General features: G+C 64.9%; 52 protein-coding genes and 1 tRNA gene. 30 read left to right on the top strand and 23 right to left on the bottom strand.

Annotated features, from left to right (window positions below):
• The first annotated feature begins 112 nt into the window (after positions 1-112).
• From pstS to phoR, 7 genes are all read left to right on the top strand, one after another.
• Positions 113-1,144, top strand: coding sequence for a phosphate ABC transporter substrate-binding protein PstS (gene pstS, locus C7411_RS19295; protein WP_116603290.1), 1,032 nt, complete (start codon positions 113-115; stop codon positions 1,142-1,144).
• 222 nt (positions 1,145-1,366) lie between these two features.
• On the top strand, positions 1,367-2,353 hold the full coding sequence (gene pstC, locus C7411_RS19290; RefSeq protein ID WP_110388603.1) for a phosphate ABC transporter permease PstC: 987 nt from the start codon (positions 1,367-1,369) through the stop codon (positions 2,351-2,353).
• Complete coding sequence (gene pstA, locus C7411_RS19285; protein WP_110388598.1) at positions 2,350-3,246, top strand: phosphate ABC transporter permease PstA; 897 nt, start codon at positions 2,350-2,352, stop codon at positions 3,244-3,246. The genes pstC and pstA overlap by 4 nt, the downstream gene beginning before the upstream one ends.
• Positions 3,247-3,266: 20 nt before the next feature.
• Positions 3,267-4,121, top strand: a complete 855-nt coding sequence (pstB, locus tag C7411_RS19280) for a phosphate ABC transporter ATP-binding protein PstB (RefSeq protein ID WP_373682759.1) — start codon at positions 3,267-3,269, stop codon at positions 4,119-4,121.
• A gap of 19 nt (positions 4,122-4,140) precedes the next feature.
• Entirely contained in the window at positions 4,141-4,845 is a 705-nt protein-coding gene (phoU, locus tag C7411_RS19275; protein WP_042261374.1) for a phosphate signaling complex protein PhoU, read from the top strand.
• A gap of 30 nt (positions 4,846-4,875) precedes the next feature.
• Positions 4,876-5,577 (top strand): phosphate regulon transcriptional regulator PhoB, encoded by a 702-nt coding sequence (gene phoB, locus C7411_RS19270; protein ID WP_042261377.1) that lies wholly within the window; start codon positions 4,876-4,878, stop codon positions 5,575-5,577.
• A gap of 122 nt (positions 5,578-5,699) precedes the next feature.
• Positions 5,700-7,013: a phosphate regulon sensor histidine kinase PhoR gene (phoR, locus tag C7411_RS19265; RefSeq protein ID WP_042261379.1), complete on the top strand. Its 1,314-nt coding sequence runs from the start codon at positions 5,700-5,702 to the stop codon at positions 7,011-7,013.
• A gap of 84 nt (positions 7,014-7,097) precedes the next feature.
• Here phoR and ppk1 read toward each other — a convergent pair whose 3' ends face one another.
• Positions 7,098-9,161 carry a polyphosphate kinase 1 gene (gene ppk1 / locus C7411_RS19260; protein ID WP_110388596.1) on the bottom strand — a complete coding sequence of 688 codons (2,064 nt, stop codon included), beginning with the start codon at positions 9,159-9,161 and terminating at the stop codon, positions 7,098-7,100.
• Positions 9,162-9,375: 214 nt separating this feature from the next.
• Here ppk1 and ppx point away from each other — a divergent pair, with 214 nt between their 5' ends.
• Positions 9,376-10,977 carry an exopolyphosphatase gene (ppx, locus tag C7411_RS19255; protein ID WP_260175848.1) on the top strand — a complete coding sequence of 534 codons (1,602 nt, stop codon included), beginning with the start codon at positions 9,376-9,378 and terminating at the stop codon, positions 10,975-10,977.
• 110 nt (positions 10,978-11,087) lie between these two features.
• Here ppx and C7411_RS19250 read toward each other — a convergent pair whose 3' ends face one another.
• Positions 11,088-11,906, bottom strand: a complete 819-nt coding sequence (locus C7411_RS19250) for a GNAT family N-acetyltransferase (RefSeq protein ID WP_042261382.1) — start codon at positions 11,904-11,906, stop codon at positions 11,088-11,090.
• Positions 11,907-12,158: 252 nt separating this feature from the next.
• Positions 12,159-12,623: a phosphohistidine phosphatase SixA gene (sixA, locus tag C7411_RS19245; protein ID WP_110857449.1), complete on the bottom strand. Its 465-nt coding sequence runs from the start codon at positions 12,621-12,623 to the stop codon at positions 12,159-12,161.
• A gap of 164 nt (positions 12,624-12,787) precedes the next feature.
• Here sixA and C7411_RS19240 point away from each other — a divergent pair.
• The 5 genes from C7411_RS19240 (at position 12,788) to C7411_RS19220 (ending at position 20,869) form a co-directional block, all read left to right on the top strand.
• Positions 12,788-12,864: transfer RNA gene (locus C7411_RS19240), tRNA-Pro, on the top strand.
• A gap of 160 nt (positions 12,865-13,024) precedes the next feature.
• On the top strand, positions 13,025-14,671 hold the full coding sequence (locus C7411_RS19235) for an NAD(P)/FAD-dependent oxidoreductase (RefSeq protein WP_110388594.1): 1,647 nt from the start codon (positions 13,025-13,027) through the stop codon (positions 14,669-14,671).
• Positions 14,672-14,984: 313 nt separating this feature from the next.
• The gene (imuA, locus tag C7411_RS19230) at positions 14,985-15,839 is read left to right on the top strand and encodes a translesion DNA synthesis-associated protein ImuA (RefSeq protein ID WP_110388593.1); all 855 of its coding nucleotides are present in this window, start codon (positions 14,985-14,987) and stop codon (positions 15,837-15,839) included.
• Positions 15,748-17,352: a Y-family DNA polymerase gene (locus tag C7411_RS19225; RefSeq protein ID WP_110388592.1), complete on the top strand. Its 1,605-nt coding sequence runs from the start codon at positions 15,748-15,750 to the stop codon at positions 17,350-17,352. Before imuA ends, C7411_RS19225 begins: the two co-directional genes overlap by 92 nt.
• Before the next feature lie 34 nt (positions 17,353-17,386).
• Positions 17,387-20,869 carry an error-prone DNA polymerase gene (locus C7411_RS19220; protein WP_110388591.1) on the top strand — a complete coding sequence of 1,161 codons (3,483 nt, stop codon included), beginning with the start codon at positions 17,387-17,389 and terminating at the stop codon, positions 20,867-20,869.
• 29 nt (positions 20,870-20,898) lie between these two features.
• On the opposite strand, the gene C7411_RS19215 is transcribed toward C7411_RS19220, so the two are convergent.
• A complete protein-coding gene (locus tag C7411_RS19215) occupies positions 20,899-21,822 on the bottom strand; it encodes a dTDP-4-dehydrorhamnose reductase family protein (protein ID WP_110388590.1) in 924 nt (307 codons plus the stop codon).
• An 11-nt stretch (positions 21,823-21,833) separates the two neighbouring features.
• Positions 21,834-22,040: a heavy-metal-associated domain-containing protein gene (locus C7411_RS19210; RefSeq protein ID WP_110388589.1), complete on the bottom strand. Its 207-nt coding sequence runs from the start codon at positions 22,038-22,040 to the stop codon at positions 21,834-21,836.
• A gap of 165 nt (positions 22,041-22,205) precedes the next feature.
• Here C7411_RS19210 and cueR point away from each other — a divergent pair, with 165 nt between their 5' ends.
• From cueR to C7411_RS19195, 3 genes are all read left to right on the top strand, one after another.
• On the top strand, positions 22,206-22,631 hold the full coding sequence (gene cueR, locus C7411_RS19205) for a Cu(I)-responsive transcriptional regulator (protein WP_110388588.1): 426 nt from the start codon (positions 22,206-22,208) through the stop codon (positions 22,629-22,631).
• 282 nt (positions 22,632-22,913) lie between these two features.
• Positions 22,914-23,063 carry a DUF3563 family protein gene (locus tag C7411_RS19200; protein WP_110388587.1) on the top strand — a complete coding sequence of 50 codons (150 nt, stop codon included), beginning with the start codon at positions 22,914-22,916 and terminating at the stop codon, positions 23,061-23,063.
• A gap of 195 nt (positions 23,064-23,258) precedes the next feature.
• On the top strand, positions 23,259-23,642 hold the full coding sequence (locus tag C7411_RS19195) for a hypothetical protein (protein WP_110388586.1): 384 nt from the start codon (positions 23,259-23,261) through the stop codon (positions 23,640-23,642).
• 29 nt (positions 23,643-23,671) lie between these two features.
• On the opposite strand, the gene C7411_RS19190 is transcribed toward C7411_RS19195, so the two are convergent.
• Positions 23,672-24,517, bottom strand: coding sequence for a 23S rRNA (adenine(2030)-N(6))-methyltransferase RlmJ (locus C7411_RS19190; protein WP_110388585.1), 846 nt, complete (start codon positions 24,515-24,517; stop codon positions 23,672-23,674).
• Positions 24,518-24,719: 202 nt separating this feature from the next.
• Positions 24,720-25,691 carry a potassium channel beta subunit family protein gene (locus C7411_RS19185; protein ID WP_110388584.1) on the bottom strand — a complete coding sequence of 324 codons (972 nt, stop codon included), beginning with the start codon at positions 25,689-25,691 and terminating at the stop codon, positions 24,720-24,722.
• A 262-nt stretch (positions 25,692-25,953) separates the two neighbouring features.
• Between C7411_RS19185 and C7411_RS19180 the strand changes: the two genes are divergently transcribed.
• Both C7411_RS19180 and C7411_RS19175 read left to right on the top strand, forming a co-directional pair.
• Positions 25,954-26,757 (top strand): 3-hydroxybutyrate dehydrogenase, encoded by an 804-nt coding sequence (locus C7411_RS19180; protein WP_110388583.1) that lies wholly within the window; start codon positions 25,954-25,956, stop codon positions 26,755-26,757.
• Between the two features lie 29 nt (positions 26,758-26,786).
• Positions 26,787-28,064, top strand: coding sequence for a DUF3734 domain-containing protein (locus tag C7411_RS19175; RefSeq protein WP_110388582.1), 1,278 nt, complete (start codon positions 26,787-26,789; stop codon positions 28,062-28,064).
• 124 nt (positions 28,065-28,188) lie between these two features.
• Here the strand turns inward: C7411_RS19175 and C7411_RS19170 are convergent, their stop codons facing one another.
• Positions 28,189-29,388, bottom strand: coding sequence for an amino acid aminotransferase (locus tag C7411_RS19170; protein ID WP_110388581.1), 1,200 nt, complete (start codon positions 29,386-29,388; stop codon positions 28,189-28,191).
• A gap of 352 nt (positions 29,389-29,740) precedes the next feature.
• On the opposite strand from C7411_RS19170, the gene uvrB reads away from it, so the two are divergent.
• The 6 genes from uvrB (at position 29,741) to C7411_RS19140 (ending at position 36,022) form a co-directional block, all read left to right on the top strand.
• Positions 29,741-31,822 carry an excinuclease ABC subunit UvrB gene (uvrB, locus tag C7411_RS19165; RefSeq protein WP_110388580.1) on the top strand — a complete coding sequence of 694 codons (2,082 nt, stop codon included), beginning with the start codon at positions 29,741-29,743 and terminating at the stop codon, positions 31,820-31,822.
• 318 nt (positions 31,823-32,140) lie between these two features.
• The gene (locus tag C7411_RS19160) at positions 32,141-32,689 is read left to right on the top strand and encodes an iron transporter (RefSeq protein ID WP_110388579.1); all 549 of its coding nucleotides are present in this window, start codon (positions 32,141-32,143) and stop codon (positions 32,687-32,689) included.
• 102 nt (positions 32,690-32,791) lie between these two features.
• A complete protein-coding gene (locus tag C7411_RS19155; protein WP_243413247.1) occupies positions 32,792-33,136 on the top strand; it encodes a cupredoxin domain-containing protein in 345 nt (114 codons plus the stop codon).
• A gap of 66 nt (positions 33,137-33,202) precedes the next feature.
• Positions 33,203-34,048 (top strand): FTR1 family iron permease, encoded by an 846-nt coding sequence (locus C7411_RS19150; protein WP_110388578.1) that lies wholly within the window; start codon positions 33,203-33,205, stop codon positions 34,046-34,048.
• A complete protein-coding gene (locus C7411_RS19145; RefSeq protein ID WP_110388577.1) occupies positions 34,045-35,472 on the top strand; it encodes a 4Fe-4S binding protein in 1,428 nt (475 codons plus the stop codon). The genes C7411_RS19150 and C7411_RS19145 overlap by 4 nt, the downstream gene beginning before the upstream one ends.
• Before the next feature lie 142 nt (positions 35,473-35,614).
• Entirely contained in the window at positions 35,615-36,022 is a 408-nt protein-coding gene (locus tag C7411_RS19140; protein WP_110388576.1) for a GlcG/HbpS family heme-binding protein, read from the top strand.
• Between the two features lie 271 nt (positions 36,023-36,293).
• Here the strand turns inward: C7411_RS19140 and hemP are convergent, their stop codons facing one another.
• The 4 genes from hemP to C7411_RS19120 all read right to left on the bottom strand — a co-directional run bounded on the left by hemP (position 36,294) and on the right by C7411_RS19120 (position 38,670).
• Positions 36,294-36,560, bottom strand: a complete 267-nt coding sequence (gene hemP, locus C7411_RS19135) for a hemin uptake protein HemP (protein ID WP_110388575.1) — start codon at positions 36,558-36,560, stop codon at positions 36,294-36,296.
• 170 nt (positions 36,561-36,730) lie between these two features.
• Positions 36,731-37,216, bottom strand: coding sequence for an SRPBCC family protein (locus tag C7411_RS19130; protein WP_110388574.1), 486 nt, complete (start codon positions 37,214-37,216; stop codon positions 36,731-36,733).
• 38 nt (positions 37,217-37,254) lie between these two features.
• Positions 37,255-37,653: an OsmC family protein gene (locus C7411_RS19125; RefSeq protein ID WP_110388573.1), complete on the bottom strand. Its 399-nt coding sequence runs from the start codon at positions 37,651-37,653 to the stop codon at positions 37,255-37,257.
• 135 nt (positions 37,654-37,788) lie between these two features.
• Positions 37,789-38,670, bottom strand: a complete 882-nt coding sequence (locus C7411_RS19120) for a pirin family protein (RefSeq protein ID WP_110388572.1) — start codon at positions 38,668-38,670, stop codon at positions 37,789-37,791.
• A 121-nt stretch (positions 38,671-38,791) separates the two neighbouring features.
• Here C7411_RS19120 and C7411_RS19115 point away from each other — a divergent pair, with 121 nt between their 5' ends.
• Positions 38,792-39,832, top strand: a complete 1,041-nt coding sequence (locus C7411_RS19115; RefSeq protein ID WP_110388571.1) for a LysR family transcriptional regulator — start codon at positions 38,792-38,794, stop codon at positions 39,830-39,832.
• Between the two features lie 417 nt (positions 39,833-40,249).
• Here C7411_RS19115 and C7411_RS19110 read toward each other — a convergent pair whose 3' ends face one another.
• From C7411_RS19110 to C7411_RS19070, 9 genes are all read right to left on the bottom strand, one after another.
• Positions 40,250-40,669 carry an ExbD/TolR family protein gene (locus C7411_RS19110; RefSeq protein WP_110388570.1) on the bottom strand — a complete coding sequence of 140 codons (420 nt, stop codon included), beginning with the start codon at positions 40,667-40,669 and terminating at the stop codon, positions 40,250-40,252.
• 18 nt (positions 40,670-40,687) lie between these two features.
• On the bottom strand, positions 40,688-41,434 hold the full coding sequence (locus C7411_RS19105; protein WP_110388569.1) for a MotA/TolQ/ExbB proton channel family protein: 747 nt from the start codon (positions 41,432-41,434) through the stop codon (positions 40,688-40,690).
• A 47-nt stretch (positions 41,435-41,481) separates the two neighbouring features.
• Positions 41,482-42,219, bottom strand: coding sequence for an energy transducer TonB (locus tag C7411_RS19100; protein ID WP_110388568.1), 738 nt, complete (start codon positions 42,217-42,219; stop codon positions 41,482-41,484).
• 280 nt (positions 42,220-42,499) lie between these two features.
• Positions 42,500-42,754: a (2Fe-2S)-binding protein gene (locus C7411_RS19095; protein WP_110388567.1), complete on the bottom strand. Its 255-nt coding sequence runs from the start codon at positions 42,752-42,754 to the stop codon at positions 42,500-42,502.
• Between the two features lie 235 nt (positions 42,755-42,989).
• Positions 42,990-43,850, bottom strand: a complete 861-nt coding sequence (gene murI, locus C7411_RS19090; RefSeq protein ID WP_243413240.1) for a glutamate racemase — start codon at positions 43,848-43,850, stop codon at positions 42,990-42,992.
• Positions 43,851-43,920: 70 nt separating this feature from the next.
• A complete protein-coding gene (gene bfr, locus C7411_RS19085) occupies positions 43,921-44,400 on the bottom strand; it encodes a bacterioferritin (protein ID WP_028208418.1) in 480 nt (159 codons plus the stop codon).
• Between the two features lie 202 nt (positions 44,401-44,602).
• Positions 44,603-46,126 carry a fumarate hydratase gene (locus C7411_RS19080; protein ID WP_110388566.1) on the bottom strand — a complete coding sequence of 508 codons (1,524 nt, stop codon included), beginning with the start codon at positions 46,124-46,126 and terminating at the stop codon, positions 44,603-44,605.
• Positions 46,127-46,179: 53 nt separating this feature from the next.
• On the bottom strand, positions 46,180-46,824 hold the full coding sequence (locus C7411_RS19075; protein ID WP_110388565.1) for a TIGR00645 family protein: 645 nt from the start codon (positions 46,822-46,824) through the stop codon (positions 46,180-46,182).
• 204 nt (positions 46,825-47,028) lie between these two features.
• Positions 47,029-47,925, bottom strand: coding sequence for a DMT family transporter (locus tag C7411_RS19070; protein WP_110388564.1), 897 nt, complete (start codon positions 47,923-47,925; stop codon positions 47,029-47,031).
• A gap of 337 nt (positions 47,926-48,262) precedes the next feature.
• On the opposite strand from C7411_RS19070, the gene acs reads away from it, so the two are divergent.
• The 4 genes from acs (at position 48,263) to C7411_RS19050 (ending at position 53,484) form a co-directional block, all read left to right on the top strand.
• Entirely contained in the window at positions 48,263-50,245 is a 1,983-nt protein-coding gene (gene acs / locus C7411_RS19065; protein WP_110388563.1) for an acetate--CoA ligase, read from the top strand.
• 142 nt (positions 50,246-50,387) lie between these two features.
• Entirely contained in the window at positions 50,388-50,711 is a 324-nt protein-coding gene (locus tag C7411_RS19060) for a DUF4212 domain-containing protein (protein WP_373682753.1), read from the top strand.
• The gene (locus C7411_RS19055) at positions 50,708-52,726 is read left to right on the top strand and encodes a sodium:solute symporter family protein (protein WP_110388561.1); all 2,019 of its coding nucleotides are present in this window, start codon (positions 50,708-50,710) and stop codon (positions 52,724-52,726) included. Before C7411_RS19060 ends, C7411_RS19055 begins: the two co-directional genes overlap by 4 nt.
• Positions 52,727-53,121: 395 nt before the next feature.
• Positions 53,122-53,484 (top strand): hypothetical protein, encoded by a 363-nt coding sequence (locus C7411_RS19050; protein ID WP_110388560.1) that lies wholly within the window; start codon positions 53,122-53,124, stop codon positions 53,482-53,484.
• Positions 53,485-54,063: 579 nt separating this feature from the next.
• On the opposite strand, the gene C7411_RS19045 is transcribed toward C7411_RS19050, so the two are convergent.
• A complete protein-coding gene (locus C7411_RS19045; protein WP_207786554.1) occupies positions 54,064-54,387 on the bottom strand; it encodes a conjugal transfer protein TraD in 324 nt (107 codons plus the stop codon).
• Positions 54,388-54,689: 302 nt separating this feature from the next.
• Between C7411_RS19045 and C7411_RS19040 the strand changes: the two genes are divergently transcribed.
• On the top strand, positions 54,690-56,102 hold the full coding sequence (locus C7411_RS19040) for a MobA/MobL family protein (RefSeq protein WP_133253680.1): 1,413 nt from the start codon (positions 54,690-54,692) through the stop codon (positions 56,100-56,102).
• A gap of 5 nt (positions 56,103-56,107) precedes the next feature.
• Here C7411_RS19040 and C7411_RS19035 read toward each other — a convergent pair whose 3' ends face one another.
• Positions 56,108-56,650: an AAA family ATPase gene (locus C7411_RS19035; RefSeq protein ID WP_110388558.1), complete on the bottom strand. Its 543-nt coding sequence runs from the start codon at positions 56,648-56,650 to the stop codon at positions 56,108-56,110.
• Positions 56,651-56,767: the final 117 nt, after the last annotated feature.

The raw sequence follows: 56,767 nt of genomic DNA, 5'->3' as shown, positions 1-56,767 counted from the left end.
CTTTCAGCCAGTAATCGAACTGTCACGTTCGCTTCATGAATCGTCACAGTACTGTCACAGAGACCCCCTAAGCTTCGCGGTGTCGTTCATCCGCTCACACACTGGAGGTCTCATGAAATTGATGCAAACCGCGCTCGCTGGCGTTGCTGGCGCGCTCTTCGCGATCGCAGCGCAGGCTGCTGACATCACCGGCGCGGGCAGCACCTTCGCAGCACCGATCTATACGAAATGGGCGGATGCCTATCAAAAGTCGGGCGGCGGCAAGGTGAATTACCAGGGCATTGGCTCGTCGGGCGGCATCAAGCAGATCCAGGCCAAGACTGTCGACTTCGCGGGCTCCGACGCTCCGCTGAAGGACGAAGATCTGGCCAAGGACGGCCTGTTCCAGTTCCCGACGGTGGTCGGCGGCGTGGTGCCGGCGATCAACGTGCCGGGTATCAAGGCCGGCGAAATCACGCTGTCGGGCCCGGTGCTCGGCGACATCTACCTCGGCAAGATCAAGAAGTGGAACGATCCGGCCATCGCCGCACTGAACCCGAAGGTCAAGCTGCCTGACCTCGACATCGCCGTGGTGCGCCGCGCCGACGGTTCGGGCACCAGCTTCATCTGGACGAACTACCTCTCGAAGGTCAACCCCGAGTGGAAGAGCAAGGTCGGCGAAGGCACGACCGTGAACTGGCCGACGGGTACGGGCGGCAAGGGCAACGACGGCGTCGCAGCCTTCGTGCAGCGTCTGCCGGGCGCAATCGGCTACGTCGAGTGGGCGTACGCCAAGCAAAATCACATGGTCTACACTGCCATGAAGAACGAAGCGGGCGCGGTTGTTCAGCCGGACACCGAAACGTTCAAGGCAGCCGCTGCCGGCGCGGACTGGAAGAAGTCGTTCTACCAGATCCTCACGAACGAGCCGGGCAAGGACGCATGGCCGGTCGTCGGCGCGACCTTCGTGCTGCTGCACACCGCGCAGGACAAGCCGGACCAGGGCAAGGAAACGCTCAAGTTCTTCGACTGGGCGTTCAAGAACGGCACGCCGGCTGCTGACAGCCTCGATTACATCTCGCTGCCGCAATCGGTTGTGAGCGAAATCAAGTCGCAGTGGAAGGAGAAGGTCAAGGACGCGAGCGGCAAGCCGATCGCCGAGTAAGCAACGCACGCCAGGAAAGCCCGGCAAGCGTAAAAAAGGCCGCCGCGTGACGCGTGCGGCCTGTTCGCTTGTGGCTTGCCTGAGTCTACGCTGTCCATGATGTGCCGCCCGCCCTCCGGCTCAATCGTCAGTATTGACGGCCGGAAGTCGGGCGATCTGCAGCCCCACGGCCGCATCAACGTCGTGAGCCCCGTGCTCGCGGCAACTGGAACCCAGGTCACCATGTCCGACGTCCCGCTCGTGTCGAACCCGCCCGGCAACGCCGCGCAGCAAAAAGCGCCCAGCCCGGCAGGGGACATCATTTTCGGCGGCCTCGCGCGCCTCGCCGCCATCGTCACGCTGTTGCTGCTCGGCGGCATCATCGTGTCGCTGATCATCGCCTCGTTGCCGACGATCCAGAAATTCGGTCTCGCATTCCTCTGGACTGCCGACTGGGATCCTCCCAGCCAACAGTTCGGCGCGCTTGTGCCCATCTACGGCACGATCGCCACCTCGATCATCGCGCTCGTCATCGCCGTGCCCGTGAGCTTCGGCATCGCGCTCTTCCTCACCGAGCTTTCGCCCGCGTGGCTGCGCCGTCCGCTCGGCATCGCCATCGAACTGCTCGCCGCGATCCCGTCGATCGTCTACGGTATGTGGGGTCTGCTCGTGTTCGCGCCGATCTTCGCGCAGTGGTTCGAAAAGCCGCTCGGCTCGCTGCTGGGGGGCATGCCAATCGTCGGCGCGCTGTTCCAGGGCGCGCCTATCGGCATCGGCATTTTGTGCGCCGGCGTGATTCTCGCGATCATGATCATTCCGTATATTGCCTCGGTCATGCGCGACGTCTTCGAAGTCACGCCTGTGCTGCTCAAGGAGTCGGCCTACGGCATCGGCTGCACGACCTGGGAAGTGATGTGGAAGATCGTGCTGCCGTTCACCAAGACCGGCGTGATCGGCGGCGTGATGCTGGGGCTCGGCCGCGCGCTCGGCGAGACGATGGCTGTCACGTTCGTGATCGGCAATACGAACCTGCTCGACAACGTGTCGCTCTTTTCGCCGGGCAACAGCATCACCTCGGCGCTCGCCAACGAGTTTGCGGAAGCGAGCCCGGGCCTGCACACGGCCGCGCTGATGGAACTCGGCCTGATCCTCTTCGTGATTACGTTCATCGTGCTGTCGATCTCGAAGCTCATGTTGCTGCGCCTTGAAAAATCGGAGGGTGCGCGATGAGCGAACCGATGATGAAAATTCCGGGTGCGATTTACGGCCCCGAACTGGACCGCATGCGCGACAAGCTGCAGCGCCGCCGCCGCGTGACCAACGCGATCGCGCTCACGCTCTCGCTCGCCGCCATGGCGTTCGGCATTCTGTGGCTCGTGTGGATTCTCTACACGACGATTTCGCTCGGCATCGGCGGTCTTTCGGTGGATCTGTTCACGCAATCCACGCCGCCGCCGAACACCGATGGCGGCGGTCTTGCCAACGCCATCGTCGGCAGCTTGCTGCTCGTTGTGATCGCAACGTTCGTCGGCACGCCGATCGGCATCCTCGCGGGCATCTATCTCGCGGAATACGGCCAGAAGGGGTGGCTCGCGAGCGTCACGCGCTTCATCAACGACATTCTGCTGTCGGCGCCTTCGATCGTCGTGGGCCTGTTCGTCTACGCGCTCGTGGTCGCGAAGATGGGGCACTTCAGCGGCTGGGCCGGCGCGATTGCGCTCGCCTTGCTGCAGATCCCGATCGTGATCCGCACGACCGAGAACATGCTCAAGCTCGTGCCGAACGCGCTGCGCGAAGCGGCTTTCGCACTCGGCACGCCGAAGTGGAAGATGGTGCTTTCCATCACGCTCAAGGCGTCGATCGCGGGCATCGTGACGGGCGTGCTGCTCGCCATCGCCCGTATTGCCGGCGAAACCGCGCCGCTGCTGTTCACCGCGCTGTCGAACCAGTTCTTCAGCGCCGACATGAATCAACCGATCGCGAACCTGCCGGTCACGATCTTCAAGTTTGCGATGAGCCCGTTTGCGCAGTGGCAATCGCTTGCGTGGGCCGGCGTTTTCCTGATCACGCTGGGCGTGCTGGGTCTGAATATCCTCGCGCGCACGGTCTTTTCGAAGAAATAAGGGCGGAGTTCCCGATGAACATGGCTGAGAGTCACCTCAACACCGCTGCGCACGGCAATGCGCCCTCCGCTGGGTTTGAACCTGCGGATCCCGCCCAGAATGCGCGCCTGCAGGCGCTGGGCAAACCGAAGATCGAAGTGAAGGATCTGAACTTCTTCTACGGCAAGTATCACGCGCTGAAGAACATCAACCTGCAGATTCCCGAAGGCAAGGTGACGGCGTTCATCGGCCCGTCGGGCTGCGGCAAGTCCACGCTCCTGCGCACCTTCAACCAGATGTTCGCGCTCTATCCGGAGCAGCGCGCCGAAGGCGAGATCGTGATGGACGGTGAAAACCTGCTCATGACCAAGCGCGACATCTCGCTCCTGCGCGCGCGCATCGGCATGGTGTTCCAGAAGCCGACCCCGTTCCCGATGTCGATTTACGACAACATCGCGTTCGGCGTGAAGATGTTCGAGAAGCTCTCGCGCCCGGAAATGGATGATCGCGTGGAATGGGCGCTTACCAAGGCCGCGCTCTGGAACGAAGTGAAGGACAAGCTCGGCCAGAGCGGCTACGGCCTCTCGGGCGGCCAGCAGCAGCGCCTGTGTATCGCGCGCGGCATTGCGATCCGCCCCGAAGTGCTGCTGCTCGACGAGCCGTGCTCGGCGCTCGACCCGATTTCCACGGGCCGCATCGAAGAGCTGATCGCGGAACTCAAGAGCGACTACACGGTGGTGATCGTCACCCATAACATGCAGCAGGCCGCGCGTTGCTCGGACTACACTGCTTACATGTACCTTGGTGAGCTGATCGAATTCGGCGACACCGAAAAGATCTTCATCAAGCCGGTCCGCAAGGAAACGGAAGACTACATCACCGGCCGCTTCGGCTAATCGGAGCAGGGAGCAAATCATGTCCGACAAACACTTGTCCAGCCAGTTCGACGCCGATTTGAACCTCATTTCGTCGAAGGTGCTCGAAATGGGCGGTCTCGTCGAATCGCAGATCATCACGGCAATGCAGGCGCTCAACGACTTCGACGGCGAAGCCGCGGAGCGCGTGATCGTCGCCGAAGACCGCCTCAACACGATGGAAGTCGAGATCGACGAGGAGTGCAGCAACATCATCGCGCGCCGCCAGCCGGCCGCGCGTGACCTGCGCCTCGTGCTCGCGATTTCGAAGACCATCACGAACCTCGAGCGCGCCGGCGACGAGGCCGAGAAGATCGCCAAGCGCACCAAGCGCCTGATGGAAGACGGCGCTTCGCGCGCGGTCAACATCGCCGAAATCAAGGTCTCGGGCGAGATGGCCGTGTCGATCCTGCGCCGCGCGCTCGACGCGTTCGCGCGTCTCGACACCGTGGCCGCCGCGCAGATCGTGCGCGACGACAAGGCGATCGACGAGGAATTCCGCGCATTCGTGCGCAAGCTCGTGACCTACATGATGGAAGATCCGCGCACGATCTCCGTGGGCCTCGACTATCTGTTCATCGCCAAGGCGATCGAGCGGATCGGCGACCACGCGAAGAACATCGCGGAATTCATCATCTACATCGTGAAGGGCACCGACGTGCGCCACAAGTCGCGCGACGCCCTCGAACGCGAAGCGCTCAGCTAATTCAACAGGTAACAAGGTCAAGAGGTGCCGATGCCTAGCAGCATTCTCGTCATCGAAGATGAGCCCGCCATTTCCGAGCTGATTTCGGTGAACCTGCAGCACGCAGGCCACTGCCCGATCCGCGCCTACAACGCGGAGCAGGCGCAGAACCTGATCAGCGATGTGCTGCCCGATCTCATCCTGCTCGACTGGATGTTGCCGGGCAAGTCGGGTGTGAATTTCGCGCGCGATCTGCGCAACAACGAACGCACGAAGCACATTCCGATCATCATGCTGACCGCGCGCGGCGACGAGCAGGACAAGGTGCTCGGCCTCGAAATCGGCGCTGACGACTATGTGACGAAGCCGTTCTCGCCCAAGGAGCTGATGGCGCGCATCAAGGCGGTGCTGCGCCGCCGCGCGCCGCAGCTCACGGAAGACGTGGTGGCGATCAACGGTCTGAAGCTCGATCCGGCCACGCACCGCGTGGCGGCCGCCGCCGAGGGCTCGGAAATCAAGCTCGATCTCGGCCCGACCGAGTTCCGTCTGCTGCACTTCTTCATGACGCATCCGGAGCGCGTGCACAGCCGCACGCAGCTGCTCGATCAGGTGTGGGGCGATCACGTGTTCGTGGAAGAGCGCACGGTGGACGTGCATATCAAGCGTCTGCGCGCCGCGCTCAAGCCGGCAGGGTGCGATGCTATGATCGAAACGGTGCGCGGCAGCGGCTACCGTCTCGCCAAGAGCGCCTGAGCTGCAACCCTGGCCGCGCCGCAGGGTGAGTCACCGGGCGGCGCGACTGCTTTGCCGCCGCCGGTATTCAACTAGATGTCGCGTGCCCGCATCCGACCGTATTTATCTTCGATCGCAGGAACATGAACATCATCTGGGCGCGCTCCCTCGTATCGATCGTGTTGCTCGCGCTCATCTGTGCGGGCGTTGGCGCGATTTTCGGCGTCAAGGTCGCGCTGGGCGTCGCCGTGCTGGCGCTGCTCGCGCAAATGCTCTTTAGCACGTTTCACAAGCAGCGTCTGTGGCGCCTGCTCGACGCGCCGGTCTACGGCGAAGTGCCGAGCGCTCCGGGTATCTGGGGCGAAATCTACTATCGCCTGCACAAGCTCGCGAAGCGCTGGCATGCTCAGGTGCGCCAGGTGGAGCAGCAGCACTCGCGCTTCATCCAGGCGATCCAGGCCTCGCCCAACGGCGTCGCCATGCTCGACGACCACGACCAGATCGAGTGGTGCAACGCGATCTCGGAAGTGCACTTCGGCCTCGATGCCAGGCGCGACCTGCGCCAGCACATCACGCATCTCGTGCGTCAGCCCGACTTCGTGCGCTACCTCAATTCGCACGATTACAAGGACATGCTGATCATGCGCGGCATGGGCGCGAAGCGTCAGAACGTGATCTCGGTGCAGGTGTTTCCGTACGGCGAGAATCGCAAGCTCATCCTTTCGCAGGACATCACGGAACTCGAGCGCACCGACGCCATGCGGCGCGATTTCGTGGCCAACGTCTCGCACGAGCTGAAAACGCCGATCACGGTGCTCTCGGGCTTCCTCGAGACGATGCGCGAACTGCCGCTTGGCGAGGCCGAGCGCAACCGCTACCTGGAGCTCATGGAGCAGCAGGCCTCGCGCATGCGCCACATCGTCACCGACCTGCTCGTGCTCGCCAAGCTCGAAGGCGAGGGGCGCCAGCCCGGCGACCATATGGTCGATATGCGCGCCGTGCTCGGGCACGTGCGCGAGGACGCCGAGAGCCTCTCGGGCGGGCATCACCGCATCACGGCCGATTTCGACGATGGACTGAGCGTCACCGGTTCCGAAACCGAGATCATGAGCGCGCTAGGCAATCTCGCGACCAACGCCGTGCGTTACACGCCGGACGGCGGCACCGTGCATCTGTCCTGGCGCGCGGAACAGGGCAGCGCGGTGTTTTCCGTTACCGACAGCGGCCTTGGCATTCCTGCCGCCGATATTCCGCGCCTGACCGAGCGCTTCTATCGCGTGGATCGCAGCCGCTCGCGCGACACGGGCGGCACGGGACTGGGTCTCGCGATCGTCAAGCACGTGCTGCAGCGTCACGACGCGGCGCTCGAAGTGAAGAGCGAGGAAGGGCGGGGCAGCACGTTCACGGTGCGCTTTCCGGCCGCGCGCACGACGAGACGGCAGCCGGCGCCGGTGTAACGAAGCGCCGCCGCAATTGAAAAAGAAAAGCCGCTTCATTCGAAGCGGCTTTTTTGCGTCCAGCGTGACCGCACCGTCAAGGCATTACGGACAGAACTTCGCCAGCAAGCTCAACTGCGCATTACGCATCGCTTTGCCCGCGCGGCGGCGGCGATAGTGGCCGTCGCTTTGCATGAGCCAGGCCGATTGATTGTCGCCGAGGAAGGCGGAAAGCCCTTCGGCGATCACGCGGCGCTTGAGCCTGCGGTCGTGAATCGGGAACGCCACTTCGACGCGGCGGAACAGGTTGCGATCCATCCAGTCTGCGCTCGACAGGTAGACGTCTTCCTTGCCGCCCGCATAGAAGTAATAGATGCGGTGGTGCTCGAGGAAGCGCCCGACGATCGAGCGCACCGTGATGTTCTCGGACAGCCCCGGCACGCCCGGCTGCAACGAGCACACGCCGCGGATGATCAGATCGATCTTCACGCCGGCCTGCGATGCTTCGTACAACTCGTCGATCACGGTCGGTTCGAGCAGCGCGTTCATCTTCGCGACGATGCGCGCCTTCTTGCCGGCGCGCGCGGCGTCGGCTTCGTTGCGGATCGCCTCGATCATCTTCGGATGCAGCGTGAACGGCGACTGCCACAGATCGTGCAGCTGCAGCTCGCCGCCGATGCCCGTGAGCTGCTGGAAGACGTGGTGCACGTCCTCGCACATCTTCGGCTCCGAGGTCATGAGGCCGAAGTCGGTATAGAGGCGCGCGGTGCGCGGATGGTAGTTGCCTGTGCCCAGGTGCACGTAGCGGCGCAGCACCATGCGCCCGTTCGCGGGCACGCGGCGCACGATCAGCATCATCTTGGCGTGGCACTTGTGGCCCACCACGCCGTACACCACGTGCGCGCCCACGGCTTCGAGCTGCGCGGCCCAGTTGATGTTGGTCTCTTCGTCGAAGCGCGCGAGCAGCTCCACCACCACCGTCACTTCCTTGCCGTTGCGCGCGGCCTGCATGAGCGCGTCCATGAGCGGCGAGTCGGTGCCGGTGCGGTAGATCGTCTGCTTGATCGCGACCACGTTCGGATCGTTCGCGGCCTGCAGCAGCAGTTCGAGCACGGGCTGGAAGCTCTCGTACGGATGATGCAGGAGGACGTCGCCCTGATCGATCACATCGAACATGTTGCTGTTCGCGGCGATGCGCCGCGGAATGGCGGGCACGTGCGGCACGAACTTGAGATCGGGGCGATCGACCATCTCGGGCAACTGCATGAGCCGCACGAGATTCACGGGGCCATCGACGAAATAGCAGTCCTTTTCGTTGAGGCCGCTTTCGTCGAGCAGGCGCTTCACGAGATGCGGGGGCGTTTCCGCCGACACTTCGAGCCGCACCGCATTGCCCAGATGCCGCGCGGGCAGTTCGCCCTGCAGCGCCACGCGCAGGTTGGTGATTTCGTCTTCGTCGACGAAGAGTTCACTGTTGCGCGTAATGCGGAACTGGTTGCAGCTGCGCACGACGAGGTTTGGGAACAGCTCGCCCACGAAGCGCTGCAAGAGCGAGCCGAGCAGCACGAAGCCGTGCTGGAAGCCGGAGAGCTCCTGCGGCATGCGCACGAGGCGCGGCAGCGCGCGCGGCGCCTGCACGATGCCCATGACAGCCTGGCGTCCGAAGGCGTCCTTGCCTTCGAGTTCGACCACGAAGTTCAGGCTCTTGTTGAGCACGCGCGGGAACGGGTGCGCGGGATCGAGCCCGATGGGCGTGAGAACGGGCAGGAGTTCGTCGAAGAAGTATTTGCGCGCCCATGCGGTTTGCGCTTCGTTCCAGGCATCGGTGCCGTGGAAATAGATGCCTTCCTGTTCGAGCGCGGGCAGCACGGTGTCGTGCAGCATGCGGTACTGGCGATGCACGAGACGCTGCGCGCGCTCGACCACGAGGTCGTACACGTGCTGCAGCGACATGCCGTCGGGCGAGAGCACGCCCGGATTGTCGCGCATCTGTTCCTGAAGCCCGGCCATGCGGACTTCGAAGAATTCGTCGAGGTTGCTGCTGGTGATGCAGATGAAGCGCAAGCGTTCCAGCAAGGGAACAACGGGATCGGCCGCCTGTGCGAGCACGCGCTCATTGAATCCCAGAATGCCCAGTTCGCGATTGAGTAGGGGATAGCGGATGGACATCGGCAATGAAAACGGAATGTCGGGAATGGATTCGAACGGACGCTCGGAAATTCTCACAGTAATATGACTTTATTGTGACATTCGAAGTGTCATAAATTTTACGCCGCATTTTCACGAAATCGACAAGTCGCGTTGCGAACATGCATGCTGGGTAGAAGTACCCATAGTCATGACCAATGCGAGGAGCGACATGGTGAAGTCGGCTACGCTTAAAATGACGCATTTGGACAGCGCGGCGGCGGCGCAACAAGCCCGCATGGCTGCGCGTTCGTCTCTGTATGCACGCATGGAGCCTGCCCCCTCGATGGTCACCAACCCCCAACTGCTTGCCTCCGTCGATCTCGGCTCGAACAGCTTTCGTCTGATCGTAGGCCGTGTCGAGGAAACCGATGCCGGCAGCCAGATCTACCCGGTCGACGCGCTGCGTGAACCGGTACGCCTCGCGGCCGGCCTCTCGAAGGACAAACTGCTCGACCGCGCCTCGCAGGTGCGTGGGTGGGACGCGCTCAGGCGCTTCGGCGAGCGGCTGCGCGACTTCCATCCCGACCAGGTGCGCGCGGTGGCGACCAATACGCTGCGTGTCGCCAAGAACGCGCGCGAGTTCCTCACCGAAGCGGAAGCCGCGCTCGGCTTCCCGATCGAAGTGATTGCAGGGCGCGAAGAAGCGCGCCTCATCTATGCGGGCGCCGCACACTCGGTGCCGGCGAGCGCGGGCAAGCGCTTCGTGGTGGACATCGGCGGCGGCTCGACTGAGTTCATCATCGGCGCGCACTACACGCCGATCCGCATGGAAAGCCTCTATATCGGCTGCGTGAGCCATAGCCGTCAGTTCTTCCCCTCGGGCAACGTCGACGAGTACACCATGCGCCAGGCCGAACTCGCGGCCACGCGCGAAATCCAGATCATTTCCGCCGACTACCGCGAGACCGGCTGGGACCAGGCGATCGGCTCGTCGGGCACGGCGCGCGCGCTCGCGGAACTCGTCGAGGCGAACGGCTTCAACGATCCTGGCATCACGCACGGCATTTCGCGCGGTGGCCTCGAGCGCCTGAAGCGCGCGCTCATCAAGGCCGAGAACGTCAACCGGCTCAAGCTCGTCGCGCTCAAGCCCGACCGCATCCCGGTGCTGGCGGGCGGTCTCTCGATCATGATCGCGGTGTTCGATGAACTCGGCATCGACTATGTCGATACTACGGACGGCGCGCTGCGTCTGGGCGTCCTCTACGACCTGCTGGGCCGCTCGCAGCACGAGGACATGCGCACGGTCACGGTGGAGGGCTTCATGCGCCGCTACGGCGTGGATCGCGCGCAGGCGGGGCGTATTGGCGAGCTGGCCGTGAAGTTCTACGATCAGTTCGAGGAGCCCGACGAGGAGCGCCGCGAAGAGAACCGCATGTTCCTCACGTGGGCGGCGTCGCTGCACGAAATCGGGCTTTCCATCTCGCACAGCGCGTACCACAAGCATTCGGCCTACATCGCCAGCAACGCGGACATGCCCGGCTTCTCGCGCACCGACCAGGCCCGCCTCGCCGCGCTCGTGCTCGGCCACGTGGGCAAGCTCGGCAAGCTCTCGCAAACGCGCGATGTGGAATGGCCGCTGCTGTTCTGTCTGCGCCTTGCCGCGCTGCTGACGCGCCGCCGCGCCGATGTCGGCCTGCCGCACATCAGGGTCGAGGAGGAGGGCAGCGGCTACGAAGTGCTGCTGCCCAATGCCTGGGTCCAGAACAATCCGCTCACCGATTACAACCTCGTTCAGGAGGCGGCGGAATGGGGCAAGATCGGCATTCCCTATCGCGTGGTCTATACGGACGAGTGAGCGCGGCGCGCTGCGCGTTTCGCCAATGAAAAAGCCCGGCTCGTTTTGAGCCGGGCTTTTTTCCGCTGACCTCGCCCGCGGAATTCGCCTGCCGAAGGGCGGATGAGACCTCAACGTGCGATGGCTTCGCCGAGGAAGTGGCGTGCGTAACGTTCGTTGATTTCCGAGAGGCGGAAGAGGGTGAGGAAGTCGGCAGTGTTGAAGTCGGGGTCCCAGGCGGGCGCGCCGCAGATCTTCGCGCCAAGGCGCAGATAGCCCTTGACGAGCGGCGGCGGCACGGCGGGCGTGCCGGTGCGCAGTTCCTCGACGGGCAGCGGCGTGTGCGGGAACGCGCGGTATTCGGGTGCGGTCAGCGCATTCGCGTCGAGCGCGCAGTACAGGTTCGCCGCGTAGTGGCCGCCGTCGGCCATGGCGACGCTCGCACAGCCGAGCATCGTCTCGTAGCCGTTGTGCTGCATATAACCGCCCAGACCGCCCCACAGCGACATGATGACCGAGCCGCTGCGGTAGTCGGGATGCACGCACGAGCGGCCCACCTCGACCATTTTCGGACGCAGATGCGCGAGACGCGAGACATCGAATTCGCTTTCGGCATAGAGGCGGCCGATGCGCGCCGCCTGGTGCGGCGGCAGCACGCGGTAGGTACCGACGACCTTGAGCGTGTCGAGGTCGCGCACGAGCAGGTGGTCGCAGTAGGCGTCGAAGGCGTCGACGTCGAGGCCGGCGGGGCCGCTCAGGCGTGCGCCCATTTCTTCGGCGAAAACGCGGTAGCGCAGGCGCTGGGCCTCGCGCAGTTCCTCCTCGGTGCGAGCCCAGGCCACCTGCAGGCGATGCTGCGCGGTGACCGTTTCTTCGGCACGCGGCAAGCGTCGGTTCGACTCGAACAACGTCGAGGCGAACGGCAGGGTGGGCGTCGGCAGATCTCGCATGGGGCGTCCTGGTCGGAAGTAAGAGAACTTTTCCGGCAATGTAGTAATACGCGGTTACGTTTCCATGAAAACACAATGACGATTCGATGACGTGGTGTAAGGCAGACGGACGAGTTGGCCGAAAGGCCGGGGCGGCGGGCGCGCTTGAAACCCGCTTGAAACGCGCTTTGAACCGCGTTTGACGCGCGTTTGAACCGTTGCAGGGGCCGCGTACAGGCGGCCCGGTGAGGCAGGCTCAGGCGGGTTGGACGATTAGACGAGATCGGGCGTGATGGCCGCGTGCAAGACGGCCTGGTCGCTGCCGTTGCGCTCGCGGCTCGCGAGCCAGAGCACGCCGGCCTTCTTCACGGCCCAACTGCGCGAATCGGCGTCGCCCGAGAGCAGCCGCGCCGCGACTTCGCCGAGCGTGGGCTGATGGCCGACCACGACGACCGTGGACGCGAGGCCCTCGGGCCAGCCGACGGCGGTGAGCACCTGCTCGACGCTCGCAGCGGGCGCGAGTTCTCGTACGACGCGATATTGATCGGTGAGCGCCTCGGCGGTCTGGATGGTGCGTGCGGCGGGGCTGGCGAGGATCACGGCGTCGTCGGGCAGGCGCGCGCGCAGCCAGCGCGCGACGTTCTGCGCCTGCTTGCGCCCGCGCGTGGTGAGCGGGCGGGCGAGGTCGGTGGCGGCGACGTCTTCGGCTTCGGCGTGGCGCCAGAGGATGAGGTGCATGGCGTCTCCTTTTTTGGCTGTATCGAGTGCGCGGGCGGCGTGTCCTGTCATGGTGCACGCCTGGCTGGCGTGCGGCAAGCACGTGATGCGGATCGCTATTCGTCGCTCTGGTCCGCTCCAGATTTGACGGCGCGGCATCAGTGCCGATACAATCTCGGATTCGTCGGAGCGTAGCGCAGCCTGGTAGCGCATCTGATTTGGGATCAGAGGGTCGTAGGTTCGAATCCTATCGCTCCGACCAGCAATACCGAGGGGTTACACGCCATTGGCCTGTAGCCCCTTTTCTTTTTCTCCCGCATCGCTCGCGTTTCGTCGTACGGCTTGCGTTCCATTTGAAAAGCCGCCGACCTTATAAAATACGGATCGGCCACACATCCCGTGGCGATCGCACCCTGGCAGCCATGTTACGTTTATCCGAAGTCAAACTCCCCCTCGACCACGCCGAAAGCGATCTCGAAGACGCGATTCGGGGACGCCTCGCGGATCTCGGCGTAGGGGCGCTCGCGCTTGTGCGTTACACCGTATTCCGCCGTGCGCACGACGCACGCAAGCGCTCGGATATCAAGCTGACCTATATCGTCGACGTCGAGGTCAGGGACGAAGCGGCCGCGCTCAAGCGGATCGCCGGCAAGCCGCATTGCGGGGTGACGCCGGACATGACCTACCGCTTTGTTGCGAAGGCGCCCGAACACTCGACGCGTCTGCGTCCGGTGGTGATCGGCATGGGGCCGTGCGGCCTGTTCGCGGGACTGATTCTCGCGCAGATGGGTTTTCGTCCCATCATCCTCGAACGCGGCAAGGCCGTGCGCGAGCGCACCAAGGACACCTTCGGGCTGTGGCGCAAGTCCGTGCTCAATCCCGAATCCAACGTGCAGTTCGGCGAAGGCGGGGCCGGGACGTTTTCCGACGGCAAGCTGTACAGCCAGATCAAGGATCCGCACCACTACGGCCGCAAGGTGCTCGAGGAGTTCGTCAAGGCGGGCGCGCCGGAAGACATCCTGTATCTGAGCCGCCCGCACATCGGCACGTTCCGGCTCGTGAGCATGGTGGAAAAGATGCGCGCCACCATCCACGAGCTGGGCGGCGAAGTGCGCTTCGAAACCCGCGTCGAAGACATTGAAATCGAACAGGGCAAGGTGCGCGCGCTCAAGCTTTCGAACGGCGAGACGCTGCCGTGCGACCACGTCGTGCTGGCCGTCGGCCATAGCGCTCGCGACACGTTCCAGATGCTGCACGAGCGCGGCGTGTTCATGGAAGCCAAGCCGTTTTCGCTGGGCTTTCGCATCGAGCATCCGCAAGGGGTGATCGATCGCAGCCGTTTCGGCAAGTTTGCGGGCCACAAGCAACTCGGCGCGGCCGACTACAAGGTGGTACATCACGCCAGCAATGGACGCGCGGTCTATAGCTTCTGCATGTGCCCGGGCGGCACGGTGGTCGCGGCGACCTCCGAGCCCGGCCGCGTGGTCACCAACGGTATGAGCCAGTATTCGCGGGCCGAGCGCAACGCGAATGCGGGCATCGTCGTCGGCATCACGCCGGAGGACTATCCGGGCGGCCCGCTCGCTGGCATTGCCTTCCAGCGCAAGTGGGAAGAGCGGGCGTTCGAACTCGGCGGCGGCAATTATCAGGCGCCCGGTCAGCTGGTCGGCGACTTTATCGCCGGCCGTCCGTCGACGTCGCTCGGCTCCGTGGTGCCGTCTTACAAGCCGGGTGTGCATCCGACCGATCTCAGCACTGCGCTGCCCGACTACGTGATCGAAGCGATCCGTGAAGCACTGCCTCAGATCGACAGGAAGATTGCAGGCTTCGCGATGCACGATGCCGTGCTCACCGGTGTGGAGACGCGCACGTCGTCGCCGCTGCGCATTCGTCGCAAAGACAATTACCAGAGCCTGAACGTCGAAGGTCTGTATCCGGCCGGCGAGGGCGCCGGGTATGCCGGCGGCATCTACTCGGCGGCCATCGACGGCATCGAAGTGGCGCAAGCCGTGGCGCTCGACCTGACGTCGGCGCACGCGTCCTCGCGTGCATCCTCGCATGCATCCTGATAGCAACCCGCACCGCGCCGTTTATCGCAACGACACCCGCATCGGGCTGGCAGTGAGCCGGTGAGCATCAAGCGGCGTTTGCCCCGGACGTCATCATGACGTCCGGCGGCCGATCCATCGCGCAAGAGCATGGATCAGCATTTTGCAATTCATTCTGCAATGGATCGCAAAATGACCCTCCCCAATTTCCACCTCCTCCAATCTCTCAAAATACTGTATAAATATACAGGTGGAGGCGCGCCGCCTCCTTCCTGCCGATGCCCCATTTCTTGCCGGGCAGGGCGGAGCGTTTCCATCAACCAGGCCACGAACCATGGCAGCAGCCCAGATCACTGCGCAGACTACCGCGCAACTCGCCGCGCACTTGCCTCCCCGGCTGCAAAGCCGCGTGTGGCAAGGCGATCAGCTCGCGCGCGCCAGCGAGCGCACGGTGCCGAGCGGCCACGCTGCGCTCGACGCCCAGCTCCCCGGCGCCGGCTGGCCCTCGGGCAGCCTGACCGAGCTGCTCGTCGAGCAGGGCGGCGTGGGCGAGATGCGGCTCGTCGCTCCAGCGCTGCGCGCGCTCACCGCGCAGTCGGGCCGGCACGTGCTGCTCGTCGCGCCGCCGTGGCGCCCGTACGCCTGCGCGCTCAAGGCGTGGGGGCTTGCGCTCGAGCGTGTGATCTGGGTGCGCGCGGCCGAAGACGAAGCCGCCTGGGTGGCCGAGCAGGCGCTCAAGCAGGAAGGCATGGGCGCCGTGCTGCTCTGGCAGACGAAGGCGCGCGCCGACGCCGTGCGCCGTCTGCAGGTCGCCGCGCAGGATTCGCAGGCGCTCGCGTTTCTCGTGCGGCCGCTCGCCGCGCGCAACCAGTCGTCGCCGGCGCCGCTGCGCATGACCTGCGCGCCGGTGCCGCCGCCCGACGACGCGAACCTGAACCGCCGGCAATGGATGCAGCTCGCCGCGCTCTGCGTCGATATCTTCAAGCGCCGCGGGCCGCCGCCCGCCCAGCCACTCGTCATTACATTGCCGCTGCAGGACGCGGTGCTGCCCCAGCCGGACGCAGCTTCCGTCGTCATGCCGTGGCCCGGGGTCAATCATGCTGTGGATCGCCGTCACCTTGCCGTTGTTGCCGCTGGAGGCCGTCAGACCTCTGATGCCGCCGGCTCCGTCAACGCCGCTCCTGCCTGAAAGCGCCGATGCCGATGCCGATGCCGCCAGCGCGCCGCGCTGCTACGCGCTCGCCGACCACGCGCGCATCCTGATCGCCGATCTCGACGCGCTGCGCCTGGGCGTCGAGCCCGGCAACACGCGCTCGCATGCGCTGGCGCTCGCGCCGGGGCTCGTGCTGCTCGAAGCCGATCCGGCGCGCGAGACCCGCGCGTTCGAGGCGCTTGCGCTCGCGTTGCTCGCCTATACGCCCAAGGTGTCGTTCGCGCAGTCGCATACGCTGTTGCTCGAAGTCGGCTCGGGCTTGCGTCTTTTCGGCGGCGTGCGGGCGCTGCTCGGGAAAGTCGCGGCGACGGTGGCCGGCTGCGGGCACCTCGCGCGCATCGCGTGCGCGCCCACGGCGTGGGGCGCGTGGACGCTCGCGCAGGCGCGCGTCACGCGTTCGTCGCGCCGCTGGCGCGTGCTCAAGGAAACGACGCTCGCGCGCATGCTCGATTCACTGCCGGTCACGCTCGCGCCGTTCGCCGCGCAGCACGACCACGCGCTCACGCAGATCGGCTGCGCGACGCTTGGCGATCTGCGGCGGCTGCCGCGCGACGGCATCGTGCGGCGTTTCGGCGACGGCGTGCTCGGCTGGCTCGCGCAGGCGCGCGGCGAGGCGCCCGATCCGCGTGTCTGGTTTGCCGCGCCGCCGTCGTTTCACGCGTCGCTCGAATTGCAGGCGCGCGTGGAGAGCGCCGAGGCGCTGCTCTTTGCCGCGCGCCGGCTCGTGATGCAGCTGGCCGGCTGGCTGGCTGCGCAGCATGCGGCGTTGAGCGGCTTCGAATTGCGTCTGGAGCACGAGCTGGCTTCGCGTCACGCGCCGCGCACGTCTGGTCTGGCGATCGCCTGGGCGTCGCCTTCGCGTGACGCCGAGCATCTGCTGTGGCTGCTGCGCGAGCGCCTGAACCAGACCGAACTCGCCGCGCCCGTGATCGGCCTTGCGCTCGTCGCCTCGCAGGTGAGCGAATACGCGGCGCCCACCGACACGCTCTTTCCGATGGCCGAGGCCGCCGAGGCGTCGCTCGGGCAGCTCTTCGAGCGCATCGGCGCGCGGCTTGGCGAGCAGAACGTGCTGCAGCTTTTCGTCGAAGACGATCACCGGCCCGAACTGGCGATGTCGGCGCGGCCTTACCGCGAGAGCGGCGCAAAGCGTGCGCGCAAGCCGCGCAAGGCAGGCAAGCCGCAGCAGGAAGCGGGCGAGAGTGCACCCGTGCAAAGCGCCTTCGACCTGCCCGAGGTGCCGCTGCCGACGCAGCCGCGTCCGGCGTGGCTGCTCGAAAAGCCGCTCAAGCTCGCGACGCGCGGCGACCGGCCCGTTTATCGGCGGCCGCTGAAGACGCTCACGCGCACCGAGCGCATCGAGTCCGGCTGGTGGGACGGCGAGGGCGTCGGGCGCGACTACTACGTCGCCGCCGACGATCAGGGCCGCATGTTCTGGCTGTATCGCGAGCGCATTGGCGGCCAGTGGTATCTGCAAGGGCTTTTCGGCTAGCGCTTATCCGTCGTTCTTTCGGGTTTCAGGAATCATGTCGATCAGCGGGACGGGCGCGCCGTCGCCCCCACAGTTGCCCCCACAGTTGGCCGCGCAGCTGCCTGACTACGCCGAGCTGCACTGCCTCACCAATTTCACCTTCCTGCGCGGCGCGTCGCGCCCGGGTGAGATGGTCGAGCAGGCGATCCGCCACGGCTACCGTGCGCTCGCGATCACCGACGAATGCTCGTTCGCGGGCGTCGTGCGCGCCTGGAGCGCGCTCAACGAATACGACGAGGCGCGTAAAAAGGCGTATGACGAAGCCGTGCGCGCGGCCCGCGAACGCGGCGGCAACGCCGCCGCCGCGGCCCTGGGTCCGTCCGAGCCGTCGCTGCACCTGCTGATCGGCAGCGAGCTGAATCTCGTCGACGAACATGGTGCACCGTTCTGCACGATCGTTGCGCTCGCAATGACCCGCGAAGGCTACGGCAATCTTTGCGAGCTGATCACGCTGGCGCGCTCGCGGGCGGCAAAGGGCAGCTATCGCGTGCATCCCGCCGATTTCACCGAGCCCGGGACGGATTTCGAGCATCTGAAGCACTTGCGCGAGTGCGTGTTGCTGCTCGTGCCGCAGCGCACGGCCACGCTTGCGCAAACGCTGCGCGCCGCGCACTGGCTCGCGGGCTTCGCGGCCGAGCGCGCCTGGCTCGCGCTCGAACTCTGGCAAACCGGCGGCGACGACACGCAGATCGAAGCGCTGCGCCACGTTTCGCAGGAGAGCGGCCTGCCGCTCGTCGCGGCGGGCGGCGTGCTGATGCACGCCCGTTCGCGCAAGCCGTTGCAGGACACGTTGAGCGCGATTCGCATCGGCAAGCCGCTCGCGTCTTGCGGGCGCGCGCTGGAGGCGAATGCGGAGCGGCATCTGCGCTCGCGTGTGCGGCTCGGCGCGATTTATCCGCGCGAGGCGCTCGACGCGACGCTCTACGTCGCGCGCCGCTGCACGTTTTCGCTCGGCGAGCTGGCCTACGAATATCCCGAGGAACTGGTGCCGCCCGGCGAAACCCCGCAGACGTGGTTGCGCAAGCTCGTGATGAAGGGCGTGCTGGAGCGCTGGCCCGACGGCCTGAACGACAAGCGCCGCGGGCAGATCGAACAGGAACTCGAACTCATCGAAGAGCTGAAGTACGAGAAGTACTTCCTCACGGTGCACGACATCGTCCGCTTCGCGCGCGAGCGCAAGATCCTGTGCCAGGGGCGCGGCTCGGCGGCGAACTCGGTGGTCTGCTATTGCCTGAAGATCACGGAGATCGACCCCGTGCGCATGAACATGCTCGTAGCGCGTTTTCTCTCGCGCGCGCGCAACGAGCCGCCCGACATCGACGTCGACTTCGAGCATCAGCGCCGCGAAGAAGTCATTCAGTACATCTACCGCAAGTACGGCACGCGCCGCGCCGCGCTGGCCGCGACGCTCATCACCTATCGCTCGCGCAGCGCGTTGCGCGACGTCGGCAAGGCGCTCGGCCTCGACAATGCGCTCGTCGAAAAGCTCTCGGGCGCGCATCAGTGGTGGGACGGCCCCGATTCGATCGCGCGCCATCTGGAGGAGGCGGGCTTTTCGCCGGACTCGCACGTCACGCAGCAGCTCATCCGCCTCACGCGCGAGCTGCGCGGTTTTCCGCGCCATCTCTCGCAGCACGTGGGCGGTTTCGTGATTGCGCGCGACAAGCTCTCGCGGCTCGTGCCGATCGAAAACGCGGCGATGAAGGACCGCTACGTGATCGAGTGGGACAAGGACGATATCGACGCGCTGCGGCTGTTGAAAGTGGACGTGCTCGCGCTCGGCATGCTCTCGGCGATCCGCCGCTCGCTCGAATTCGTCGCGCAAAGGCGCGGGCTGCCCGAGATGCGCGTGCAGGACATTCCGCTCGAGGATCCGGCGGTCTATCGCATGTGCGCGAGAGCCGATACGGTCGGCGTGTTCCAGATCGAGTCGCGCGCGCAGCAGAGCATGTTGCCGCGTTTGCGGCCGCGCACCTACTACGATCTCGTGATCCAGGTGGCGATCGTGCGGCCGGGGCCGATCCAGGGCGACATGGTGCATCCGTACCTCAAGCGCCGGCACGGCGACGAGGCGGTGGAGTATGCGAAGGAAGAATTGCGCCCAGTGCTCGAACGCACACTCGGCGTGCCGATCTTTCAGGAGCAGGTGATGCATCTCGCGATGGTCGCCGCGGACTACACCGGCGAGGAAGCCGACAAGCTGCGCCGCGCGATGGCCGCATGGCGGCGCGATGGAGATCTGCGGCCGTATCAGGCCGATCTCACGAAGCGCATGCTCAAGAAGGAGTACTCGCTGGAATTCGCCGAGCGCATCTGCAAGCAGATCGAGGGTTTCGGCGACTACGGCTTTCCGGAAAGCCATGCGGCGAGTTTCGCGCTGCTCGTCTACACGAGTTCGTGGCTCAAGCGTTACGAGCCTGCCGCATTTCTGGCAGGACTGTTGAATAGTCAGCCGCTCGGTTTCTATTCGCCTTCCCAGCTCGTGCAGGATGCGAAGCGTCACGGCGTGCAGGTGCGCGCGCCCGATATCGCGTTGAGCGATTGGGCGTCGGTGCTGGAGCGGCGCGGCGCACCCGGCGAGCGGCTCGATGACGAGGCGGTTCGCGAGCGCAGCGCCGAGGGGCTGCGTTATCGCGCGCGGCTGGGCGCGGCCGCGTTGACGCGCAGGGGCACGCTCAAGCGCGACGGCCGGCGGCACAGGTTCATGGACGGCACGAAGCGCGTCGTGCGCTCGCGCATTGCGCTTGCGCCGCAGCGCTATGGACGCGGCGGGCCGGCTGTGCGTCTCGGCTTCAGTCTCATCAAGGGCTTTTCCGAAGATGCCGCGCGGCGTGTAATCGAGGCGCGCGAGCGCGCGCCGTTCACCGACGTCGACGATCTCGCGCGCCGCGCGGCGCTCACGCGGCGCGAGCTGGAGGCGCTGGCGGCGTCGAACGCGCTCGCGAGCATCGCGGGCCATCGGCGCGAGGCGTGGTGGGCCGTGACCGCGCAGCACGCGGTGCCCGCGCTTTTGCGCGATGCGCCCGTTGCCGAGGCGCCGCTTGTGTTGCCGCGCGCTTCCGAAGGCGCGGAAATCGTCGCCGATTACGCGAGCCTGCGGCTCACCCTCAATCGCCATCCACTCGAACTGCTGCGCCACGGCCTCGCGAAGCAGCGCTTTCGCACGGCAGAGCAACTGGCGCACTGCCGGCACGGCATGCTCGCGCGCGTGTGCGGGATCGTGACGGTGCGGCAGCGGCCGGGCACGGCGAACGGCACGATCTTCGTATCGCTCGAGGACGAGACCGGCAGCGTCAACGTGATCGTGCACGCGTCGCTCGTCGAGTTGCAGCGCAAGGAACTGCTAGGGTCTTCGCTGCTGGCGGTGGCGGGCGTGGTGCAGCGCGAGGGCGAGGTCGTGCACCTCGTGGCGCACCGGCTGGAGGACCACAGCCGGCTGCTCGGGCGGCTCGCAACGGAGAGCCGCAATTTTCACTGAATTTTCGCCGGAGAGCGGCCGGCTCGCCGCTATACGCTACGCTGCGTGCCGTCTCTCATGAAAGCGTCGAGCACGGCGCGAATCGCCGCGTCGAACGGCGTGCGGCGGCCCATCCCCAGCGTTTCGAGGCGGCTCGAATCGAGATGACAGTCGCGCGGGCGCGGCGTGGCGTCGGTCGGCGAAGGCTGTGCGAGCAGACGCGCCTCTACGCCGAGTGCCTGTGCGATCCGTTGGGCGATGTCGTACTTCGTCATCGGCTCGTCGCCCGACCACTGCGCGACCCCGCAAACGGGCTCGCCGTCTGCGCAGCGCAGCAACAGTTCGCGGATCACGAATGCCACGTCGGGCGTGAAAGTGGGGTAGCGCGTGGCCCACGCGTCCATCGGCGCGGCCTGCGCCCCGGGCTCTCCCGAAGCGATGATGGCCGGCACGAGGCCCGTCACCGCGGATTCGTGCCAGCCGACGATCGGCCCATACAGCAGGGGCAGGCGCAGCACGAGGGCCTTGTCGCTGGTTTCGAGCAGCGCCCGCTCGCCTTCGAGCTTGCTGTGGCCGTAGGCGTTGAGCGGATTCGGCGTGTCGCCGATGCGATAGGGCGGCTGCGTGCCGTCGAAGACGTAATCGGTGGAAATCGAGAGCACCCATGCGCCGCGCTGCCGCGCCGCCGCGGCGACGCGGCGCACCGCATCGACGTTGAGCGCGCGCGCCGCCGCCGGATCGTGCTCGCACACGTCGGGGCGGCGCTCGGCGGCGGCCAGCACGATCGCGTCGGGCGCCTCGCGCTCGACGAATGCGTTCACGGCTTGCGCGTCGCGCACATCGAGCACGGCCTGCTGCGGGCCGCCGTGGCGGAACGCGGTCGGCACGACCTGCCATGGGGTTTCTGCTGCGAGTTCGCGCACCACGGCGCGCCCGAGCAGGCCCGACGCGCCGATCACGGCAACCTTGAACATGGCGCGGCCTGTCAGACGCCGGCCGTGCCGACCACGGTGTACCCGGCTTCGTCGATCGCCGACTTCAGGACTTCGGCGCTCTGGCTCGATTCGACCTTCACGCGGCCGGCGGCCAGATCGATCTCGACCTGGGCTTGCGCGTCGTGTTCGTGGATCGCGCGCGTGACGGCGCCTACGCAGTGCTGGCAGCTCATGCCTTCGACGTTGAACTGAATCATCGTGTGTGTTCCTTTTTTCAGAGATTGAGGCTTGTTACTACTCGATATGAGGCCGCCGACGGATTATGCCAGCGGGGACCCGTTGTCGCGCTGGACCTTCCCATAATGGGAAGGTGTACCATCGGACCATTGATCAAACGATCGACCAGACAGCGGGAGAACGGCGTGAACATTGGTGAAGCGGCCCGTGAATCGGGCGTGACGGCAAAAATGATTCGGTACTACGAAAGTGTCGGGCTGCTGGCGCCCAAAGGCCGCACGGAGTCCGGCTACCGCGTTTATGGCGCCCAGGAAGTACATTCGCTGCGCTTCATCCGCCAGGCGCGCCGGCTTGGCTTTCTGGTGGACGACATCCGGCGCCTGCTGGCGCTCTGGCACGACCGCTCCCGCGCGAGCGCCGAGGTCAAGTCGATCGCGCTCGAGCATGTTGCCGAACTCGACCAGCGCATCGCCGAACTGTCCCAGATGCGCGACACGCTCGCCCACCTGGCCTCGCATTGCCAGGGCAACGACCGGCCCGACTGTCCGATTATCGAGCGGCTTGCCGAGGTCGGCATGGCAGACTGCCTCGAATCCGGCCACGCGCACTGAACGAAGGCAAATTGACGCAACCGCATTGGGTGTCTGCACCACGTTGATGCATATTGACGTGCTCGTTGCCGTGCGCCTCCCAAGTTGCTGGAAAATGTGTCGATAAAACATGATGTTGCCGATTCGTGTTCCGAGGTCATTCCAGAATGGAATGCACAGCATTCGGGCAATTCACTGGCAAAGTTCGGTGCAACCGCTACAATACGGGTTATCCCTGACGAGGGTTATCCCTGATGCGAATCCACCGGGGATCGCCGAACCGAATCCTTGGAGCACACCATCATGTTTGCATTCGTTCTTGAAAAGCTGAGCAACTGGTTTGAAACTGCTGAACGTCGCCGCCGCGAAGCGTATCTCGCGTCGTCGGCCGATATCGTGCAACTCGAGCAGCGCCTTCGTTCGATCGAAACGAACGGCTACAACTCGCTTTAAGCCAGTTTCCGCCGGATTCAGTCCGGTTGGAGCAGCACGACTCAAGCCCCGCACTCAAGCCCCGCATTGGCGGGGCTTTGTCATTTCTGCACCGCCGATGGAACTGAGTCTGAGCCTTCCCACCGGGGTAAGGTAAAGTCTTTTTTGCGACAAGCCGTCATAGCAATGGTGTCGTTTTCTCTCCGGGGGCCGTTCATGGTGCAAGACCGCATTTCCCACCGTACATCGGTGTTGCCTCGCCGCGCGCTGCGTCGTTTTTCTGTTGCGCGTGCGGGCCTGATCGCCGCCGTCATGGCGTGCGCCAGCGCCGGCGCGCATGCCGGGCAGCCGCTCATTCTGGATACGCAAAGAGGGATCAGCGACGGTCAATCGGGGATGGTGCTGCAAAACGCGCCGCTTTCGCACGAACCCATGGTTCAGGCCGAGCAACCGGCGGGTCTCGCGCAGGATTCGTCACAGCCTTACATCGTCGCGCCCTACGTGGAAGTACGGCCGGGCGGCGGGCGGCCGACACCGCCGCCACGCCCCCCTCATCGCCCAAGCCCGCCGCTTCCCCAGCCGCTGCCGTCCGGGCAGTGACGCCGCTCGCGCACAGTTGAGTCCGCGGCTCAGTCGCCGCGCGACTCGATCCTGAATTGCGCGCCGGTGTCCTGGCCGAGCGTTTTCACGAGCCACGGCAGCGCCTCTTTCATCGCCGCTTCGAGCGTGTAGGGCGGGTTCAGGATGAACATGCCGCTGCCGTAGAGGCCGAAGCCGTCTTCGGGCGGGTTGCTCACCGAAAGCGTGAGGTGCAGCCAGTTCTTGTTCTGCAGGCGCTTGAGTTGCTCCGGAAAGCGCTGCGATTCGGGCCGTGTGACCTGCGGATACCAGACCGCATAGGTGCCGTTCGCGAACCGCTTGAGACTTTCCTCGACGCACGTAATCGTGCGCGCGTAGTCGCGCTTGTCCTCGAAAGACGGGTCGATCAGCACGAGCGCACGGCGCGGCGGAGGCGGCAGGAGCGCCTTGATGCCGTCGAAGCCGTCGCCCGCGTAGATCAGCACGCGGCGGCCTGCGTCGTGGAAGCGGTGGCGCAGCACGTCGATTTCGGTGCTGTGCAATTCGAAGAGCCGCATGCGGTCCTGCTCGCGCATGAGGCGCCACGCAAGATAGGGTGAGCCGGGATAGAAGCGCAGTTCGCCGTCGGGATTCAGCGCCGCCACTTCGTCGACGTAGTCCGCCAGCACCGCGGGCAAGTCGTTGCGGCCCCACAGCTTGCCGATGCCCGTGTCGAACTCGGCGTTCTTCGTCGCGTAGCCTTCGCGCAATGCATAGGCGCCGGCGCCCGCGTGGGTGTCGATGTACCAGTACGCCTTGTCCTTCTTGCCGAGGTAATGCAGCAGTTGCACGACGACGGCGTGTTTCAGGACATCGGCATGATTGCCGGCGTGGAAGGCGTGACGGTAGCTCAGCATGATGGACGGGACACGAGGTCCGGTGAAAACAGGGAAGACGGCAGCGGCGGCACGATGACGGCGCCGCCCGCGAGGCCGCGTATTGTACGCCACCGCAATACGTGGCCCGCAGTACGCCGCCGCCGTACGCCGTCCGTCCGCGCCCGCGCGTGAGCCCGCCCCGCTTCGGGCGCGCCGCGCCGTCCGGGCAGGACGCTCTACGTCAGTCGTAAGCGTCGCCGACGATCGCCTCGATCTGCGCCTTGATGTCCGGCGTGATCTTTTCCGCCACGTCGCGCGCCTTCATGTTTTCGCCGATCTGCTCGATGCGCGAGGCCCCGGTGATGACCGTGCTCACGCGCGGATTCTTCAGGATCCACGCGAGCGCCAGTTGGCCCACCGAACAGTCGAGTTGTTTCGCGAATTCGGCGAGCTTGCCAACGATCTCGTTCTTGTCGGGGTCGGTGACGTTCTTGCGCAGCCAGTCGTAGCCCTGCAGTTCCGCGCGGCTGCCAGACGGTACGCCGCCGCGGTATTTGCCGGTGAGCAGACCCGAGGCGAGCGGGCTCCAGGTGGTGAGGCCGAGGCCGATGTCCTCGTAGAGCCGACGGTATTCGTCTTCCACGCGCGTGCGGTGGAACAGGTTGTACTGCGGCTGCTCCATGACCGGCTTGTGCAGGTGATGGCGCTCCGCGATTTCCCACGCAGCGCGGATTTCGTCGGCGCTCCACTCCGAGGTGCCCCAGTAGAGCGCCTTGCCGCGCGTGATCATGTCGCTCATCGCCCAGACGGTTTCCTCGACCGGCGTGTTCGGGTCGGGGCGGTGGCAGAACACGAGATCGACGTAATCGAGTTGCAGCCGCTCGAGCGAGCCGTCGATAGCGTTCATGAGGTACTTGCGGTTGAGCGTGTGGTACTGGTTGGGCGCTTCGTTCAAGCCCCAGTAGAACTTGGTCGAGACCACATAGCTCACGCGTGGCCACGCGAGTTCCTTGAGCGCCTGGCCCATGAGTTCCTCCGACTTGCCGCCGGCGTAGGCCTCGGCGTTGTCGAAGAAGTTGATGCCTGCGTCGCGCGCCGCCGCGAGCGATTCGCGCGCGAGCCTGGCGTCGACCTGGTTGCCGTAGGTGACCCACGAGCCGATGGACAGTTCGCTTACCTGCAGGCCTGAGCGGCCCAGTCGCCGATAGTTCATGAACGCCTCCTTGTGAGCCGATAAAGCTAGCACGACTTGGCCGTTGCTGCTGAACGGGCTTGCGCCGCGCGCGCCGCGCCTTGCAGTGCGGCGAAAATCTCTTTGCCTGTCTTGCTCGATGCTTCGACGAGGCGCCTTCATGCACAATAGCCTGGTTGGCCGCGACGCAACATCCGGCCGGATGGCATAAGCCATTCGTCAGGTTTGACGGCGCGCGCTCCGAGGTTTCATCCTGTCCCGTTCACTCACCTGGAGGTGCCCGATGTCGTCTTTCTCTCTGAACACGAAACTCGATGGCAAGGTCGCAGTCGTCACCGGCGCGGCCAGCGGCATTGGCAAGCAGATCGCCCTCACGCTCGCGCAAGCGGGCGCCGCGGTCGCCATCGCCGACCTGAACCAGAGCGGTGCGGACGCCGTGGCCGAAGAGATCAAGGGCGCAGGCGGCAAGGCCATCGGCGTCGCCATGGATGTCACCAGCGAAGAGGCCGTGAATCAGGGCATCGACCGTGTCGCGGCCGAGCTCGGCACGGTCGACATCCTCATCTCGAACGCCGGCATCCAGATCGTGAACCCGATCGAGAACTACGCGTTCTCCGACTGGAAGAAGATGCAGGCCATCCACGTGGATGGCGCGTTCCTCACCACCAAGGCCGTGCTCAAGCACATGTACAAGGACGACCGCGGCGGTGTCGTGATCTACATGGGTTCGGTGCATTCGCACGAAGCGTCGCCGCTGAAGTCGGCCTATGTCGCGGCCAAGCACGCGCTGCTCGGCCTCGCGCGCGTGCTCGCCAAGGAAGGCGGCAAGCACAACGTGCGCTCGCACGTGGTGTGTCCGGGCTTCGTGCGCACGCCGCTCGTCGAAAAGCAGATTCCCGAGCAGGCGAAGGAACTCGGCATCTCCGAGGAAGAAGTGGTCAAGCGCGTGATGCTGGGCGGCACGGTGGACGGCATTTTCACGACCGTCGAGGACGTCGCGCAAACCGTGCTGTTCCTCTCGGCGTTCCCGAGCGCAGCATTCACGGGCCAGTCCTTCGTGGTGAGCCACGGCTGGTTCATGCAATAACACGGGCATCGGGCGGAGGAGGCGCGGCAATGGCGCAACGCAAGAAGGGGCAGGTCCAGTCGAGCGCGGTCGACGACGAGGTCGGCGCACACACCGGTGCACACACCGGCGCGCATATCGGTCACGCACCGCAGCCGCGTGTTTCGCAGTGCGGTGCGCAGGCCAAAGAGTGGGAAACCATCGCGCTCACGCTGCAGGGGGGCGGTGCGCTCGGCGCGTATCAGGCGGGCGTGTACGAAGGTCTCGTCGAGGCCGGCATCGCGCCCAACTGGATCGCGGGTATCTCGATCGGCGCGCTCAATACCGCCATCATCGCGGGCAATGCGCCCGAACATCGCGTGGCGAGGCTGCGCGAGTTCTGGGAGACGATCTGCCAGCCGGCCTTCAGCTTTCCGTTGCCGCCCTTCGTCGAGCATGCGCTTTTCAATGCGAACGCCGCCGTGCGCAAGACCTTCACGGCGATGCAGGCGGCAGGTGCGATCGTGGAAGGGCAGAAGGGCTTTTTCGTGCCGCGTTTTCCGCCGCCGCTGCCCAACGGATCGGGTTCGCCCGAAACGGCCAGCTACTACGACACGAAGCCGCTCAAGGCCACGCTGGAACGCTTGTGCGACTTCGAGCGCATCAATTCGGGCGAAACGCGCGTGTCGGTGGGCGCGGTCAACGTGGGCAGCGGCAACTTCGTCTACTTCGACAACAAGACCACGGCCTTGCGTCCCGAGCATTTCATCGCCTCGGGCGCGCTGCCGCCGGGCTTCGCAGCGGTGGAGATCGACGGCGAGTACTACTGGGACGGCGGCCTGATGTCGAACACGCCGCTCTATGAGGTGATCCAGACCACGCCGCGGCGCGACACGCTCACGTTCCAGGTCGATCTCTGGAGCGCGCGCGGGCCGGTGCCCGACAACCTCATCGACGTGCAGGGGCGCGTGAAGGACATTCAGTATTCGAGCCGCACGCGCCTCGTGACCGATATCCTGCAGCGCTCGCAGCGTTACCGGCATGTGCTGCGCGAAGTGCTCGATCGCGTCGCACCCGAGCATCGCAACGACCCGTGGGTCGCGCTGGCGGACGAGCTTTCGTGCTCCAGGAAGTACAACGTGATCCACCTCATCTACCGGCAGAAGGAATACGAGGGGCACTTCAAGGACTACCAGTTCGGCCTCTCGACCATGCACGAGCATTGGGCCAGCGGCTTGCAGGACATCCGCGCCTCGCTCGCGCAGCCGGGCTGGCTCGACAAGCCGGACAACGACTCGGGCTTCGTCACGCACGATATTCATCGCGATTCGCGAGGCCACGTCGGCTGATGCTTTGCGGCGAGTTTTTCCGCTGCATTCGCCAAAGAAAAAGGCGTCCGTTCTTTCGAACGGGCGCCTTTCTTGTTGCGCCGGCAAGCCGCTTCGCAGCGGCCTGTCTTGCTGGCGAACGACCTTACTTCAGCACCTGGGCGATTGCGCTTGCCACGACGTCGAGGTTGCGCGTGTTCAGCGCGGCCACGCAGATGCGGCCCGTGCTGACGGCATAGATGCCGAACTCTTCGCGCAGGCGGTCGACTTGTGCAGCCGTCAGGCCCGAGTACGAGAACATGCCGCGCTGCACGTTGATGAAGTTGAAGTCGCGGTCCACGCCGGCGGCCGTGAGGCGCTCGACGAGTCCCGTGCGCATCGCGCGGATGCGGTTGCGCATTTCGCCGAGTTCCGCTTCCCACATGGCGCGCAGGTCCGACGAGCCGAGCACGGCTGCAACCACCGAGCCGCCGTGCGTCGGCGGATTCGAGTAGTTCGTGCGGATCACGCGCTTGAGCTGCGAGAGCACGCGCGCCGACTCCTCCTTGCTGGCGGTGAGGATCGACAGCGCGCCCACGCGTTCGCCGTACAACGAGAACGACTTCGAGAACGACGACGAAACGAATACGTTGAGTTCCGAAGCGGCAAAGAGGCGCACGACTTCGCCGTCTTCCGCGATGCCGTCGCCGAAGCCTTGATAGGCGATGTCCAGGAACGGCACGAGGTTGCGCGCCTTCACGACTTCGATGACCTGCTTCCACTGGTCGATCGTGAGGTCCACGCCGGTCGGGTTGTGGCAGCACGCGTGCAGCACGACGACGGTGCCGGCGGCGTAGCCGTTCAGCGCGGAGAGCATGCCTTCGAAGTTCACGCCGTTGGTCTGCGCGTCGTAGTACGGATACGCGACGACTTCAAAGCCCGCGCTTTCGAACAGGGCGCGGTGGTTTTCCCAGCTCGGGTCGCTGATCGCGACCTTGGCGTTCGGGTTTACGCGCTTGAGGAAGTCGGCGCCGATCTTGAGCGCGCCCGTGCCGCCCAGCGCCTGCGCCGTGACGACGCGGCCCGCGGCGATCAGCGGCGAGTCGTCGCCGAGCAGCAGCTTTTGCACCGCGGCGTCATAGGCGCCGAGACCTTCGATCGGCAGGTAGCCGCGCGGCAGACCGGCTTCCACGCGGGCCTTTTCTGCTTCGCGCACCGCGCGCAGCAGCGGAATCTTGCCTTCTTCGTTGGTGTACACGCCCACGCCGAGGTTCACCTTGGTCGCGCGCGCATCGGCGTTATAGGCTTCGTTCAGACCCAGGATCGGGTCGCGGGGGGCGAGTTCGACAGCGGAAAAGAGGGACATGATCGTTCGGCAAAAGTGAAGGAAGATCGGTTGGGCCACATGCTGGACTGGCCACGGAACTCGCTATTGTAACGAATCCTCAAGCGGGATTCCGCGGATTTGCCATTCTCCGCGCCGTTTTCAGGGCTATTTTCGCCACGATTGGCCCATTTCTGACGCGTCGTTGCGCCGCGTTCATCTCCCGCCGGCCTGCGCCTGGGCGCGCGGCTCTTGCAGCGCCGGCCGCCGCACCCCATCTGGCATCCAGACCCCCAGGTTCACCCAGACGCACCTGGACCCACCCAGGCTCGCCCCTCGGCAAGATGCGGCGAGACGCTAGAATAGTTGTTTGCTCCGCGCACAGGATGTCCCCATGTCCGACCACACCGTCGCCGACGCGAGCGCGCTCGACGAGTCGAAATTCGTCCAGTACGAAGGCTCGCCGTTCCAGCTCTACCAGCCGTACCCGCCGGCCGGCGACCAGCCTACGGCCATCGAAACGCTCGTGGAAGGCGTGGAGGACGGCCTCTCGTTCCAGACGCTGCTCGGCGTGACGGGTTCGGGCAAGACTTACACGATGGCGAACACCATCGCTCGCCTGGGCCGCCCGGCCATCGTGTTCGCGCCGAACAAGACGCTCGCCGCCCAGCTCTACGCCGAGTTCCGCGAGTTCTTTCCGCGCAATGCCGTCGAGTACTTCGTCTCGTACTACGACTACTACCAGCCGGAAGCCTATGTGCCGCAGCGCGATCTCTTCATCGAGAAGGATTCGTCGATCAACGAGCACATCGAGCAGATGCGGCTTTCGGCCACCAAGAGTCTGATGGAGCGGCGCGACGTGGTGATCGTCGCGACGGTATCGGCGATCTACGGTATCGGCAATCCGTCCGAGTACCATCAGATGATTCTCACGCTGCGCCACGGCGATCGCCTCGGCCAGCGCGACGTCATCGCGCGTCTGATCGCCATGCAATACACGCGCAACGAGCAGGACTTCCAGCGCGGCACCTTCCGCGTGCGCGGCGACACCATCGACATCTTCCCGGCCGAGCACGCCGAAATGGCCGTGCGCGTGGAACTGTTCGACGACGAGGTGGAAACGCTGCAGCTCTTCGATCCGCTCACGGGCCGCGTGCGCCAGAAGATTCCGCGCTTTACGGTGTATCCGTCGTCGCACTACGTCACGCCGCGCGAGACCGTGCTGCGGGCCGTCGAAACCATCAAGTCGGAACTGCGCGAGCGCCTCGAGTTCTTCCACGCGCAAGGCAAGCTCGTGGAGGCGCAGCGCCTCGAGCAGCGCACGCGCTTCGATCTGGAAATGCTTCAGGAGCTGGGTTTCTGCAAGGGCATCGAGAACTACTCGCGGCATTTTTCGGGCGCGCTGCCCGGCGAGCCGCCGCCCACCCTCGTCGACTACCTGCCGACCGACGCCATGATGTTTCTCGACGAGTCGCACGTGCTGATCGGCCAGTTCAACGGCATGTACAACGGCGACCGCGCGCGCAAGGAAAATCTCGTCGATTACGGCTTCCGGCTGCCTTCGGCGCTCGATAACCGGCCGCTCAAGTTCAACGAGTTCGAGCGCAAGATGCGCCAGGTGGTGTTCGTCTCGGCCACACCGGCCGACTACGAAAAGAAGGTGACGGGCCAGATCGCCGAGCAGGTCGTGCGGCCCACGGGCCTCGTCGACCCGGTGATCGAAGTGCGGCCCGCCTCGACGCAGGTCGATGACGTGCTCGGCGAGATCAACGAGCGCGTGGCCGCGGGCGAGCGCGTGCTGGTGACCACGCTCACCAAGCGCATGGCCGAGCAGCTCACCGAGTTCCTCGCCGACCACGGCGTGAAGGTGCGCTATCTGCACAGCGACATCGACACGGTCGAGCGGGTGGAGATCATCCGCGACCTGCGTCTGGGCACGTTCGACGTGCTCGTGGGCATCAACCTGCTGCGCGAGGGCCTCGACATTCCCGAGGTCTCGCTCGTGGCGATTCTCGACGCCGACAAGGAAGGCTTCCTGCGTGCCGAGCGCTCGCTCATCCAGACGATCGGCCGCGCCGCGCGCAACGTGAACGGCAAGGCGATCCTCTACGGCGACCGCATCACCGACTCGATGCGCCGTGCCATCGACGAAACCGAGCGCCGCCGCGCCAAGCAGATCCACTTCAACGAGGAGCATGGCATCGTGCCGCGCGGCGTCGTGAAGCGCATCAAGGACATCATCGACGGCGTCTACAACGTCGATGAAGCCCGCGCCGAGCTGCGCGAGGAGCAGGAGCGCGCGAAGTTCGAGGACATGTCCGAAAAGCAGATCGCGAAGGAAATCAAGAAGCTCGAAAAGCAGATGATGGACTACGCGAAGAACCTCGAATTCGAGAAGGCCGCGCAGGCGCGCGACCAGCTCGCGGTGCTGCGCCAGCGCGTGTTCGGGGCGAACGTGGGCGACCATCCGATCTGACAGGCTGCGAGCAGGCCGTTCGTGTGCGCGGGCAGGGCGGCATGGACGCCGCTTCGCGCCTGCTTCGATTCCAGCACCCCTTTGATTGCCTTTCGGGTACTCGCGGCCCCGAAACCGTGTTGTAAGGCACCCTAAGCCTGGGTTAACAAATCGCTGCTAAAACCCTGTTCCGCTGAGGCTTTTCATGGCGCCGAATTTGTCCCTCGTCTGCATCGGTGTTAAACTTCGCAATTATTGAGAATTGTTCGCATTAACCTTCTTATGTGCATGCGGCAGGCTCAGTGGGAAGTCACTCTCATATAAAAACCAGGAGTTTCGATGCGGATTCACACTCTCTTGCGCGGCACTGCCGTCATTGCGGCCGCCACGGCGGCATTGGCCGCCAATGCAGCTGAATACCCGATCGGCAAGCAAGCCATTCAGGGCGGCATGGAAATCGGCGCGGTCTATCTGCAGCCGATCACGATGGAGCCGGAAGGCATGATGCGCAAGGCATCGGATTCCGACATTCACCTCGAATCGGACATCCACGCGGTCAAGAACAACCCGAGCGGCTTCGCCGAAGGCGACTGGATGCCGTATCTGCAGGTTCACTACGAACTCACGAAGCCGGGTTCGAGCTATGTGCAAAAGGGCGACCTGATGCCGATGGTCGCGAACGACGGCCCGCACTACGGCGACAACGTGAAGCTGGCCGGTCCCGGCAAGTACCACCTCAAGCTGATCGTGGAAGCGCCGATGCAGACGGGCCACATGGCGTTCGGCCGTCACGTCGACAAGGAAACGGGCGTGGGTCCGTGGTTCAAGCCGATCACGCTGGAATACGATTTCCCGTTCGCGGGCATCGGCAAGAAGGGCGGCTACTAAGCCGTCATCAGGTCGTCATCCGGCAGCTCGGGCGGCGGCGCGCATTTCGTGCAGCGCCGCCGCATGAATGGCAGCAAGGAGCAGGAAAAACCCATGACTGGAATGCGGAAGTTTGCGGCGCTCGCGCTCGGCGCGTTTTTTACGGTGTCGCTGGCGGGCGTGGCCACGGCGGCGTACGCCGAAGATCTGCCCACGTTCAAGCTCGAAATGACCGACGGCAAGCTCAACCCTGCGCGTATCGAAGTGCCGGCAGGCAAGCGCATCAAGATCGAGGTGCGCAACACGGGTAAGGGCGCGGCGGAGTTCGAGAGCGTTCAGCTGCGCAAGGAGAAAGTGCTCGCGCCGGGCGCGGATTCGTTCGTCGTGATCGCGCCGCTCGATCCGGGCGAGTACAAGTTTTTCGACGATTTCCATCAGCAGGCGCAGGGTGTGATCGTTGCCAAATGAGCGTCGCCGAATGAGCGTTGCGAAGTCAGGCCGCCGGCGCGTATCGCCGGCAGCAGGAGGTGTTGAATGGGTCAGGTGATGTTTATCGTATGGCGGGAGAGCGTCGAGGCGCTGCTCGTCGTCGGGATTCTTTATGCGTGGCTGAAAAACGGCGACGCGGATGCGCGGCGCGGCGTGCCGTACCTGTGGGGCGGCGTGGCGCTCGGCATTCTTGCCGCCATCGGTCTCGGCGCGGCGCTGGTCGGCTTTACCGAAGTGCTGTCGGGCGACGCGCAGGACTATTTCCAGACCGGCATGGTGCTGGTGGCGTGTGTGCTGATCGTACAGATGGTGCTGTGGATGAAGCGGCATGGCCGCACGCTCAAGCGCGAGATGGAAGAGTCGCTGGAAAAGAGCACGCGCGACGCGAACTGGTGGGGCGTGACGATCCTCGTCGCGCTTGCGATCGCCCGTGAGGGCAGCGAGACGGTGATCTTTCTCTACGGCCTCGGCTTCGGCCAGTCGGGCCATGTGGACGCGAGTCAGTACCTCGCGGTGCTGATCGGCCTCGCGCTTGCGTTCCTCACGTTCTATCTCCTGCAGCTGGGCGGCAAGATCTTCTCGTGGCGGCACTTCTTCCGCATCACCGAGATCATGCTGCTGTTCCTCGGCGCGGGCCTGTTCCAGACCGGCGTGGACAAGCTGATCGACAAGGAAATCCTGCCGACCCTCGTCGACCAGGTGTGGAACTCCTCGGCGATCCTCGACGACTCGAGCACCTTCGGCTCGCTCGTCGCCACGCTCACGGGCTATCGCGCGCATCCGGCGCTCATGAACCTGATCGCCTACGCCGCCTACTGGCTCGTGGCGTGGTTCCTCGTGCGGCGCGCCACCGGCCGCGCGGGCGCCGTTGCGAAAAGGAAGGCAGCATGAGTTGTGCAGCCGCTCGCCCGACACAGGCAAACGGGCGCCCTGGCAAGCTCGCCCAGGCGGGCCAGTGGATGCAACGTCACGGCGCGGCGATCCGCGCCGTGCAGTGGGTCGTGGTCGCTGTCTACGCGTTCCTGATTCTCGTACCGGCGGCGATGCCGTTGCCCGGCGACACGGCGCACCTGTGGAACAACCTCACGCTCGCGGCGCAGTTCGTGTTCTGGGGCATCTGGTGGCCGTTCGTGCTGCTCTCGATGGTGATGCTCGGCCGCGTGTGGTGCGGCGTGCTCTGCCCCGAAGGCGCGCTTACCGAGTTCGCCAGCAAGTTCGGCCGCGGCCGCGCCATCCCGCACTGGATGCGCTGGGGCGGCTGGCCTTTCGTGGCCTTCGGCCTCACCACGATCTACGGACAGATGGTGAGCGTCTACCAGTACCCCAAGGCGGTGCTGCTGGTGCTGGGCGGATCGACGCTCGGCGCGATGGTGATCGGCTTTCTGTACGGGCGTGAAAAGCGCGTCTGGTGCAAATATCTCTGCCCTGTCAACGGGGTTTTTGCGCTTTTGGCGCGTCTCGCGCCGTTTCGCTACAAGGTCGACGAAGACGCCTGGCGCAACTCCTACACACACGGCGAGCACGGCGGGCATCGCGTGATTCCCGTGAACTGCGCGCCGCTCGTGCCGCTGCGCAACATGAAGGGTGCGGCGCAGTGCCACATGTGCGGCCGCTGCAGCGGCCACCGCGACGCCATCGCGCTCTCGTGGCGCTCGCCGGCGGAAGAAGTGGTCGAACTCGGCGACAGCCAGGCCAATCCGTGGGACACCGCGCTGATTCTCTACGGCCTGCTCGGCGTGGCGATCGGTGCGTTCCACTGGACGGGCTCGCCGTGGTTCATCGGCATCAAGCAGTGGCTCGCGGGCTGGCTCATCGACCGCGACATCACCTGGCCGCTCGACACCAACGCGCCGTGGTTCCTGCTCACGCATTACCCGGCGCAGAACGACGTGTTCTCGTGGCTCGACGGCGCGATGATCGTGGGCTATATCGTCGCGACGGCGCTCGTCTATGGCACGGCGCTGCTCGCCATCCTCGCCGGCTCGACCGCCGTGCTCGGGCGCTTCGAGATGCGGCGTCTGCATCACTTCGCGCAGTCGCTGATCCCGCTGGCGGGGGCGGGCGTGTTCCTCGGCCTTTCGGCCACGACGCTCTCGCTGCTGCGCGCGGAGCACGTGCCGCTCGACTGGGCCGCCGAGGTGCGCATTGCGATTCTGGTCGTCACGAACGTCTGGAGCGCCTGGCTCGCGTGGCGCGTGACAGGGCGCTACAGCTCGCGGTTCTGGCAGCGCGCGCTCGCGCTCGCGGGCTTCGCGCTCGCGCTCGCCGTGGTGGACAGCGCGTGGTGGCTCATGTTCTGGGGCTGGGTGCGCTAAGCAGGCTTCGGCGATTCTTCATCTGCCGCTGATATACGCGACATACGCGGGATCAGTGCGTCGCGGCGCAAGTCTGGATGTTACTCTCAAAACCGGGTTGGCTATTTCGCCAAACCCGGTTTTTGACTTTTCGGAGAGACGCATGCGAACGCGAGCAGTACTGACCGATGAAGACGTGATCCGGGTAGCCGACGCAGCCGTCGCGCACGCCCGCTCGAATGAATGGCACGTGACGATCGCCATCGTCGATGATGGCGGCCATCTGCTGTATTTGCGCCGCCTCGACGGCGCCGCGCCCGTCAGCGCGGAGATCGCCGTGGCCAAGGCCCGCACGGCGTCGCTGGGCCGCCGGGAAAGCAAGGTGTACGAGGACGTGATCAAGCAGGGCCGCACGGCGTTCCTGAGTGCGCCGCTCATCGGCATGCTGGAAGGCGGCGTACCCGTGAGCGTGAATGGCGATGTGATTGGCGCGGTAGGGGTCTCGGGCGTGAAATCCGACCAGGATGCCGCCATCGCGCGCGCGGGCATAGCGGCGCTCGGGGTGGAGTAAGCCCATCCATCGTCGCGTTTGACGATGCCAGAAAAAACAAACGCCGCGGACGGATGCCGCGGCGCTTGTCTTAAGGCGGCTCACGCTTCGCGCGCCGCCCCGATGACGTATGAGAACAAAAAAATGGCTTGGCTTGCTGCGACGGCTGGCTTGAAGGATGTCTGCACGAAGGGGTCTAGATCTCGCGTGCAAGCCGTCGTTGCTGGCTAATGCCCCAACGCCTCCCGGTGGAGGCGGTCCCCACAATACCCGGTTGAAAACGGCTCGAAACCTATTTCGTCAGGATCAGCTTGCCGAGCCGGGTGGCCCGCAGCTGATATGTTTCGCCGTTGTGGACGATGCTCACATGGCTGCGGCCTTGCAGGAGCGCCGCGCTATCCAGTTTCCTCTCGTCGCTTGCCGTGGCGACCGCCGGCTCGGCGCTCTTGCGCGGCCTAGGCTGTGCAACAACGGCCGCAGGCTTCGGCCGCACGCTGGTCAGTGCCGCGCTGCCGTTTCGGCGCAAGCTCAGCGTGGCGGTGCGGTTCAGTTCGGTCATGAAGGTGGCGTCTTTGTCTCGATTCGATGGATGAATTCTAAATGATAATCGTTCCTATTTTCAACTATGAGATATTCATCGAAATCGAATGCCGATAGCCTGAGGCGAAGCTGGCTGTAGCGTGAATCGGCGCTTGCCGTCCCGCGCAGGCGGGGCAAGCGCCGGGGGCTTCAGTGCAGCGCGTTCGGCGCGCTGCCGTTGCCCTGCACGAACTGGCGGATGAGACGCACGGTGTCGATATCCGACTCGCGATAGGCCGACTTCACGATCTCGGAAGTCTGCCGATCGTCCTCGGTATCGGCCGTCGGCAGCGTCGTGCGGTACTCGAAGCGCAGAAAGAGCTGCAGCGGATCGGGCTGCTCGATCGTCATCGTGAGCGAGCCCCCCACGTACTCGGCGGTCGCCATGATGTCGTAGCGCACGCTCTCGTGGGGCGTGAGCGTGACGCGGTCGCGTACCGTGGCGTGGCCATAATGCAACTCGCGCTCCATCGTGCTCTCGGTGCGCGAGAGGATCGTGCAGCTGTCGAGCCCGATCACGAAGAGCTGCGGCTGTTCGGCGCGCAGCACGAGCCCTTCCCAGAGCTGCTCGCGCGTCATGGCCTCGACGAGCGGGTTCAGCGGATCGTTGATCTGGATGAGGTGTTCGAAATTCAAGGCAGCGCTTTCCTGTGTCTGTGTCCGCGCGCCGCCGCTTACGCGACGACGAGACCCGTGCGGATCGTGATCGTGTTCGTGAGGACCTTGTGGACCGGGCACGCGTTGGCGATCTGCAGCAAGCGCTCGCGCTGCTCATCGGTGAGCGCGCCTTCGAGCACGATCTGGCGGTCGATCCTGGTGCCTTCGCTGCCGGTTTCCATCGCGAGCTTCACGCGGACGCCTTCGAGCGGCCACTCCTTGCGCTGCGCGTACATCTTCAGCGTGATGGAGGTGCAGGCGCCAAGGCTGGAAAGCAGGAGCGAGAAGGGCGACGGCCCGCGGTCGCCGCCGCCGAGCGAAGCGGGTTCGTCGGCGATCCAGGTGTGGGTGCCGTCGTCGAACTGGACCTGGTAGTTCGTCGAGCCAATGTGTGCGGTGACTGCCGGTTCGGCCATGCGCTCCTCGCGGGCGGGACGGTTAAAGAGGGACGGGCGCGCAGTGTGGTGCGCGCCCCGGAAACCTTATTGTGACGGAAAGCGGGCAGGCCCGTAGCGACGCTTCGAAAACTCGCATCGCTGCGCAACCCGGTTTCAGTGAGCGATGCGCCCCATGCGCCCGGCCTGATAGTCGAGCACGGCCTGGCGGATCTCCTGCTCCGTGTTCATCACGAACGGGCCGTAGCGCACGACCGGCTCGTTCAGCGGCACGCCGCCGATCAGCAGGACGCCGAGCGGCGCGCTCGCGTCGGCCGGGGCGGCGAGCGCGACGGTGTCGCCATCGCTCGCGAAGGTCACCATTTGCTGCGCATCGATCGCTTGCGCGTCGGGCCCGTACAGACCCGTGCCCGAGAGACCGTACGCAAACACGCGATAGGCGCTCGGCACCGGTTGCTCCACGCGCGCGCCGGGCGCGAGCGTGAAGTGCTGGTAGAGGATGGGCGTACGCGTTTCGATCGCGGCCTTCGCGCCCAGCGCTTCGCCGGCGATCACCTTCACCGAGACCTTGCCGTCCTTCGAGCGGCCCACCGGAATCTGCTCCGTGGAGAGCTCCTGGTAGCGGGGCGCCATCATCTTGTCGCGCGCGGGCAGATTCACCCACAACTGCAGGCCATGCATGCGGCCGCCCGTGCGCGTGAATTCGGGGTCGGGCATTTCGCTGTGGATCACGCCCGCGCCGGCGGTCATCCATTGCACGTCGCCGGGGCGCAGCGTGCCCGAATGGCCTGCCGAGTCCTTGTGGCCGAAGCGGCCTTCGACCATATACGTGACGGTTTCGAACCCGCGGTGCGGATGGTCGGGCGCGCCCTTGGCTTCGCCGGGCGCGTAATCGACGGGGCCCATTTCGTCGAGCAGCAGGAACGGATCGAAGTCCATCAGCTGGCGGGTCGGGAACGGCCGATGGACGATGAATCCGCCACCCTCGGTGGTGCGAACCGCGGGATAAACGCGTTCGATCGTACGGGTCGTGGTCATGGATGTCACCTCGAATTGTGGGAATTGCGTTATATGCGAAACAAACCGCTATTATAGGTAGCCAATTTGGCCTGTTTTACAGCCACATCGCAATGGATTGTCCCATCGCTGGAACGACGACATGAAAATCGATTCGCATAACCTCAACGACCTGATGTACTTTTCGCAGGTGATCGAGCATGGCGGCTTCTCCGCTGCCGAACGCGTGCTCGGCATCTCGAAGTCGCGTCTGTCGCGGCGCGTGAGCGAACTCGAGGCCTCGCTCGGTGTGCGCCTGTTGCAGCGTTCCACGCGCAAGCTCGCGCTTACCGAAGCGGGCGAACTTTTCTACCAGCATTGCCGCTCCATGCTCGCCGAGGCGCAGGCCGCGGTGAACGTCGTTCAGTCGCTGCGCTCGTCGCCGCGCGGCACGGTGCGCGTGAGCGTGCCGGTCACGCTCTCGCAGACCATCTTTTCGCAGATCATTCCGGAATTCATGCATCGCTACCCCGAGGTGCGGGTGGTGATGCGCGTGACGAACCGCGTGATCGACCTGTTCGAAGATTCCGTGGATATCGCGCTGCGTGTGCGCTCGGAGCCGCCGCAGAACGCCAATATCGTGGTGCGTCCGCTGTGGCGCACCGAGCAGATGCTGGTGGGCGCGCCGAGCCTGCTTGCGCAGAACGCGCCGCCGCTCACGCCCGAAGACCTTGCGCGCTTCGAAACGCTCGATACGCCCACGGGCGACGGCCGCCACGTGTTCCAGCTCATCGCACCCGATGGCACGCGCCACTCGCACGAACACGAGCCGCGCCTCATCACCGCGGACCTTACGACGATCCGTGAAGCGGCGCTGGAAGGCCTCGGCATCGCGGCATTGCCGGAAATGATGTATGGCGCCGCGCTGCGCTCGGGCAAGCTTTCACCGGTGATGCCTGGCTGGACGCTGCCGGTGCCGCAGCTTTACGCGGTGTTTCTCTCGCGCCAGGGCATGGTTCCGGCCGTGCGCGCCTTCGTCGATTACCTCGTCGAAGTGCTCGATGCGGACAAGGGCTTGCAGCAGGAATGTCCGCTGAGAAGCGACATCGCCGCACTCGCAGCGCGTGCAGAAGCGCAGAGCGCACCGGGCAGTCAGGTTGGGCTGTCGCGCACAAAGAGCGCGAGCAAGATCGAAACTGCGTGAAGCTTTGTGAACGTGCACGCGCGTGCGCTTGCAGGAAGCCCGGGTTCTCACGCAGTGCATTTGTGCGCAACGTCCAGCGCCATTTGTTTTTAGGCATTCAAGCGTGAGCGGCCATCGCTACTTTCAATGGCCCAACTCTTGATGGCGCGAAGCGAGAGGAATATATTGAAGTCCTTCTCGCCAAGCACCGGTCTTGTGCGGGAATTGATGGCCGCTATCATAGTGGGCCTTCAGGGCCGAAAGCGCAGTCCGTGTTGCCCACGGCAGTCGCATGTGCCGGCGTGAACCGATCGATTGTCGGGGAGTCGCCGCCACCGCCCGAATGCGCCGCGTGCGCACGAAAAAAGGCCTTCATCTGACGATGGAGGCCTTTTACTTGGTACCGCTGAATTAAGCGTGCTGCGCGCAGTGACGCGATCAGCGATGCGCGGGGTCGGTGACGAAGCCGAGCTTCGTGAGGCCGCCGCTTTGTGCGGCGGACATCACTTGGGCAACGCGTTCGTACTGCACCTTGCGGTCCGCGTTCAGATGCAGTTCCGGTTGCGGCGTAGCTTGCGCCGCTGCTGCGATCTTCTGGGCGAGCGCCGCGTCGTCGACCTGCGTGCCGTCCCACAGCACGGTACCGTCGGCTTCGATCGAGATGTTGATCTGCGCGGGCTTCGTGTCTTCCTTCTGGCTGCTCGCGTGCGGCAGGTCGATCTTCACGGCGTGACGGATCACGGGAATCGTCACCATGAAAACGATCAGGAGAACCAACATGACGTCGACGAGCGGCGTCATGTTGATTTCGTTCATCAGGCCATCGTCGTCGTCGCTGGCAAAGGGGCTCATCGCCATGATGCTTGCCTCCGCTCTTTAGTGGCTGCGCGCAGCGACACGCAGGTTGCTCGTATTGCCTTCCTTCGCGCCGCCACGCGTGGTCGAGGTGAGGCGCGCGCCCGTCACGAAGAAGGCATGCAGGCCGTGCGCAAAGCGGTTGAGTTTCGTGACGATCGCCTTGTTGGCGCGGGTGAGGGCGTTGTAGCCGAGCACGGCGGGAATCGCGACGAAGAGGCCGAAGGCGGTCATGATGAGCGCTTCGCCAACGGGACCGGCCACGGCGTCGATCGAGGTTTGACCCGTCGCGCCAATCGTAAGCAGTGCGTGATAGATGCCCCACACCGTGCCGAACAGGCCGACGAACGGCGCCGTGCTGCCGATCGAGGCGAGAATGGCGAGGCCGCTTTGCATCTTCGCGACGGATTCGTCCATCGTGTCCTTCAGGCAGCGCGTGACCCAGTCCGACACGTCCATGCGGTCGTGCAGATGCGGCTGCGTCTGGTGATGGTGATCGGCCGCTTCCTGGCCCGAAAGCGCGAGCGCGAGGAACGGGTTGTCTTCGCGCGAGCCGCTGCCGAGCTTCTTCACGCCGTCGGCGAGGTCGTCCGAGTGCCAGAACTGCTGCTCGGCGTTCTTCGTGAGGCGTTTGAGGCGCGCGACATTCCAGCCCTTCACGACGATCACGCACCACGACAGCACCGACATGATCAACAACGCGAGCGCGATGCCGCGTGTCACGAAATCCCCTTGCGCCCAGACGTGGGCGATACCGTAGTTCTGCATTCCTGATCCTCTTTATTCAATTCATGAAAGCGTGTGGCTTCAGCCGGTCAATCGTTCAGGCTGAATTCGAATGGTTGCGTATAGGCCGCGCGGACGGCTTCGCCGTTTTCCAGGTACGGCTTGCACGAACTCTGGCGCATCGCGTCGAGCGCGGCTTCGTCGAGGCGGGTGGAGCCGCTCGTCTTCTTCAGCTCGATGTTCTCGATCTTGCCGGTGAGGCCCACGACGAAATGCACGAAGGCCGTGCCGGTTTCGCCGCGTCGGCGCGAAAGCGTCGGGTAGTCGGGCTGTACGATGCGGCAGTCGAGGTGCGATACGTTCTTCGGTGCCGAGAGCGACATGGTCGGCTTGGCGTCGGTGGCCGCCGCGGCTTGCGGTGCGGGTGCGGGTGCGGGCGGTGTGGGGGCGGGCGGTGTGGGCGCGGCGGGCGCGGCCGACTCGATCGCGTGCTGCGAGGGCGCTTCGGCCACGGGCAGCGGAGTTGGCCTGGGCTTGGGCTGAACCTTCGGTTTCTCGCGCGTCACGTGCGGGACCGGCAACGGCTGCGGCGGCGTGGGCGTGGACTGGATCGCAGCAGGGGCCGCGACCGGTTCGGGCTTGAGCAGTTCGGCCATCATCGTCTGCGACTGGAGCGCGACGGGCGTCACGGGTTCGGGCTTCATCAGCACGACGGCGATAAGCGCGGCATGCAGTGCGACCACGATCGCGCCCGCGATAACGACACGGCGATTGACGCGAACGGGGGAAGACGGCAGCGTGCCAGCGGTGGTTTGGAATGCCTGCATGTTTTAGCGTGGCTGCCATGCGGACGGCGGCGTGCAGGCGAACCGGCGCGTCGTGTCGGGCAGCTTTATTTGCGAAAGATCAACAGCGAGATGCACAACGTCGTTACGAATCCGAGCAGCAATTCCATCACGACCTCCTTTGAGGGTCACGAGCGGTAGCTGGCTGGTCGGGAGACGGGCTCGCTGTCGGCGGCGATTTGACGTCTGCGGCGCGAGGCGCCTTTGGCTAAACGGGCGGACGGGGCGGGCGCGCATCGGTGGCCCGCCGCGCGCCATGGCTTCAGGCAGCCTTGCGCTCGTAAAACGTGAGCGGAACCGCGTGGGGAGCCACGGCGGGGAGCGCCGGTTGCGTAACCCCGCAGCGGCTCGCGCAGACACCGCTTTGCAACATCACGTCACGAACGGATGCTTCGCACTTGCCGCAGCAGGTCGCGACGCCGAGCTCGAACTGCAGCTCGTCGAAAGAATCCATGCCTTCTTCGATGGAGGCGCGGATCGTCCGGTCGGAGACAGATTTGCAAACGCAGACAATCATGATGGACCGCAATAGAGAGAGTTAATGCGAATTATTATCATTATGTTTGTCGAGTTTGGCAAGCAGCTAGACGGATTTTTTGTAACAAAACCGGATGCCTGGCAGGGTTTTGCTTTGCGTCAGGAAAGTCGGGCGAGGGAGGTGAGCCAGCTTTGCTGAAATGGGGTTGAAACGCGAACGCTCGACGAAGGGCGAAATCGCAAACCGGGAATCACCCCGGCGTGGCGCCGGCGCGTCAGGCCGCGTTCGCTTCCCGTTCCCGCGTGCGGCGCGAGGGGATGACCACGCGCTCGACGTTGGCGTCGAGCCCCAGTAGCGCGCCCGCCAGTTCGCGCAAGTGCGCGCCGTCGCTAGTCGAGCAGAAGCGAATGTCGTCGCCGCCCGCGCCGGCAGGCTCGCCGCCCGCGCGCAGGCCGTGCTGCTCGAGCACGCGTTCGAGCTGCCGTGCGATGGCGACGCTCGTGTCGACGAGCGTCATGCGTTCGCCGACGATCGAGCGGATCGCCGCGTCGAGAAACGGGTAGTGCGTGCAGCCGAGCACGAGCGTGTCCGCGCCCGCGTCGAGCATCGGTTCGACGTACGCGCGCAACAGCGCCAGCAATTCGGCCGAACCGATGTCGCAGCGCTCCACGGCCTCCACGAGGCCATGGCCCGGCTGGCACAGCACGCGCAGATCGGTAGCGTGGCGCTCCACGAGCGCCTGAAAGCGCGCGCTGCGCAGCGTGACCTGGGTGGCGAGGACACCCGCCACGCGCGATTTCGAAACCAGCGCCGCCGGTTTGATCCCCGGCTCGACCCCGACGAGCGGGATGGAGAGCCGCTCGCGCACGAGCGCGATCGACTGTGCCGTGGCCGTGTTGCAGGCCACCACCAATGCCTTCGCGCCCTGCGCCACGAGCCATTCGCCGATCGCAAGCGTGCGATCGGCGATGAAGTCGTCGTCGCGCTGGCCGTAGGGGGCATAGCGCGAATCGGCGGCATACACGAGCCGCTCGGCAGGCAGCAGCGCGCGTACGGCGCGCAGCACCGAAAGGCCGCCGAGGCCGGAGTCGAAGATGCCGATGGGCGCAGCGCTGGAAGAGGCCGGAAGGTTCACGGGGATGGGCGCAAAAGGGTTGGGGCGCACCCGCAAGGCGGACGGATGCGCGCGGGCGCGAGGCGCGCGATCAGGATTCTACCGAACCCATGGCCGACTGCTGGTAATTCTGGATGCCGACCTTGCCGATAAGGTCGATCTGCGTTTCGAGCCAGTCGATGTGCTCTTCGGTGTCTTCGAGAATCGTCACGAAAATCTCGCGCGAAACGAAGTCGCGTACCGATTCGCAATAAACAATGGCTTCCTTGCAGGTGGACTGGGAAATCTGTTCGAGCTTCAAATCGCACTCGAGAATTTCTTTGGTTTCCTCGCCGATCAGCAGCTTATGCAGGTCCTGGAGGTTCGGCAGACCGTCGAGCATGAAAATACGCTCGATGAGCATATCGGCATGCTTCATTTCGCCGATCGATTCGTCATATTCATGCTTGCCGAGTTTCTCGAGACCCCAGTGCTTGTACATGCGGGCATGCAGGAAATACTGATTGATAGCCGTGAGCTCGTTCTTGAGCTGCGCGTTCAGATATTCGATGACCTTCTTGTCGCCTTGCATAGTCTTTCCTTTCTTTGTGGGGCGGTGACTGGTTTCCAACAATAAACGCTCGATACACAAAAGCCAAGGCCGAATCCACGTTGAATTGCGGTAAATAGCGGCGATTTACTCTGTGCCGGGAAGTCATCTCAGTTCGTGTCGCGTGCCGCAAAAAAAAACCGGGGCGCGCGGCCCCGGTTTTTAAACAGGCGTCAGGCAGGCATCAAACCGTGGCGACCGGAATCTTGCCGATCTTCGCCTGCCATTCGGCGGGGCCGGTCTTGTGGACCGAGGTGCCCGACGAATCCACGGCGACCGTCACCGGCATGTCCTGCACGTCGAACTCGTAGATGGCTTCCATGCCGAGGTCTTCGAACGCGAGGACCTTCGAGCCGCGGATCGCTTTCGACACGAGGTAGGCCGCGCCGCCCACCGCCATCAGGTAAGCCGCCTTGTGCTTCTTGATCGCCTCGATGGCGACCGGGCCGCGCTCGGCCTTGCCGACCATCGAGATGAGGCCCGTTTGCGAGAGCATCAGCTCCGTGAACTTGTCCATGCGCGTGGCCGTGGTGGGACCAGCCGGGCCGACCACTTCGTCGCGCACCGGATCGACCGGGCCGACGTAGTAGATCACGCGGTTCTTGAAGTCCACCGGCAGCTTCTCGCCACGGGCGAGCATGTCGGCGATGCGCTTGTGCGCGGCGTCGCGGCCCGTGAGCATCTTGCCCGAGAGCAGCAGCGTCTGGCCCGGCTTCCACGAAGCGACTTCTGCCGGCGTGAGCGTGTTCAGATCGACGCGCTTGCTCGTTTCCGTGTTCGGTTCCCAGTTGACCTTCGGCCATGCGTCGAGCGAGGGCGCTTCGAGCTTGGCCGGGCCCGAGCCGTCGAGCACGAAGTGCGCATGGCGCGTAGCGGCGCAGTTCGGAATCATCGCAACGGGCTTCGAAGCCGCGTGCGTGGGCGCTGCCATGATCTTCACGTCGAGCACGGTGGCGAGACCGCCCAGACCCTGTGCGCCGATGCCGAGCGCGTTGACCTTCTCGTGCAGTTCCACACGCAGTTCTTCGACCCAGTCCTTCGGACCGCGCTTGATGATCTCCTGGATGTCGATCGACTCCATGAGCGATTCCTTCGCCATCAGCATCGCCTTCTCGGCGGTGCCGCCGATGCCAATGCCGAGCATGCCCGGCGGGCACCAGCCCGCGCCCATCGTCGGCACGGTCTTGAGCACCCAGTCGACGATCGAGTCGGACGGGTTGAGCATCACGAACTTCGACTTGTTTTCCGAGCCGCCGCCCTTCGCCGCAACCTGCACGTCGACCTTGTCGCCCGGCACGATCTCGTAGTGGATCACGGCCGGCGTGTTGTCCTTCGTGTTCTTGCGGCCGCCTTCGGGCGGGCTCACGATCGACGCGCGCAGCACGTTGTCCGGGTTCAGGTAACCGCGGCGCACGCCTTCGTTGATCATGTCGGTCACGCCCATCGTCGCGCCGTCCCAACGCACGTCCATGCCGACCTTCACGAAAATCGTGACGATGCCGGTGTCCTGGCAGATCGGGCGCTTGCCCTCGGCGCACATGCGGCTGTTCGTGAGGATCTGCGCGATCGCGTCCTTCGCGGCCGGGCTTTCTTCGAGTTCGTAGGCGCGGCCGAGCGCCTCGATGTAGTCCTGCGGATGGTAGTAGCTGATGTATTGCAGCGAATCCGCAATGCTCTGGATGAGGTCTTCCTGTTTGATGACGGTCATGGCTAGCTTCTGTGGGGACGGGTGTTTTGAATAGTGTGTGCCGAGTGCGCGGTTCAGTCGGACCCGGCGTGCTCGGGAACTGCGTGACGCGCAGCGGCGTGCCCGCCTGGCGACGGATGGCGGGCGGCGAGTTCCTGATAGTGTTCGGGGTGCGTATGCGTGGTGATGCGGTCGATCCACGCCATCACGAGCGCGGAGACGAGGAACGCCACGTGGATGATCACCTGCCACATCACCGTATGCGCCGAAGCGGCATCGGGATTGATGAAGGTCTTGAGCAGGTGGATCGACGAAATGCTGATCAGCGCCATGGCGAGCTTCACCTTGAGCACGCCGGCGTTCACGTGGTCGAGCCATTCGGGCTCGTCGGGATGGCCTTCGAGATTCAGGCGCGAGACGAAGGTCTCGTAGCCGCCCACGATCACCATGATGAGCAGGTTCGAGATCATCACCACGTCGATCAGGCCGAGCACGGCCAGCATGATGCTGGTTTCGTCGAGCGTGGTGGCGTGGCTCACGAGGTGCCAGACTTCCTTGAGGAACAGCACGCAGTACACGGCTTGCGCGACGATCAGGCCCAGATAGAGCGGCACCTGCAGCCAGCGGCTCATGAAGATGATGCTGGGCAGCGGACGGATGCGGCGACGGGCTTTACCCGGTGCGGCTGAGGAAGGCGGCTGGGGGCGTGCGGCGGACATGGGCAATCACGGTAGCGAATTCGGGCGGGGCTGCCTAACCAGGGCTGCCCAGGCGGGGCGGCCAGGGCGGAACCGTCTGGTTAGGGCCAGAAGGCGCGCGCGAGGGGCCGGGCGCGCGCTATTGTACAGCGTCGCAGGAAGGGCTCGCCGTGATTCCGGCAGCCCTGCCCACACCCCGATGCTTTCAGCCTGATTACAGGGTGCTCACGAGGCCAGCGGTGGCGCGCGCCTGATCTTGAGGCTCGCGAGCCCGATGCCGGCCACCACGCAGGCGAGCGCAATGCCGTGCGCGGGCGTGGGGCGCTCGCCGAGAAACGCGATGCCGTACACGGCGGCCGCCACCGGCAGCACGGCCGTGAACACGCCGGCGATGCTGCCCGGCACGTGGCGAATCCCCATCATCCAGAGACAGAACGAGAACACGCTCGCCGAAAGCCCGTACCAGAGCGAGAGCCACCAGATGCCTGCGGGTACGCTCGCGAAGTCGAACGACGGTGCGCCGGACAGCCCCACGGGCAGCATCAGCAGCAAGCCGAACAGGTGTGTGTATGCGCAGATGTCGAGCGGCGCGAGCGTTTGGGTCAGACGGCGCGAAAGGATCACATAGAGCGCTTCGCAGCACACCGCGCCGAGCACCATCAGGTTGCCGGCCAACGAGCCAGCGCCGGTCTCGCTGCTGCCGCCCACGTGGGCGAGATTGATGACCGCGATGCCCGCCATGGCGAGCGCGATGGAAGCGAGCGAGCGCGCGTCGGGGCGCTCGCTCAGGAAGAGCCATGAGAAGAGGGCGACCACGGCGGGAATCGTGCTCGTGATGACGCCGGCCGAGACCGCGCTCGTGCGGTGCACGCCGCCGAGCATCAGCAGCGTAAACCCGAATGTCCCAAACAGCGCCTGGAGGAACAGATTGATCCATTCGCCGCGCTTGACCTGTTGCATTTTGGAGCGACGCAGGAGCGGCCCGAGCACAGCGAGGGCGATCACGAAGCGCAGCAACGCGAAGAGGGGAACGGGAATGAAGGCGACGATCGCCTTGCCGATGCCGACGTTGCTGCCCACGAGCAGCATCGAGGCAATGAGAAACAGGGAATAGCGATTCAAGCTGGAATCCGGGTGCGCAGTTCAGTTAACATTCTAAATGTCTGCTTACTTGGGTGCCATGGCGCGCCGCTTGCATGGTCTGCATGGGCGCGCGTAAGTGGCCGGTAAGTTGCTACGCTTAATCTTGCTGGCATGGGTAGTTTGCGAAGATCGCACACGATCGTGCCTGTTTCGCGCGCCCATGCATGCCGGGATGCCACAATGGCGGCTCCCGGCGCAAGCCAATAGCGCCGTGCCCGCATGCGGGCGGCGACGCACGGAGACGGCGCGCACGGGCATTGAAGATGCTCATGCGTGTCCACGTATTTGACGTTTCATCTTCACCAAGGGGTTGTCGATGTCTGCGATTGAATCGGTTCTTCAGGAACGCCGCGTCTTTGCGCCTTCCGAGCAAACGGTGGCTGGCGCCACGGTGTCCGGCATGGACGCATACAAGGCGCTGTGCGCCGAAGCCGAACGCGATTACGAAGGCTTCTGGGCGCGCCTCGCGCGCGAAACCCTGAGCTGGCAAAAGCCCTTCACGAAGGTGCTCGACGAGTCGAAGGCGCCGTTCTACACGTGGTTCGAGGACGGCGAGCTCAATGCCTCGTACAACAGCCTCGACCGCCACGTCGAAGCGGGCAATGGCGAGCGCGTCGCGATTGTCTTCGAAGCCGACGACGGCACCGTCACGAACGTCACCTACAAGGACCTGCTCGGGCGCGTTTCGCGCTTCGCCAATGCGCTGAACAAACGCGGCGTGAAGAAGGGCGACCGCGTGGTCATCTATATGCCGATGTCGGTCGAGGGTGTGGTCGCCATGCAGGCTTGCGCGCGTATCGGCGCGACGCATTCGGTCGTGTTCGGCGGTTTCTCGTCGAAGTCGCTCAACGAACGCATGGTCGACGTGGGCGCGGTCGCGCTCATCACCGCCGACGAACAGATGCGCGGCGGCAAGGCGTTGCCGCTGAAGAACATCGCCGACGAAGCGCTCGCCATGGGCGGCTGCGAAGCGGTGCACAGCGTGATCGTCTACCAGCGCACGGGCGGCAAGGTCGCATGGCGCGAAGGCCGCGACCACTGGATGCACGAACTCGCGGCGGCCGAGAGCGACACGTGCGCGCCGGTGCCCGTGGGCGCGGAACACCCGCTCTTCATCCTCTACACGTCGGGCTCGACGGGCAAACCGAAGGGCGTGCAGCACAGCACGGGCGGCTACCTGCTGTGGGCCGCGCAAACGATGAAGTGGACCTTCGATCACAAGCCCTCGGACGTGTTCTGGTGCACGGCCGATATTGGCTGGATCACCGGTCACAGCTATATCGCCTATGGTCCGCTCACGATCGGCGCGACCCAGATCGTGTTCGAAGGCGTGCCCACCTACCCGAACGCCGGCCGCTTCTGGGACATGATCGCCAAACACAAGGTCACGGTGTTCTACACCGCGCCCACGGCGATCCGCTCGCTCATCAAGGCATCCGACGCCGACGCGAAGGTGCACCCGAAGAGCTATGACCTTGCTTCGCTGCGCATTCTCGGCACGGTCGGCGAGCCGATCAATCCCGAAGCCTGGATGTGGTACTACGAAAACGTGGGCGGCAAGCGCTGCCCGATCGTCGACACGTGGTGGCAGACCGAAACGGGCGGCCACATGATCACGCCGCTGCCGGGCGCGACGCCGCTGGTGCCGGGCTCGTGCACGCTGCCGCTGCCGGGCATCATGGCCGCGATCGTCGACGAGACGGGCCAGGACGTGCCGAACGGGCAGGGCGGCATTCTCGTCGTGAAGCGTCCGTGGCCCGCGATGATCCGCAACGTGTGGGGCAACCCGGAGCGCTACAAGGCGGGCTACTTCCCCGAGGAACTGGGCGGCAAGCTGTATCTGGCCGGCGACGGCAGCGTGCGCGACAAGGACACGGGCTACTTCACGATCATGGGCCGTATCGACGACGTGCTGAACGTCTCGGGCCACCGCCTCGGCACGATGGAGATCGAGTCGGCGCTGGTGGCGAACCCGCTCGTCGCCGAAGCCGCCGTGGTGGGCCGCCCCGACGACACCACCGGCGAAGCCGTGGTGGCCTTCGTGGTGCTCAAGGCCACGCGTCCGCAGGGCGACGAGGCCGTGAAGCTCGCCAACGATCTGCGCGCCTGGGTGGGCAAGGAGATTGGGCCGATCGCCAAGCCCCGCGACATCCGCTTCGGCGAGAACCTGCCGAAGACGCGCTCGGGCAAGATCATGCGCCGTCTGCTGCGCTCGCTGGCCAAGGGCGAGGCGATCACGCAGGACGTTTCCACGCTGGAAAACCCGGCGATTCTGGATCAGCTCGGCGAATCGCTCTAAACGCCGAGGGTCGCGCGGCGCCTTGCCTGGCGCCGCGCCTGGCATCGATCCCCGCATTGCCCCGGATTGCCGGTCATACGCGTTTTTGCTACACAGGCGCATGGCCGCGCCACACACGACTCCGCAGAGCAGTCTCAATCCATTGCCTGAGCCACCCCCGGTGAGCGAGGCGATGGCGCGCGCGCATCGGCGCTACTGGCGCTTCAATCTCGCGCTGATCGCCGTGCTCATGACAATTGGCTTCCTCGTCTCGTTCGTCGCGCCGCTTTTTGCGCGGCAGCTCGCCGACCTGCGCTTCGCGGGCTTCAGCCTGCCGTTCTACCTCGGCGCACAGGGCGCGATCCTGCTCTACGTGCTGCTCGTCGCGATCTATATCGTGCTGATGCAGCGCGCCGACCGCGTGCTGCAAGCCGCGCTCGAAGCCGATGTCGCCATTCGCGAAGCCAGCAAGGCGCAGCAACGATGAGGCTTGCGCACCGGCTCATTCGCTCCTATGCGTTGTACACGCTCGGCTTCCTCGCCTTCGTCTACGTGATGTGGCGCATCGAGCTTTCCACCGGCCCCGGCATGTGGATCGGCTATGTGTTCCTGTTCGTGCCGATCGCGGTGTACGCCGTGATCGGGCTGCTTTCGCGCACCTCGGATCTCGTCGAATACTATGTGGCGGGGCGGCGCGTGCCCTCGTTCTTCAACGGCATGGCGACGGCCGCCGACTGGCTTTCCGCTGCGTCGTTCATCGGCCTTGCGGGCTCGCTCTACGCGAGCGGCTACGACGGCCTCGCTTACCTGATGGGCTGGACGGGCGGCTACTGCCTCGTCGCCTTCCTGCTCGCGCCGTATGTGCGCAAGCTCGCGCGCTACACGATTCCCGACTTCCTCGGCACGCGCTTTTCCAGCAACCTCGTGCGCGCGCTCGCCGTGCTCGCGACCATCCTCTGCTCGTTCGTGTACCTCGTCGCGCAGATCCAGGGCGTGGGGCTGATCGCCACACGCTTCATCGGCGTGGATTTCGCCATCGGCATCTTTTGCGGGCTGGCGGGCATACTCGTGTGCTCGTTTCTTGGCGGCATGCGCGCCGTCACGTGGACGCAGGTCGCGCAATACATCATTCTCATCGCGGCCATCCTGATACCGGTCTCGCTGATCGCGCACCGCGACGGCCTCGGCTGGCTGCCGCAAGTCGATTTCGGCAACGTGATGCAGCGCGTGGAAGCGCTCGAGCACGACGTGCGCGGCGCGAGTGCAGAGGCCACCGTGCGTGACGCATACCGCAAGCGCGCCGCGCAATGGCAGACACGCCTCGACACGCTGCCGCAGTCGTACGTCGCGGAGAAAACGCACCTCGTCGAATCGCTCGCGGACCTGCGCCGTCACAACGGGCCGCTGCGCGATATCGATTCACTCGAGCGCGAACTGAACGCCTTTCCGCGCGACGTGGACGCCGCGCGCATGATGTGGACGCGCCAGCGCGACGACCTGCTCGAGCGCGCCGCGCCGCCCGTGCCGATGAACGAACCGTTTCCCGCCGCCGACGATGCCGAGCGGCGCATTCATCAACGCAACTTCCTTTCGCTGCTCCTGTGCCTTTCGCTCGGCACGGCGAGCCTGCCGCACATCCTCACGCGCTACAACACGACGACCTCGGTGGCCTCGGCGCGGCGCTCGGTGGGCTGGACGCTCTTTTTCGTCGCGCTCTTCTATCTGACCGTGCCGGTGCTCGCGGTGCTGATCAAGTACGAGATCCTTACGCATCTGGTGGGGCAGCGCTTCGACGACCTGCCGCATTGGGTCATGCAGTGGCGGCGCATCGAGCCCTACCTCATCAGCATTGCGGATATGAACAACGACGGCGTGGTGCGCTGGAGCGATATCCAGATGCAGCCCGACATGGTCGTGCTCGCCGCACCGGAAATCGCGGGGCTGCCGTATGTGATGTCGGGGCTGGTCGCTTCGGGTGCGCTCGCGGCTGCACTTTCGACCGCGGACGGCCTGCTGCTCACCATCTCCAACGTGCTCTCGCACGACGTGTACTACCACATGGTCGATCCGGGCGCGTCGAGCCAGCGGCGCGTGACGATGTCGAAGATACTGCTGCTCGGCGTGGCGTTGTTCGCCTCGTACGTGGCGTCGCTGAACGCGGGCAACATCCTCTTTCTGGTGGGCGCGGCGTTTTCGCTCGCGGCGTCGAGTCTCTTTCCCGTGCTCGTGCTTGGTGTGTTCTGGAAGCGCACGACGCGCCTGGGCGCCGTGGCCGGCATGATTGCGGGGCTGACCGTGTGCGTCTATTACATCGTCTCGACGTACCCGTTCTTTACGCAGCTCACGGGCTTTGCGGGCCCGCGATGGTTCGGCATCGAGCCCATCAGCTCGGGCGTGTTCGGTGTGCCAGCAGGTTTTCTTGTGGCGATTGGCGTGAGTCTGCTCGATCGCAAGCCGGACGCGTATACCGTCGCACTGGTGGACTATATCCGCCACCCGTGAGGGTCGCGACCTGGTTGCCGGTGTGCGGTCGAGCACTGAAAAAACGGGCCGGCGAGGCGATACTGAAGTCCTCTCGTTCCCGCGCCGGTCCTCGAAGCAGTACGCGGGAATTCGGCGTCGGGCTGCGGCCCGACGTCCTTTTCTGCTGGCCTGATCTGGTCGCGTTTGGTCTTTCTTCCAACGTTGAGCGCTCAACGACTGGCGGCGCTGCCGCCGTTCCCATTCGGCCCATCAAGTCATCCGTATTTTGTCCGATAACTAGCGGGAGCGTGCTATGCAGCGTGTCCAGCGCATCCGATAGATCGCCTTGGCGGCTACGGTACAATTTCGCACGCCGCCGGCTTGGGACTCGCGGTGAATCGAGCCAGAAACAGGGCGTTTTCCCGGGGAAGCCATTGAAGCGCATTGCACTCAGCCTGATCCTTTTCGGCGCCTTTGCGGCGCCTGCCGCGTTTGCCAAATGCTGGGGCAACGATGCCTTCCAGAACTGCGTCGACGAATCCGGCAATTCGTACACGGTGCAGCGCTTCGGCAACACGTCTACGGTCAATGGGTTTCAGCAGAAGCTGCCGGGCGAGGCCTGGGAGCAGACCGGCGCATCGATTGGCGACACGACGTTCATCACGGGGCAGGCCGCAGACGGGTCGACGTGGACCGAGACGATCACGAACTACGGCAATGGCACGCGAACGATCTCGGGGATGGACGGGAAGGGGCTCGTGTACAACAAGTATTGCACTGCGAGTGGGTGTAATTGAGGGTGTCCTGATGTGCTTCGGCTGATTAGGTGTGCATTCGCCGCATCAGCGGTGGCGTAAGGATTCGCGGGTTTCGCGCGAATTACCCTGATACCCGATTGAATCGAATCCCAAAACGATAAGGCTCCCTCGTGGGGAGCCTTATGTATTTGGTGGCGGAGAGAGGGGGATAAAATTTCCATCCCGCAAACCCTTACCAGACAGGCCTCTCGGCACGTTGACCCTAGCGGTTAATGGTCCAACTAAGTGGTCCAACCCGCTCACGTTACCACGGCACCCGCCCACCAGACGCCGCCGCACCCGGATTCAGCCCGAAAAAAAGCCCCGCCGGTTGGGCGAGGCATCACGTTGTCATATATACCCGAAACACCACCACTCCCAGCCCGGCGGGCCGATTGGAACGGGGGGTATCGGGCTCGATATGACAGTCATATACGTGGCTGGATTGGAAGGAACGGAGCCACGTTAGGCGCTCGGTCGAACACCGTCAATATGCCGGCCCCCGCTAGATCGGCATGGGGTTGGCGTCGCCAAGGCTCGGCCAACCCCACACCTGAGCGTCTGGGCCGGTCCTGGGCGTCAAGGACGAGCGGCTACGCCGTCGCTGCGCGATCCTTGACCCCCATACCCGTCCGCGTGCTTGCCACTGGCCCGGAGAGCCTCCTCCCCCGCCTGTCGCCACCGCTCGATCCGATCCGGCACGGCGGCCACATTGGCGACCGTCAGAAGCGCGCCGAGCAGGGCGGCTTGATCTAGGTCCGCGAGACCCGCACGGATCACGAGCGCGCCCAGCACGATCTTTCGGTGCGCGTCAGCCTTGCGCTGCTGGACGCGGGCCTTTGCTTCGAGTTGGGCCGCCTGAGCGCGAAGCTGGGCGGCACGGGTCATCGGATCGGTTTTCATCCGTTGGTGGGGTTCGTTGCGACCGGTTCAGCCTACGACGCCAGGGACTGCCAGGCAATCGGTTGACGGCAGCGTGTAACCCCCGACAATGGATTGAGGCGGACGCGAGCGCAGCGAGCAGCCGGGGTTGGTTTCTCGGCCCCTCTGGCCAGAAGAGCGCGTCTTAGTGTTGCCCCTTCGGGTCAACACAACGCGCCCTCCGGGGGCCCTGCCGGGGGCCGCACACACCACCCCTTGCGCCCGACACCCCTGAGGGGCTGGCGCTCAAACCGTCCCGCGCCGTGGCTTCGCTCTCGACCCTCATGCACGTTTCCACGCATACCCGGGGCCGGGGGCACTCCGCGGTGGCGGCTGCCGCCTACCGACTCGGTGCGACGCTGCACGACGAGCGCACCGGCCTGACGCACAGCTACGCTGGGAAAGGCGGCGTTATGGCCTCGGCCCACATCGTCCCCGATGGCGCTGCCGCCGAACTCCACGACGTGGGCGAGTGCTGGAATGCGGTTGAAGCCGCCGAGAGGCGCAAGGACAGCCAGTTGTGCCGCGACTTCCGGGAAGCGGTGCCGCTCGGCCTGGACCAGGAGCAGGCCGAGACCATGATGAATGAATGGGCCGGATGGCTGTCCCGGCGTTACGGGACCGTCGTAACCGCAGCCCTTCACCGGGACAACCCCATCGACGTGCTGGGCGAACGCAAGGCCGATGAGGCGCGGGGCTACCACATCCACGCGCTGATGCCGACGCGCCGCCTGGGGCTTGACGGTCAGTTCGGTGCGAAACTCAACGAACTCTCGAACAAGACCCAATCTGCCGTCGAGGTCGAAGCCTGTCGTGCCCAGTGGGCAAGCCTCTGCAACGACTACGCGCAACGGCTGAACCTCGGGCACACCTACGATCACCGCAGCCATGCACGGCGCGGTGACGGGATCGAGGCGGAGATCACCATGGGAGTCGAGGCCGCCGCCATGACCCGGCGCGGCATCGAGACCAACAAGGCCGCCGTCCTGCGTCAGCAGCGGGCCGAGCGGGCGCTCCGGCAGGTCCCGGAGCCGGAGTCCGCCCCAGCGCAGGCCATCATTGTCCCGATGGATCAGGAGACCATTGAGCGCTTCTACCGGCTTCGCCAGACGCGTCGGGACCTCGCCGCGTTGCGCGCCGATGTTGACCGGGCGACCCAGGAGCGGGACGCTTGCGCCGCAGCCATCCGGCAGTATGCCAAGGCCGAAACAGACGCCCGAGGGCACCGGCAGACCTGCCAGACCACCATCGAGCAAGCCACGGAGGTGATACGCACCACCATACCCCTGCCGTTCGGTCGGTGGAAACGCATCCGGCAAGAGCAGCGCGAGGTAATGCGGCGCAACACCGAGCATGCCGCGCACTGGGCCGAACAGCAGGCCAGCGCCGGGGAGCGCCGGACCTACGCCGAGGCCCAGTTACCCCGCTACACGGAAGCCCGCGCCCAAGCCGAACGACGATTGACCGACGGCCAGGAGATCAACGCCAGCATTGAGTGGGCCTGGGGTCGGCTGACCCCGGCGCAGCGGGAGAGGATTCAGCGGGAGGATGCAGCGCGGCAACAGCGCGCGCAGGCCCAGGAACGGGCCGAGGAGCAACGGCGCAAGCAGGAACACGACCGGCGGCCGATCTACGAGCCCTACCAGCAACAGCCCTCGCAGCCCGAGAGGCGGCGCGCGCTTGGCCTCAGTCGTTGATGCGCCTAATCAGACCGGCACGCGCCTAGCATGGTCAGGACGAAATCTGCGCGCTCTACGACGCCGACCTTGGGAAGAATGGAAACGTCATATCCAATCGAAGGGTAGGCGTTCAGAAGCCGGGAATACTCTGCCATAGCGCTGTTCATGCCGTGACGCCGCTCTGGGTCTTGAACATAGATTTCCGGCCAGGGCGGGGCCAGAAACACACGAGAGTGGTAACGATAGGTGTGTCCGAGCGTCGCCAATATCGGCTCGCCTGTAACCTCTTCGAGGCCTACGGCGGCATCGATGAGTCCTCGGTCAAAGAAAACCCAATCCTCCGATGACTGAACGGAGGTTCTGTCTGCAATAGCCATTTCAATGGCACGGCGCAAAAACGCAGATAGATCGATCCACGGGAGTGCGGTGCCATTGCTCTGTGTCTCTGCCCGAACGATCCGTCTACCCGGTTCTTCGACGACACAATACCCACGTCCTTCAAGCTCGGTAAGGAGCGTCGATTTACCGCCGCCCGAACATCCAGAGATCACAACGAACCGGTCCATAGAGCATCCTTTGGGTCATCGGTGAGGTTGACCCGGTTCGACGGACGGATCTGCAGTTGGTTTTAGCCAGGTATGGATCCTCCTGTTGCGTCGCGGGTTGTCCACGGCCGGGCGGCG

Source organism: Paraburkholderia silvatlantica, assembly GCF_003096715.1.
Taxonomy (GTDB): Bacteria; Pseudomonadota; Gammaproteobacteria; order Burkholderiales; family Burkholderiaceae; genus Paraburkholderia; species Paraburkholderia silvatlantica.
This window is presented reverse-complemented; position numbering and strand designations above follow the sequence as displayed.

What these genes read in the sequence shown, in the direction of transcription:
- C7411_RS19215 (WP_110388590.1), bottom strand. Translation starts at nt 21,822, where the DNA reads ATGTTCAAGGTTGCCGTGATCGGCGCGTCGGGCCTGCTCGGGCGCGCC.
- C7411_RS19080 (WP_110388566.1), bottom strand. Translation starts at nt 46,126, where the DNA reads ATGACCGTCATCAAACAGGAAGACCTCATCCAGAGCATTGCGGATTCG.
- C7411_RS19105 (WP_110388569.1), bottom strand. Translation starts at nt 41,434, where the DNA reads ATGCAGAACTACGGTATCGCCCACGTCTGGGCGCAAGGGGATTTCGTG.
- phoB (WP_042261377.1), top strand. Translation starts at nt 4,876, where the DNA reads ATGCCTAGCAGCATTCTCGTCATCGAAGATGAGCCCGCCATTTCCGAG.
- C7411_RS19115 (WP_110388571.1), top strand. Translation starts at nt 38,792, where the DNA reads ATGAAAATCGATTCGCATAACCTCAACGACCTGATGTACTTTTCGCAG.
- pstA (WP_110388598.1), top strand. Translation starts at nt 2,350, where the DNA reads ATGAGCGAACCGATGATGAAAATTCCGGGTGCGATTTACGGCCCCGAA.
- C7411_RS19180 (WP_110388583.1), top strand. Translation starts at nt 25,954, where the DNA reads ATGTCGTCTTTCTCTCTGAACACGAAACTCGATGGCAAGGTCGCAGTC.
- C7411_RS19250 (WP_042261382.1), bottom strand. Translation starts at nt 11,906, where the DNA reads ATGCGAGATCTGCCGACGCCCACCCTGCCGTTCGCCTCGACGTTGTTC.
- C7411_RS19140 (WP_110388576.1), top strand. Translation starts at nt 35,615, where the DNA reads ATGCGAACGCGAGCAGTACTGACCGATGAAGACGTGATCCGGGTAGCC.
- C7411_RS19055 (WP_110388561.1), top strand. Translation starts at nt 50,708, where the DNA reads ATGAGGCTTGCGCACCGGCTCATTCGCTCCTATGCGTTGTACACGCTC.
- hemP (WP_110388575.1), bottom strand. Translation starts at nt 36,560, where the DNA reads ATGACCGAACTGAACCGCACCGCCACGCTGAGCTTGCGCCGAAACGGC.
- C7411_RS19195 (WP_110388586.1), top strand. Translation starts at nt 23,259, where the DNA reads ATGGTGCAAGACCGCATTTCCCACCGTACATCGGTGTTGCCTCGCCGC.
- sixA (WP_110857449.1), bottom strand. Translation starts at nt 12,623, where the DNA reads ATGCACCTCATCCTCTGGCGCCACGCCGAAGCCGAAGACGTCGCCGCC.
- C7411_RS19040 (WP_133253680.1), top strand. Translation starts at nt 54,690, where the DNA reads ATGCACGTTTCCACGCATACCCGGGGCCGGGGGCACTCCGCGGTGGCG.
- ppk1 (WP_110388596.1), bottom strand. Translation starts at nt 9,161, where the DNA reads ATGTCCATCCGCTATCCCCTACTCAATCGCGAACTGGGCATTCTGGGA.
- C7411_RS19110 (WP_110388570.1), bottom strand. Translation starts at nt 40,669, where the DNA reads ATGGCGATGAGCCCCTTTGCCAGCGACGACGACGATGGCCTGATGAAC.
- C7411_RS19125 (WP_110388573.1), bottom strand. Translation starts at nt 37,653, where the DNA reads ATGGCCGAACCGGCAGTCACCGCACACATTGGCTCGACGAACTACCAG.
- C7411_RS19160 (WP_110388579.1), top strand. Translation starts at nt 32,141, where the DNA reads ATGCGGATTCACACTCTCTTGCGCGGCACTGCCGTCATTGCGGCCGCC.
- C7411_RS19220 (WP_110388591.1), top strand. Translation starts at nt 17,387, where the DNA reads ATGTCGATCAGCGGGACGGGCGCGCCGTCGCCCCCACAGTTGCCCCCA.
- C7411_RS19155 (WP_243413247.1), top strand. Translation starts at nt 32,792, where the DNA reads ATGCGGAAGTTTGCGGCGCTCGCGCTCGGCGCGTTTTTTACGGTGTCG.
- C7411_RS19190 (WP_110388585.1), bottom strand. Translation starts at nt 24,517, where the DNA reads ATGCTGAGCTACCGTCACGCCTTCCACGCCGGCAATCATGCCGATGTC.
- C7411_RS19075 (WP_110388565.1), bottom strand. Translation starts at nt 46,824, where the DNA reads ATGTCCGCCGCACGCCCCCAGCCGCCTTCCTCAGCCGCACCGGGTAAA.
- uvrB (WP_110388580.1), top strand. Translation starts at nt 29,741, where the DNA reads ATGTCCGACCACACCGTCGCCGACGCGAGCGCGCTCGACGAGTCGAAA.
- C7411_RS19185 (WP_110388584.1), bottom strand. Translation starts at nt 25,691, where the DNA reads ATGAACTATCGGCGACTGGGCCGCTCAGGCCTGCAGGTAAGCGAACTG.
- phoR (WP_042261379.1), top strand. Translation starts at nt 5,700, where the DNA reads ATGAACATCATCTGGGCGCGCTCCCTCGTATCGATCGTGTTGCTCGCG.
- C7411_RS19175 (WP_110388582.1), top strand. Translation starts at nt 26,787, where the DNA reads ATGGCGCAACGCAAGAAGGGGCAGGTCCAGTCGAGCGCGGTCGACGAC.
- C7411_RS19170 (WP_110388581.1), bottom strand. Translation starts at nt 29,388, where the DNA reads ATGTCCCTCTTTTCCGCTGTCGAACTCGCCCCCCGCGACCCGATCCTG.
- C7411_RS19095 (WP_110388567.1), bottom strand. Translation starts at nt 42,754, where the DNA reads ATGATTGTCTGCGTTTGCAAATCTGTCTCCGACCGGACGATCCGCGCC.
- C7411_RS19145 (WP_110388577.1), top strand. Translation starts at nt 34,045, where the DNA reads ATGAGTTGTGCAGCCGCTCGCCCGACACAGGCAAACGGGCGCCCTGGC.
- C7411_RS19100 (WP_110388568.1), bottom strand. Translation starts at nt 42,219, where the DNA reads ATGCAGGCATTCCAAACCACCGCTGGCACGCTGCCGTCTTCCCCCGTT.
- C7411_RS19235 (WP_110388594.1), top strand. Translation starts at nt 13,025, where the DNA reads ATGTTACGTTTATCCGAAGTCAAACTCCCCCTCGACCACGCCGAAAGC.
- C7411_RS19200 (WP_110388587.1), top strand. Translation starts at nt 22,914, where the DNA reads ATGTTTGCATTCGTTCTTGAAAAGCTGAGCAACTGGTTTGAAACTGCT.
- C7411_RS19045 (WP_207786554.1), bottom strand. Translation starts at nt 54,387, where the DNA reads ATGAAAACCGATCCGATGACCCGTGCCGCCCAGCTTCGCGCTCAGGCG.
- pstS (WP_116603290.1), top strand. Translation starts at nt 113, where the DNA reads ATGAAATTGATGCAAACCGCGCTCGCTGGCGTTGCTGGCGCGCTCTTC.
- imuA (WP_110388593.1), top strand. Translation starts at nt 14,985, where the DNA reads ATGGCAGCAGCCCAGATCACTGCGCAGACTACCGCGCAACTCGCCGCG.
- pstC (WP_110388603.1), top strand. Translation starts at nt 1,367, where the DNA reads ATGTCCGACGTCCCGCTCGTGTCGAACCCGCCCGGCAACGCCGCGCAG.
- phoU (WP_042261374.1), top strand. Translation starts at nt 4,141, where the DNA reads ATGTCCGACAAACACTTGTCCAGCCAGTTCGACGCCGATTTGAACCTC.
- pstB (WP_373682759.1), top strand. Translation starts at nt 3,267, where the DNA reads ATGGCTGAGAGTCACCTCAACACCGCTGCGCACGGCAATGCGCCCTCC.
- C7411_RS19035 (WP_110388558.1), bottom strand. Translation starts at nt 56,650, where the DNA reads ATGGACCGGTTCGTTGTGATCTCTGGATGTTCGGGCGGCGGTAAATCG.
- C7411_RS19150 (WP_110388578.1), top strand. Translation starts at nt 33,203, where the DNA reads ATGGGTCAGGTGATGTTTATCGTATGGCGGGAGAGCGTCGAGGCGCTG.
- ppx (WP_260175848.1), top strand. Translation starts at nt 9,376, where the DNA reads ATGACGCATTTGGACAGCGCGGCGGCGGCGCAACAAGCCCGCATGGCT.
- C7411_RS19210 (WP_110388589.1), bottom strand. Translation starts at nt 22,040, where the DNA reads ATGATTCAGTTCAACGTCGAAGGCATGAGCTGCCAGCACTGCGTAGGC.
- acs (WP_110388563.1), top strand. Translation starts at nt 48,263, where the DNA reads ATGTCTGCGATTGAATCGGTTCTTCAGGAACGCCGCGTCTTTGCGCCT.
- bfr (WP_028208418.1), bottom strand. Translation starts at nt 44,400, where the DNA reads ATGCAAGGCGACAAGAAGGTCATCGAATATCTGAACGCGCAGCTCAAG.
- C7411_RS19120 (WP_110388572.1), bottom strand. Translation starts at nt 38,670, where the DNA reads ATGACCACGACCCGTACGATCGAACGCGTTTATCCCGCGGTTCGCACC.
- C7411_RS19225 (WP_110388592.1), top strand. Translation starts at nt 15,748, where the DNA reads ATGCTGTGGATCGCCGTCACCTTGCCGTTGTTGCCGCTGGAGGCCGTC.